The 57671-nt window shown below is 55.2% G+C and carries 45 protein-coding genes, 3 tRNA genes and 1 pseudogene (1 of these 49 cut by a window edge); 23 read left to right on the forward strand and 26 right to left on the reverse strand.

Going from position 1 to position 57671, the window contains the following annotated elements; translation table 11 throughout:
• Nucleotides 1–20: 20 nt before the first annotated feature.
• The 8 genes from SK50_RS08640 to nagB form a co-directional block, all read right to left on the reverse strand.
• Nucleotides 21–95 (reverse strand) — tRNA-Gln (locus SK50_RS08640).
• 23 nt (nucleotides 96–118) lie between these two features.
• Nucleotides 119–203: transfer RNA gene (locus SK50_RS08645), tRNA-Leu, on the reverse strand.
• A 9-nt stretch (nucleotides 204–212) separates the two neighbouring features.
• Nucleotides 213–289 (reverse strand) — tRNA-Met (locus tag SK50_RS08650).
• Nucleotides 290–514: 225 nt separating this feature from the next.
• Complete coding sequence (gene asnB / locus SK50_RS08660) at nucleotides 515–2179, reverse strand: asparagine synthase B (protein WP_015571128.1); 1665 nt, start codon at nucleotides 2177–2179, stop codon at nucleotides 515–517.
• 250 nt (nucleotides 2180–2429) lie between these two features.
• Nucleotides 2430–3182, reverse strand: coding sequence for a ribonucleotide monophosphatase NagD (gene nagD / locus SK50_RS08665; protein ID WP_003858667.1), 753 nt, complete (start codon nucleotides 3180–3182; stop codon nucleotides 2430–2432).
• Nucleotides 3183–3227: 45 nt separating this feature from the next.
• Complete coding sequence (locus SK50_RS08670; RefSeq protein ID WP_017694286.1) at nucleotides 3228–4448, reverse strand: DNA-binding transcriptional regulator NagC; 1221 nt, start codon at nucleotides 4446–4448, stop codon at nucleotides 3228–3230.
• Nucleotides 4449–4456: 8 nt separating this feature from the next.
• The gene (gene nagA / locus SK50_RS08675) at nucleotides 4457–5605 is read right to left on the reverse strand and encodes an N-acetylglucosamine-6-phosphate deacetylase (protein WP_032670349.1); all 1149 of its coding nucleotides are present in this window, start codon (nucleotides 5603–5605) and stop codon (nucleotides 4457–4459) included.
• A 56-nt stretch (nucleotides 5606–5661) separates the two neighbouring features.
• Nucleotides 5662–6462 carry a glucosamine-6-phosphate deaminase gene (nagB, locus tag SK50_RS08680; protein ID WP_003858663.1) on the reverse strand — a complete coding sequence of 267 codons (801 nt, stop codon included), beginning with the start codon at nucleotides 6460–6462 and terminating at the stop codon, nucleotides 5662–5664.
• A 325-nt stretch (nucleotides 6463–6787) separates the two neighbouring features.
• Between nagB and nagE the strand changes: the two genes are divergently transcribed.
• Together nagE and glnS are read left to right on the forward strand one after the other, a co-directional pair.
• Entirely contained in the window at nucleotides 6788–8737 is a 1950-nt protein-coding gene (nagE, locus tag SK50_RS08685) for a PTS N-acetyl glucosamine transporter subunit IIABC (RefSeq protein WP_017694284.1), read from the forward strand.
• A 169-nt stretch (nucleotides 8738–8906) separates the two neighbouring features.
• Nucleotides 8907–10574 carry a glutamine--tRNA ligase gene (glnS, locus tag SK50_RS08690; RefSeq protein ID WP_015571127.1) on the forward strand — a complete coding sequence of 556 codons (1668 nt, stop codon included), beginning with the start codon at nucleotides 8907–8909 and terminating at the stop codon, nucleotides 10572–10574.
• Between the two features lie 59 nt (nucleotides 10575–10633).
• On the opposite strand, the pseudogene SK50_RS08695 reads toward glnS, so the two are convergent.
• The 3 genes and pseudogenes from SK50_RS08695 to SK50_RS08710 all read right to left on the reverse strand — a co-directional run bounded on the left by SK50_RS08695 (nucleotide 10634) and on the right by SK50_RS08710 (nucleotide 15081).
• Nucleotides 10634–11926: pseudogene (locus SK50_RS08695) on the reverse strand (ABC transporter substrate-binding protein).
• Nucleotides 11923–14058, reverse strand: coding sequence for an ADP-ribosylglycohydrolase family protein (locus SK50_RS08705; RefSeq protein WP_048229314.1), 2136 nt, complete (start codon nucleotides 14056–14058; stop codon nucleotides 11923–11925). Before SK50_RS08705 ends, SK50_RS08695 begins: the two are co-directional and overlap by 4 nt.
• A gap of 33 nt (nucleotides 14059–14091) precedes the next feature.
• Nucleotides 14092–15081, reverse strand: coding sequence for a LacI family DNA-binding transcriptional regulator (locus tag SK50_RS08710; protein ID WP_223259290.1), 990 nt, complete (start codon nucleotides 15079–15081; stop codon nucleotides 14092–14094).
• 527 nt (nucleotides 15082–15608) lie between these two features.
• Here SK50_RS08710 and chiP point away from each other — a divergent pair.
• Nucleotides 15609–17006 (forward strand): chitoporin ChiP, encoded by a 1398-nt coding sequence (gene chiP, locus SK50_RS08715; protein ID WP_047737876.1) that lies wholly within the window; start codon nucleotides 15609–15611, stop codon nucleotides 17004–17006.
• A 47-nt stretch (nucleotides 17007–17053) separates the two neighbouring features.
• Entirely contained in the window at nucleotides 17054–17380 is a 327-nt protein-coding gene (gene chiQ, locus SK50_RS08720; protein ID WP_032102682.1) for a ChiQ/YbfN family lipoprotein, read from the forward strand.
• A 142-nt stretch (nucleotides 17381–17522) separates the two neighbouring features.
• Here the strand turns inward: chiQ and fur are convergent, their stop codons facing one another.
• From fur to ybfF, 4 genes are all read right to left on the reverse strand, one after another.
• The gene (gene fur / locus SK50_RS08725; RefSeq protein WP_010428651.1) at nucleotides 17523–17969 is read right to left on the reverse strand and encodes a ferric iron uptake transcriptional regulator; all 447 of its coding nucleotides are present in this window, start codon (nucleotides 17967–17969) and stop codon (nucleotides 17523–17525) included.
• A gap of 291 nt (nucleotides 17970–18260) precedes the next feature.
• Nucleotides 18261–18791, reverse strand: a complete 531-nt coding sequence (gene fldA, locus SK50_RS08730; RefSeq protein ID WP_003858653.1) for a flavodoxin FldA — start codon at nucleotides 18789–18791, stop codon at nucleotides 18261–18263.
• Nucleotides 18792–18946: 155 nt separating this feature from the next.
• Nucleotides 18947–19234, reverse strand: coding sequence for a LexA regulated protein (gene ybfE, locus SK50_RS08735; RefSeq protein WP_003858652.1), 288 nt, complete (start codon nucleotides 19232–19234; stop codon nucleotides 18947–18949).
• Between the two features lie 128 nt (nucleotides 19235–19362).
• Nucleotides 19363–20136, reverse strand: a complete 774-nt coding sequence (gene ybfF / locus SK50_RS08740; protein ID WP_017694148.1) for an esterase — start codon at nucleotides 20134–20136, stop codon at nucleotides 19363–19365.
• A 183-nt stretch (nucleotides 20137–20319) separates the two neighbouring features.
• Between ybfF and seqA the strand changes: the two genes are divergently transcribed.
• A complete protein-coding gene (gene seqA, locus SK50_RS08745; protein ID WP_003858650.1) occupies nucleotides 20320–20865 on the forward strand; it encodes a replication initiation negative regulator SeqA in 546 nt (181 codons plus the stop codon).
• A gap of 24 nt (nucleotides 20866–20889) precedes the next feature.
• Entirely contained in the window at nucleotides 20890–22530 is a 1641-nt protein-coding gene (gene pgm / locus SK50_RS08750; protein ID WP_048229316.1) for a phosphoglucomutase (alpha-D-glucose-1,6-bisphosphate-dependent), read from the forward strand.
• Nucleotides 22531–22675: 145 nt separating this feature from the next.
• Here the strand turns inward: pgm and potE are convergent, their stop codons facing one another.
• From potE to kdpF, 9 genes are all read right to left on the reverse strand, one after another.
• Nucleotides 22676–23989 carry a putrescine-ornithine antiporter gene (gene potE, locus SK50_RS08755; protein ID WP_017694147.1) on the reverse strand — a complete coding sequence of 438 codons (1314 nt, stop codon included), beginning with the start codon at nucleotides 23987–23989 and terminating at the stop codon, nucleotides 22676–22678.
• Nucleotides 23986–26184, reverse strand: coding sequence for an ornithine decarboxylase SpeF (speF, locus tag SK50_RS08760; protein ID WP_045337943.1), 2199 nt, complete (start codon nucleotides 26182–26184; stop codon nucleotides 23986–23988). Before speF ends, potE begins: the two co-directional genes overlap by 4 nt.
• Before the next feature lie 256 nt (nucleotides 26185–26440).
• Entirely contained in the window at nucleotides 26441–26545 is a 105-nt protein-coding gene (gene speFL / locus SK50_RS23125) for a leader peptide SpeFL (protein WP_003858645.1), read from the reverse strand.
• 278 nt (nucleotides 26546–26823) lie between these two features.
• Nucleotides 26824–27501, reverse strand: coding sequence for a two-component system response regulator KdpE (gene kdpE / locus SK50_RS08765; RefSeq protein WP_032670340.1), 678 nt, complete (start codon nucleotides 27499–27501; stop codon nucleotides 26824–26826).
• Entirely contained in the window at nucleotides 27498–30185 is a 2688-nt protein-coding gene (gene kdpD, locus SK50_RS08770; protein WP_015571120.1) for a two-component system sensor histidine kinase KdpD, read from the reverse strand. The genes kdpE and kdpD overlap by 4 nt, the downstream gene beginning before the upstream one ends.
• On the reverse strand, nucleotides 30186–30761 hold the full coding sequence (kdpC, locus tag SK50_RS08775; protein WP_015571119.1) for a potassium-transporting ATPase subunit KdpC: 576 nt from the start codon (nucleotides 30759–30761) through the stop codon (nucleotides 30186–30188). It lies immediately after the preceding gene.
• A gap of 12 nt (nucleotides 30762–30773) precedes the next feature.
• Nucleotides 30774–32822, reverse strand: coding sequence for a potassium-transporting ATPase subunit KdpB (kdpB, locus tag SK50_RS08780; protein ID WP_032652983.1), 2049 nt, complete (start codon nucleotides 32820–32822; stop codon nucleotides 30774–30776).
• Between the two features lie 18 nt (nucleotides 32823–32840).
• Entirely contained in the window at nucleotides 32841–34520 is a 1680-nt protein-coding gene (gene kdpA, locus SK50_RS08785) for a potassium-transporting ATPase subunit KdpA (protein WP_023296127.1), read from the reverse strand.
• Nucleotides 34520–34609 (reverse strand): K(+)-transporting ATPase subunit F, encoded by a 90-nt coding sequence (gene kdpF, locus SK50_RS23670; protein WP_003858638.1) that lies wholly within the window; start codon nucleotides 34607–34609, stop codon nucleotides 34520–34522. Before kdpF ends, kdpA begins: the two co-directional genes overlap by 1 nt.
• Before the next feature lie 309 nt (nucleotides 34610–34918).
• Between kdpF and SK50_RS08795 the strand changes: the two genes are divergently transcribed.
• The 7 genes from SK50_RS08795 (at nucleotide 34919) to nei (ending at nucleotide 41027) form a co-directional block, all read left to right on the forward strand.
• Complete coding sequence (locus tag SK50_RS08795; RefSeq protein ID WP_003858637.1) at nucleotides 34919–35125, forward strand: YbfA family protein; 207 nt, start codon at nucleotides 34919–34921, stop codon at nucleotides 35123–35125.
• A 601-nt stretch (nucleotides 35126–35726) separates the two neighbouring features.
• Nucleotides 35727–37139 (forward strand): deoxyribodipyrimidine photo-lyase, encoded by a 1413-nt coding sequence (gene phrB / locus SK50_RS08800; RefSeq protein WP_017694142.1) that lies wholly within the window; start codon nucleotides 35727–35729, stop codon nucleotides 37137–37139.
• Between the two features lie 10 nt (nucleotides 37140–37149).
• Nucleotides 37150–37893 carry a type 2 GTP cyclohydrolase I gene (locus SK50_RS08805; RefSeq protein ID WP_003858635.1) on the forward strand — a complete coding sequence of 248 codons (744 nt, stop codon included), beginning with the start codon at nucleotides 37150–37152 and terminating at the stop codon, nucleotides 37891–37893.
• Nucleotides 37894–37907: 14 nt separating this feature from the next.
• Nucleotides 37908–38564 carry a 5-oxoprolinase subunit PxpB gene (gene pxpB / locus SK50_RS08810; protein WP_003858633.1) on the forward strand — a complete coding sequence of 219 codons (657 nt, stop codon included), beginning with the start codon at nucleotides 37908–37910 and terminating at the stop codon, nucleotides 38562–38564.
• Nucleotides 38558–39490: a 5-oxoprolinase subunit PxpC gene (gene pxpC, locus SK50_RS08815; protein WP_015571116.1), complete on the forward strand. Its 933-nt coding sequence runs from the start codon at nucleotides 38558–38560 to the stop codon at nucleotides 39488–39490. Before pxpB ends, pxpC begins: the two co-directional genes overlap by 7 nt.
• The gene (pxpA, locus tag SK50_RS08820) at nucleotides 39477–40223 is read left to right on the forward strand and encodes a 5-oxoprolinase subunit PxpA (protein WP_045344523.1); all 747 of its coding nucleotides are present in this window, start codon (nucleotides 39477–39479) and stop codon (nucleotides 40221–40223) included. The genes pxpC and pxpA overlap by 14 nt, the downstream gene beginning before the upstream one ends.
• Before the next feature lie 12 nt (nucleotides 40224–40235).
• Nucleotides 40236–41027: an endonuclease VIII gene (gene nei, locus SK50_RS08825; RefSeq protein ID WP_045344522.1), complete on the forward strand. Its 792-nt coding sequence runs from the start codon at nucleotides 40236–40238 to the stop codon at nucleotides 41025–41027.
• A gap of 84 nt (nucleotides 41028–41111) precedes the next feature.
• Here the strand turns inward: nei and SK50_RS08830 are convergent, their stop codons facing one another.
• Nucleotides 41112–42395, reverse strand: coding sequence for a citrate synthase (locus SK50_RS08830; protein ID WP_006809584.1), 1284 nt, complete (start codon nucleotides 42393–42395; stop codon nucleotides 41112–41114).
• Nucleotides 42396–43034: 639 nt separating this feature from the next.
• Here SK50_RS08830 and sdhC point away from each other — a divergent pair.
• The 8 genes from sdhC (at nucleotide 43035) to sucD (ending at nucleotide 52686) form a co-directional block, all read left to right on the forward strand.
• Nucleotides 43035–43439: a succinate dehydrogenase cytochrome b556 subunit gene (sdhC, locus tag SK50_RS08835; RefSeq protein WP_026080740.1), complete on the forward strand. Its 405-nt coding sequence runs from the start codon at nucleotides 43035–43037 to the stop codon at nucleotides 43437–43439.
• The gene (sdhD, locus tag SK50_RS08840) at nucleotides 43433–43780 is read left to right on the forward strand and encodes a succinate dehydrogenase membrane anchor subunit (protein WP_003858621.1); all 348 of its coding nucleotides are present in this window, start codon (nucleotides 43433–43435) and stop codon (nucleotides 43778–43780) included. Before sdhC ends, sdhD begins: the two co-directional genes overlap by 7 nt.
• A complete protein-coding gene (gene sdhA / locus SK50_RS08845) occupies nucleotides 43780–45546 on the forward strand; it encodes a succinate dehydrogenase flavoprotein subunit (protein WP_003858619.1) in 1767 nt (588 codons plus the stop codon). Before sdhD ends, sdhA begins: the two co-directional genes overlap by 1 nt.
• 15 nt (nucleotides 45547–45561) lie before the next feature.
• A complete protein-coding gene (locus tag SK50_RS08850; protein WP_023303307.1) occupies nucleotides 45562–46278 on the forward strand; it encodes a succinate dehydrogenase iron-sulfur subunit in 717 nt (238 codons plus the stop codon).
• Nucleotides 46279–46516: 238 nt separating this feature from the next.
• Nucleotides 46517–49324 (forward strand): 2-oxoglutarate dehydrogenase E1 component, encoded by a 2808-nt coding sequence (gene sucA / locus SK50_RS08855; protein ID WP_006809581.1) that lies wholly within the window; start codon nucleotides 46517–46519, stop codon nucleotides 49322–49324.
• A 14-nt stretch (nucleotides 49325–49338) separates the two neighbouring features.
• Nucleotides 49339–50565: a 2-oxoglutarate dehydrogenase complex dihydrolipoyllysine-residue succinyltransferase gene (odhB, locus tag SK50_RS08860; protein ID WP_048229320.1), complete on the forward strand. Its 1227-nt coding sequence runs from the start codon at nucleotides 49339–49341 to the stop codon at nucleotides 50563–50565.
• An 85-nt stretch (nucleotides 50566–50650) separates the two neighbouring features.
• Nucleotides 50651–51817 carry an ADP-forming succinate--CoA ligase subunit beta gene (sucC, locus tag SK50_RS08865; protein ID WP_017384968.1) on the forward strand — a complete coding sequence of 389 codons (1167 nt, stop codon included), beginning with the start codon at nucleotides 50651–50653 and terminating at the stop codon, nucleotides 51815–51817.
• Nucleotides 51817–52686: a succinate--CoA ligase subunit alpha gene (sucD, locus tag SK50_RS08870; RefSeq protein ID WP_003858609.1), complete on the forward strand. Its 870-nt coding sequence runs from the start codon at nucleotides 51817–51819 to the stop codon at nucleotides 52684–52686. Before sucC ends, sucD begins: the two co-directional genes overlap by 1 nt.
• Nucleotides 52687–52772: 86 nt before the next feature.
• On the opposite strand, the gene SK50_RS08875 is transcribed toward sucD, so the two are convergent.
• On the reverse strand, nucleotides 52773–53489 hold the full coding sequence (locus tag SK50_RS08875; protein WP_048229322.1) for a GntR family transcriptional regulator: 717 nt from the start codon (nucleotides 53487–53489) through the stop codon (nucleotides 52773–52775).
• Between the two features lie 171 nt (nucleotides 53490–53660).
• Here SK50_RS08875 and SK50_RS08880 point away from each other — a divergent pair, with 171 nt between their 5' ends.
• Together SK50_RS08880 and mngB are read left to right on the forward strand one after the other, a co-directional pair.
• Nucleotides 53661–55475, forward strand: coding sequence for a PTS 2-O-a-mannosyl-D-glycerate transporter subunit IIABC (locus SK50_RS08880; RefSeq protein ID WP_048229324.1), 1815 nt, complete (start codon nucleotides 53661–53663; stop codon nucleotides 55473–55475).
• A gap of 23 nt (nucleotides 55476–55498) precedes the next feature.
• Nucleotides 55499–57671, forward strand: partial view of a mannosylglycerate hydrolase gene (mngB, locus tag SK50_RS08885; protein WP_048229325.1) — the 5' portion only. 464 nt of this gene lie beyond the right edge of the window; the window shows 2173 of its 2637 coding nt (coding positions 1–2173); the start codon lies at nucleotides 55499–55501; its stop codon lies off the right edge, out of view.

The raw sequence follows: 57671 nt of genomic DNA on the forward strand, positions 1-57671 counted from the left end.
ACCGCATAATCGAAGAAATATGGCTGGGGTACCTGGATTCGAACCAGGGAATGCCGGTATCAAAAACCGGTGCCTTACCGCTTGGCGATACCCCATCCGTGCAACGCTTACCTGGGAATGGTGCGGGAGGCGAGACTTGAACTCGCACACCTTGCGGCGCCAGAACCTAAATCTGGTGCGTCTACCAATTTCGCCACTCCCGCAAAAAAAGATGGTGGCTACGACGGGATTCGAACCTGTGACCCCATCATTATGAGTGATGTGCTCTAACCAACTGAGCTACGTAGCCATCTTTTTTTCGCGTTACCTTATCGGCGTTGCGGGGCGCATTATGCGTATAGACCCTTGCAGCGTCAACACCTTTTTCAATGAAAATAGCCGGAATGTGACTGTTTGGTTAGGTTGCGAACAGCGAGGCCGAATATTCGACAATTATTGGTTATTAATCGATTTTATGCGGAGAAAAGAGAGGCAAAAAAATCAGGCCCCGGAGGGCCTGATGATACTCTGAACATTATTTATAGGCAGACTGGTGAACGCCCACCGCGCGTCCTGACGGATCGTTCATCGCTTTGAATGATTCATCCCATTCAATGGCTTTAGCAGAAGAGCAGGCGACCGATGGGCCACCCGGTACGCACTCTGCTGCGCTTGGAACCGGGAACAGCTCCTCAAAGATCTCACGGTACAAATACGCTTCTTTCGAGGCTGGCGTGTTGTACGGGAAACGGAAGCTCGCAGTTTCCAGTTGTTGATCAGAAACCTGTTTCGCCGCCACCTCTTTCAGGGTGTCGATCCAGCTGTAACCCACGCCATCCGAGAACTGCTCTTTCTGACGCCACGCCACGCTCGCCGGCAGGTAGGATTCAAAACATTCTCGCAGGATATGTTTCTCCATTTTGCCGTTGCCGCACATTTTGTCCTGCGGGTTGATGCGCATCGCCACATCAAGGAATTTCTTATCGAGGAACGGCACGCGGGCTTCCACACCCCAGGCGGACATCGCTTTGTTGGCGCGCGCGCAGTCAAACATGTGCAGCGCCTGTAGCTTACGCACCGTTTCTTCATGCAGCTCTTTGGCGTTTGGCGCTTTGTGGAAATAGAGGTAACCGCCAAACACTTCGTCAGAACCCTCGCCGGAGAGCACCATCTTGATGCCCATCGCTTTGATCTTCCGCGACATCAAATACATCGGTGTGGAGGCGCGAATGGTGGTCACATCATAGGTTTCAATGTGATAGATCACATCGCGGATCGCATCCAGACCTTCCTGTACGGTGAAGTGAATTTCATGGTGCACCGTGCCGAGATGATTTGCCACTTCCTGGGCGGCTTTCAGGTCAGGTGCCCCTTCCAGACCCACGGCAAAGGAGTGCAGCTGCGGCCACCAGGCTTCAGAGCGCTCCTGATCTTCCACGCGACGTGCGGCGAATTTCTTGGTGATCGCGGAGATCACGGAGGAGTCCAGACCGCCGGAGAGCAGTACGCCGTAAGGTACGTCTGACATCAGGTGGCTTTTCACTGACTCTTCCAGGGCCTGACGCAGTTCGGCTTTGTCCGTCACGTTGTCTTTCACCGCCTCATAATCAAACCAGTCGCGCTGGTAGTACGGGCGGATCTCGCCGTCTTTACTCCACAGGTAGCTACCTGCCGGGAACTCTTTGATGGTGCGGCACACCGGCACCAGGGCTTTCATCTCTGAGGCAACGTAGAAGTTGCCGTGCTCATCGTGTCCCATGTACAGCGGGATAATACCGATATGGTCGCGGCCAATCAGGTAAGCGTCTTTTTCGCTGTCGTACAGCGCGAAGGCGAACATACCTTGCAGATCGTCGAGGAACTCCGGGCCTTTCTCCTGATACAGCGCCAGGATCACTTCGCAGTCTGAGCCGGTCTGAAACGCGTAGCGATCGCCGTACTCGGCGCGCAGCGCCTGATGGTTGTAAATTTCACCGTTAACAGCCAGCGCGTGCGTTTTTTTCTCGTTATACAGCGGCTGTGCGCCAGCGTTGACATCAACAATGGAGAGACGTTCGTGAGCCAGAATCGCTTTATCGCTGGCGTATACGCCTGACCAGTCCGGACCGCGATGGCGCATCAGGCGGGACAATTCGAGTGCTTTTTTACGCAGTTCGCCCGCGTCAGTTTTAATATCCAGTACGCCAAAAATAGAACACATAACCTTCTCCGTTAACCCTGTTGCGTTGTGATGTTGCTTGCTTATGAAAATGCCGCAAAAGGGGGAGGGGGCGCAAGCGTTTTACCGATGAAAACGTAAAAAGTGCAATGGCAATTGCCGAATCTTAAAAAAAGAGTATGTGTTAAGCGATATTATTGATGATTTCTCAATGAAGGGCTGATTTCGTTAGATGAAGTGATGTTTTCAGACAGCAGAAATGAAAAACCACGCCCTGAGGCGTGGTTCTGAATCAAATAACGTCGATTTCGTCGACAGAGGGGTAAATCCAGCTTGGCCGGAACGGCATCGTATCAATGTCATCAAGCTGTGAAACGCCAGAAAGCACCAGGATGGTTTCAAGCCCCGCCTGGAAGCCAGCCAGAATATCGGTACGCAGGTTGTCGCCCACGATGACGGTTTCTTCTGAGTGTGCCTGCATCGTATTCAGTGCGGCGCGGATGATCCACGGGCTCGGTTTACCGACAACAAACGGCTTACGACCCGAGATTTTTTCGATACCGGCGCACAGCGCACCGCAGGCGGGATAAAAACCACGACCGTGCGTGTCCGGGTTGGTGGCGATAAAACGCGCACCGTTGGCGACAAAGTAGGCTGCCTTATGCATCATCTCCCAGTTAAAGGAGCGCGTTTCGCCCACGATGACAAAGTCCGGGTTCACGTCGGTGATGGTGAAGCCCGCTTTATACAGCTCGTGGATCAGCGCACCTTCACCAACCACATAGGCTTTTTTGCCTTCCTGACGCTTCAGGAAATCCGCGGTCGCCATCGCAGAGGTATAGAACACGCTGTCCGGGACGTTGACGCCTGCGGTAGCAAAGCGGTTTGCCAGATCCTGACCAGTCTGTGAAGGGTAGTTCGTGAGAAGAACCAGTGGCATTCCTTTGTCGATGATGCGGTGAAGAAACTCCGCAGCACCCGGCACGGCAACGTTGTCGTGCATCAGCACGCCGTCGATATCACAAATTACATTCTTAATGGTCATGGACAATCCGACATCAAAAAAAGAAGGCGTTACTATAAGGTCCGATCAGGATTCCAGCAAATGTTGCAGCAGGATCCCGTTGAGCATGGCACGTTTTACCAGGGCGAATGCGCCAATTGCCGAGCGGTGATCGAGCGTAGATCGCACCACCGGCAAATTCTGGCGAAATGCCTTCAGCGCCTGGGTATTGATGCAGCCTTCAATGGCGGGCAGTAACACTTTTTCGGCTTCAACGATCTCGCCGGCAATCACCACTTTCTGCGGATTAAACAGGTTGATGGCAATGGCGATGGTCTTACCCAGGTGGCGTCCTACCTGTTCGATCACTTCGCAGGCCAGCGCATCGCCTTTGTTTGCCGCTTTACAGATGGCGCCGATCTTACAATCGTCCAGCGTGACGCGGCTCTGGTAACCCTGCTCCAGCAGATGGCGAACGCGATGTTCAATGGCGGCATTGGCGGCAACGGTTTCAAGACAGCCAAAGTTACCGCAGTGGCAGCGCTCGCCAAGCGGTTCCACCTGGATATGACCAATCTCGCCTACGTTACCGTTACGGCCAATAAAAATGCGGCCATTCGAGATGATGCCCGCACCTGTACCACGGTGAACGCGCACCAGAATAGAGTCTTCGCAGTCCTGGCTCGCACCAAAGTAGTGCTCCGCCAGCGCCAGCGAGCGAATATCGTGACCAACAAAGCAGGTCAGCTTGAAGCGCTTTTCCAGCGCCTCAACCAGCCCCCAGTTCTCTACCTTAATATGCGGCATGTAGCGAATAACGCCGCTTTCCGGGTCAACCAGGCCGGGCAAAATCACCGAGATGGCGATGAGTTCACGGATCTTGCGCTGACAGCTTTCGATAAACTGCGCAATGGTATTCAGCAACGCATGTTCAAGCGTCTCCTGCGTGCGCTCAGGAAGGGGGTAGTGTTCTTCGGCAATGGCCTTGCTGCTCAGATCGTAGAGCGTAAGCGTGGTGTCATGACGTCCTAAGCGAACGCCAATGGCCTGAAAATTGCGGGTTTCCGTGACGATGGAAATCGCGCGGCGGCCCCCGGTGGAGGCCTGCTGATCGACTTCTTTGATCAGGCCGCGCTCAATAAGCTGGCGTGTAATTTTTGTCACGCTGGCGGGAGCAAGCTGGCTTTGTTCGGCTATCTGAATGCGCGAGATTGGCCCGTGCTGGTCAATCAGGCGATAAACCGCCGCGCTGTTAAGTTGTTTAACGAGATCGACATTACCGATTTGAGCTTGTCCGCCTGGTGTCATACTTTTACTTACTCAGTGACGACCTCGTTACCATTAACGATGGTCTTAATAATTTTATAATCGTGTGTGAACGCCGTCAGGTTTGCAACCATACCTGGCGCAATACCGCCGAGCTGTTTATCGACGCCAATGGCGCGCGCCGGATAAAGCGTGGCCATGCGCAGCACTTCCTCAAGCGCGATGCCGCAATGTTCAACGAGGTTACGTACCCCTTCGATCATCGTCAGAGAAGAACCGCTCAGCGTGCCGTTCTCATCCACACACAGTCCATTCCGGTAGTATATTGTTTTACCAGCAAAAATGAACTGCTCAATATTCGCTCCTGCCGGAGCGGTAGCATCCGTTACCAGGCAGAGCTTGTCGCCTTTCAGGCGTTTGGCGTTGCGGATGTTGGTGTAATCGACATGCAAGCCGTCGGCGATAATGCCGCAGTAGACGTCTGGTTCATCCAGAATGGCGCCAACCAGTCCCGGTTCGCGGCCAGTAATATAGGGCATCGCGTTATAAAGGTGTGTGGCAAACGTAATGCCTGCGCGGAAACCGGCCTTCGCCTCTTTCAGCGTCGCGTTCGAATGGCCCGCAGACACCACAATCCCGGCGGCGGCCAGTTTGCTGATAACGTCCGTGCCGGTCATTTCCGGGGCCAGCGTTACTTTGGTGATCACATCGGCATTGGCGCACATGTAATCCACCAGCTCGGCATCCGGTTTGCGCACGTAGTTTGGGTTATGGGTGCCTTTCTTGACCATATTCAGCCATGGTCCTTCCAGGTGCAGGCCCAGCGCCTGATTCGGATGTTTTGCCAGGTATTCGCGCATGACGCGGATACCCTGTTTCATCAGGTCATCGCTGCTGGTGATCAGCGTTGGCAGATAGCTGGTGCAGCCCGATTTCTCGTTGGCTTTTTGCATGATTTCCAGCGTTTCAACCGATACCGCCTCTGCTGTATCGTTAAACTGGACACCGCCGCAGCCGTTGAGCTGTACGTCGATGAAACCGGGGGAGATTACTGCTCCATTGAGGGAACGCTGTTCGATCTCCGGCGGCAGTTCCGCCAGCGGGCAAACACGTTCAATCAGGCCATTGGCGATTACAATCGCATGGTCATCCAGAATTTCATGGCCGGTATAAATCCGACCGTGGGTTAAAGCGTACATATCGACCCCCGGTTAAAAAAAGCGACCGCCCCGGATATAAAGAGGCGGTTATTCAATTACAGACCTTTGATGTTCTCAGCTTCCAGCTCGTTGAAGTATTTCAGCGTTTTCACTTTCAGCTCCATGGTGGACGGTTCGTCACACACGACAACCGCTTTTGGATGCAGCTGTAAGCAGCTGATCGTCCACATATGGTTCACGTTACCTTCAACGGCAGCCTGAAGCGCTTGCGCTTTCACCGCGCCCAGCACCAGAATCATCACTTCTTCGGCATCCAGCAGCGTGCCCACGCCCACGGTCAGCGCGTATTTAGGCACCTGATTGACGTCGCCGTCAAAGAAGCGGGAGTTAGCCACGCGCGTATCATGGGTCAGCGTTTTAATACGGGTACGGGAAGCCAGTGAAGATGCCGGTTCGTTGAACGCGATATGACCATCGTTGCCTACGCCGCCCATAAACAGGTGGATTTTACCGTAGGAACGGATTTTTTCTTCATACTGACGGCATTCTGCGTCAATATCAGGCGCGTTTCCATTCAGCAGGTTAATGTTTTCAGCCGGAATATCAACGTGATCGAAGAAATTACGGTGCATAAAGCTGTGGTAACTTTCCGGATGTTCCTTCGGCAGGCCGACATATTCGTCCATGTTGAAGGTCACAACGTGTTTAAAGCTAACCTGGCCCGCTTTGTGCATTTCAACCAGAGCTTTATACGCGGTCAGGGGCGTGCCACCGGTTGGAAGACCGAGAACGAAAGGACGATCGGCTGTTGGTTTGAACGCGTTGATGCGGTTAACGATATGACGAGCAGCCCATTTTCCGACTTGTTCAGCTGTTGCCAGGGGAATCAGTCTCATTATTCACCTCTAAAGTTTAAGTAAAAGTGGGCGGATGATTAGTGCAACCTGAACTAAGCGTAACCTGGAACCTTTCAGGCCGGATCAATCCGTCTTGATTTTTTGAATGATAAAATAAGTTTTCGTCGTTAGCCAGTGAAAGGGAGGGTTTAATACGATATTTGGTGACAATAATCACAAAAAATAGGTGTTTAATTTGCGATACGAATTAATTTTTCACACACTCACACTGCCAGTGAATCATCAACTGTATCTATCGTTCGTGACACAATAAAAACATAGTTTATGCGCGAGTCTTAACAAAGGGTCTCGTAGGGGGAATAGGATGAATATTTTAGGTTTTTTCCAGCGCCTCGGTAGGGCTTTGCAGCTCCCTATCGCCGTGCTACCGGTTGCAGCGTTGCTGCTGCGATTCGGGCAACCCGATCTTCTTAACGTGCCGTTTATTGCCCAGGCAGGCGGTGCAATTTTTGACAACCTGGCGCTGATTTTCGCCATCGGTGTGGCGTCAAGCTGGTCAAAAGACAGCGCTGGTGCCGCGGCACTGGCAGGGGCTGTCGGTTACTTCATCCTCACGAAAGCGATGGTAACCATCAACCCTGAAATCAATATGGGTGTGCTGGCAGGTATCATTACCGGCCTGGTGGGTGGCGCCGTGTACAACCGTTGGGCAGGTATCAAACTTCCTGACTTCCTGAGCTTCTTCGGCGGTAAACGTTTTGTGCCGATTGCGACGGGCTTTTTCTGTCTGATCCTCGCCGCCATCTTTGGCTACGTTTGGCCACCGGTGCAGCATGCTATCCATGCGGGTGGCGAGTGGATCGTGTCTGCGGGCGCAATGGGCGCGGGCATCTTCGGTTTCATTAACCGTCTGCTGATCCCAACCGGTCTGCATCAGGTACTGAACACCATCGCCTGGTTCCAGATTGGTGAGTTCACCAACGCGGCCGGCGCGGTATTCCACGGTGATATCAACCGCTTCTACGCAGGCGACGGCACCGCGGGCATGTTCATGTCTGGCTTCTTCCCAATCATGATGTTTGGTCTGCCTGGCGCGGCGCTGGCAATGTACCTGGCTGCGCCGAAAGCGCGTCGCCCAATGGTTGGCGGGATGCTGCTGTCCGTTGCGATCACCGCCTTCCTGACCGGCGTGACCGAGCCACTGGAATTCCTGTTCATGTTCCTGGCTCCGCTGCTGTATCTGATGCACGCGATCCTGACCGGTATCAGCCTGTTCGTCGCCACCCTTCTGGGTATCCATGCTGGCTTCTCCTTCTCCGCAGGCGCCATCGACTATGTGTTGATGTACAACCTGCCGGCGGCAAGCAGCAACGTCTGGATGCTGATGGTGATGGGCCTGATCTTCTTCGTTATCTACTTCGTTCTGTTCAGCGCGGTTATTCGTATGTTTAACCTGAAGACGCCGGGCCGCGAAGATACGAAAGATGATGTTGTGACCAGTGAAGCCAACAGCAATACCGAAGAGGGTTTAACCCAGCTGGCAACCAGCTACATTGCCGCTGTGGGTGGCACCGACAACCTGAAAGCGATCGATGCCTGTATTACCCGTCTGCGTCTGACCGTAGGTGACTCCGCGCGCGTGAGCGATGCAATGTGCAAACGCCTGGGTGCGTCTGGTGTGGTGAAACTGAACAAACAAACCATCCAGGTTATCGTGGGTGCGAAAGCCGAATCTATCGGCGATGAAATGAAAAAAGTGGTTGCCCGTGGGCCGGTCGCTGCCGCCTCAACGGATAACGCGGCAGTGGCTGACGCGCCGGTTGCAAAACCGCAGGCTGTGCCAAACGCGGTGACCATCGCTGCGCTGGTTTCTCCGGTGACAGGTGACGTTGTTGCGCTTGAGCAGGTGCCTGACGAAGCGTTCGCCAGCAAAGCGGTCGGTGACGGCGTGGCGGTGAAACCAACGGACAAAACCGTGGTCTCTCCGGCTGCCGGTACTATTGTGAAAATCTTCAACACCAACCACGCGTTCTGCCTGGAAACGGAAAAAGGCGCGGAGATCGTTGTCCATATGGGTATCGATACCGTTGCGCTGAACGGTCAGGGCTTTACTCGTCTGGTGGAAGAGGGTGCTGAAGTGGCGGCAGGTCAGCCGATTCTGGAAATGGATCTGGACTTCCTGAATGCCAACGCGCGCTCCATGATAAGCCCGGTCGTGTGCAGCAACATCGACGACTTCAGCGGTCTGGTGATCCAGGCGCAGGGTCAGGTGGTTGCAGGCCAGACGCCACTGTATGAGATTAAAGGCAAGTAATCGCTCCTGAGTAGAGTTATGCCTTTAGCGGCGGGGGATATCCTCCGCCGCTTTTTTTTGCGGCAATTGCCCCCATTATTTTCTTCCGGGACGTTTTAAGGGTTGTCACTACGTCCGGCTTATAAGATCATATGCCGTTATACGTTGTTTACGCTTTGAGGAATCCACGATGAGTGAGGCAGAAGCCCGCCCGAGTAACTTTATTCGTCAGATCATCGATGAAGATCTGGCCAGTGGTAAGCACACCACAGTCCACACGCGTTTCCCGCCGGAGCCAAATGGCTACCTGCACATTGGTCACGCCAAATCGATCTGCCTGAACTTTGGTATTGCGCAAGATTACCAGGGGCAGTGCAACCTGCGTTTCGATGACACCAACCCAGTAAAAGAAGACATCGAATACGTTGAGTCGATTAAAAACGACGTGCAATGGCTGGGCTTCAACTGGTCTGGCGATATCTGCTACTCCTCAGACTATTTCGATCAGCTGTATGCCTATGCGGTTGAACTGATTAACAAAGGTCTGGCATACGTCGACGAATTGTCTGCTGACGAAATCCGTGAATACCGCGGTACGCTGACTCAGCCTGGTAAAAACAGCCCGTTCCGCGATCGTAGCGTGGAAGAGAACCTGGCGCTGTTTGAAAAAATGCGTGCCGGTGGCTTCGAAGAAGGTAAAGCGTGTCTGCGTGCCAAAATCGATATGGCGTCTCCGTTCATCGTGATGCGCGATCCGGTGCTGTACCGCATTAAGTTCGCTGAACACCACCAGACCGGTAACAAGTGGTGCATCTACCCGATGTACGACTTCACCCACTGCATCAGCGATGCGCTGGAAGGCATTACGCACTCTCTGTGCACGCTGGAATTCCAGGACAACCGTCGTCTGTACGACTGGGTGCTGGATAACATCACCATTCCTGTGCATCCGCGTCAGTACGAGTTCTCTCGTCTGAACCTGGAATACACCGTGATGTCCAAGCGTAAGCTGAACCTGCTGGTCACCGACAAGCACGTTGAAGGCTGGGATGACCCGCGTATGCCGACCATCTCTGGCCTGCGTCGTCGTGGCTATACCTCGGCGTCCATTCGTGAGTTCTGCAAACGTATTGGCGTTACCAAGCAGGACAACACCATCGAAATGGCGTCTCTGGAATCCTGCATTCGCGAAGACCTGAACGAAAACGCGCCGCGCGCGATGGCAGTGATCGATCCAGTGAAACTGGTCATCGAAAACTATCCGCAGGGCGGAAGCGAACTGGTCTCGATGCCTAACCATCCGAACAAACCGGAAATGGGCACCCGCGACGTGCCGTTCAGCGGTGAAATCTGGATCGATCGCGCCGACTTCCGCGAAGAAGCGAACAAGCAGTACAAGCGTCTGGTGCTGGGCAAAGAAGTGCGTCTTCGTAACGCCTATGTGATCAAAGCCGAGCGCGTAGAGAAAGATGCGGAAGGTAACATCACGACCATCTTCTGTACGTACGACGCAGAGACGCTGAGTAAAGATCCGGCGGATGGCCGTAAAGTGAAAGGTGTGATCCACTGGGTGAGTGCGCAGCATGCGCTGCCGGTTGAGATCCGTCTCTACGATCGTCTGTTCAGCGTACCTAACCCAGGCGCTGCGGAGGACTTCCTGGCGGTTATCAACCCTGAGTCGCTGATTATCAAGCAGGGTTATGCCGAGCCGTCTCTGAAAGCCGCTGAAGCCGGTAAAGCGTTCCAGTTTGAACGTGAGGGTTACTTCTGCCTGGACAGCCGTTACAGCACGGCAGAAAAACCGGTATTTAACCGTACCGTCGGTCTGCGTGATACCTGGACTAAGATCGGCGAATAATAACGCTGGCATGGTCAATGAGAAACAAACGCCGCGTAATGCGGCGTTTTTTTTGAGGGTTAATGGCGTTGCAAAAGTTCAGCTACTCGCTGCTGGCTGCGTTCCAGCGCGGGGGCAGTCTCCTGTTTTCCTACTGTCACCTGATTGACCATTTCACTGAGAATAGCGGAGCCGGTGACATCCCCCATCCCTGTGAAATTCTTCTCACCGACGGAACCAAAGACCTGCATATGCGGATACTGAGCAATCAGTTGAGTCGTCAGATCGCCAAAGGCTTTAATAGCCGGGTTATCTTTGTAAACGGTGTGTGCAGCAACGGCTTTTGTCACCGGCAGCATCGCCCCTGGCGACATTAATACCCATTCTGCGGTATTTTGCGCTTGCTCCATAAATGACACGAATTTTTCAGCGGCTTCCGTCTCTTCTTCCTTCTGCCCAGTAGTGATGGTTAATGAAGTGATTACGCCATACACCGCAGAGGTTTTTTCAGTCGGAACGACAAAGCCGATGTCGGCCAGCGAACCTTCCTGAGCGATAGCTGGCAGAATGTAGGTCGAATAGACCGCCATCGGTGCAGTCTCGTTCATAAAGGCGTCTTTGATCTCCATAACATTATTAGAGCCGGGCATCGTGTATCGGGAAAGATCGCGGTAATAATTCAGCGACGCGAGCATTTCCGGTGAGTTGACGGTGACCTTGCCGTCAGCATTAAATACGTTGGCATGATTTGAAAGCGCAAACTGGGAAAAAGTTTGCTCGGTCATCACACTCTCTGCCGTCGGCAGAGCGATACCGTATTTTTTGTCACCGATTTTGGTCAGCTTGCGCGCCGCATCCAGCAATTGGGCCCAGTTTTTGGGCTCACTAATCCCTGCCCTAGCCAGTACGGATTTTCGATACCAGATCCCCTGTAACCAGGCGCTAATGGGTACGCCAGTGTATGCATTTCCGTCTTCGGTGCGGACAATACGCAACACGCCGTCATAGAAAGACGCTTCCCCTTGTTTCTCTATCAGGGCTTTTACCGCCTTGTGATCGATTAGCGACTCTTTGTCCATTACCCGGGCGTAGTCATGGCTAACTTCGATCACTTCCGGCAACGCGCCTGAACGGGCAAGCGTAATCATTTTGGTATTAAAGGCGTCCTCTTACACCGGCACCTGCTTCACGGTAATAGTAGGGTTTTCTTTCTGAAAGCGGTCGATCAGGCCGCGTATAACGGCCTGGCGCTCTTGCTCTACGGAGGAGTGCATAAATTCAATTGTAACCTGCTGCGGTTTATCCTCTTTACATCCTGAGAGTAATGCCGCAACGACCAGGGCCAGGGCCCGTAGCCTGTTTGTTGTTTTCATTTTTTCATCCCTTGTTGTGATACCGTTTCATTGGCGCAGATATGGATAGCGTCGGTTGACAGCGCACCGGCGCATATCAATAACCCGATCCCACCATCGGCAAACGCTTCACGTTCGGTATCTTCCACGGAAAGGGTTTTTCCATCGACAGTGGCGGTAAGGGTGTTTCCCAGAACAGCGATATCGAAAACGAGGGGCCGCTCATAAACGTCAGTCAGGACGGTTTCTGCCAGAATACGGGTCACCGCGTCGCGGACGCGTATTATCTGTACCTTTCCGTCGCGCATTACGCGCGCTGCGTAGTAACGTCTCATCCCCTGTACCCGGAAGGCCAGACCACCGTAGTCACCCAAATGCAGCGTGATGTCACTTTGCACCCGATAGTTATTCCACTGGCGAGTGCCGTGAATGATTAAACCCTCATCGTATTCTTTTGAGATCCGAAAGCTGGTTGGATAATGGCGGGAAAAGAGATCCACTCCGTTGACCCATGAGCGCCACCAGAAGTCGTTCTCTCCGGCGGGTTTGCGCAGGGTCAGTTTCGGGACGCCATCCCAGCACATGCTGTCGATAAGGAGTCGACCACGGGCAGTACGGGCGTCGGTACTCAGCGTCACGCCAATTTCACCTATTGGTTGGCCTTTACAGTCAGGGATATCCAGCGAGAGCGTTATTTCTTCGCCTGGGGCAACGTGGTGCGTGTCACCGTAGCAAGGGATCAGACAATTGTTATCGTCATAGACCCGATAGCACAGCCGCACGTTAAGCGACGAGATATTGTCCGATGGGGCAATAAGCGTAGCGTGCAAGCGTTGTCCAGGGTAGATCAGTGGCGTGGCCATGAGATCATAACTGCGCATTTCCATGATTTCCGGCGGGGTAAAAGTTTGCGTGGTCACACTGGCCTGAAGACCCTGCGCGAGGTGATGATAATGAATGCTCAGCATCTGCTGCCCCTGCCAGGCTTCGTTTTTCACCTCAACCGGAGCGGTATTCTCTTCCTTCGGCCAGCGAAAACCCTGTACGCTTCCCGGCAGGGAGAAATGGTATTGAGCCCCCCCTTTCTTCGGTTCAGGGCGCGGAAGCCCGGCAATCTGATGGCCTAAATCCACCAGATAATCCGTAATGCGTACTGCGTTGTTGATGGAAAAACCGCCGTCCGCGGAAGAGATTAGCATTCTGTCCGCCAACGGGCCGCGCCAGTCCGGGCCGGCGTCAATACCCTGTAACCCGAGCATAATTCCAGACAGGCAGCCAACGTTGCCCGCATTGCAGTCGGTATCCCATCCGGAGGTATTAACGATGCACTGGGACTGCTGGAAATCGCCCGGCGCGTAGAGCATCGCCATAATCATCAACGCGTGGTTGGGGATCACATGGCAGTTGCTGGGATATTTATGGTAGCCGTAGTGGTCTTCAATTTTCTGGCGCGTCGTCTGCCAGTCGTTATCCTCCTGGCGCCAGCGGCAGATATCGGCGACCAGTATGGCAATTTGCGAATCTGGGGGGATAACGGATAAGCCTGTGGCAATCAGTTTTTCGATGTCCTGGCAGATAAAAGCTTGTGACTCCATTGCCGCCCAAAGCATGGCGGCATAAACGGATTCCCCATCGTGACTCACGCTGGCGGCTGTTTTTGCCAGAGACGCCGCCAGTTGCGGTTGGCCGGGAGCCACGAGCGCCCAGCTATCAATGAAAATTTGCGCGCCGATTTGCTCTGCGATGGTTTTGCCATTGGTGGCGATAGCGCCACTCAGCGGGGCAGGGATACCCTTTTTAAGATTCAGCCACGCCGTATGTTCTGTTGAATTACCATTACCCCCCCACCAGAGGATAGTGCGCTTATCAATGATGTAATTCAGCCAACAGTGCCCCATCTGTTCGGCTGTCAGGTCTGGCGGTAACGCGTAATCCTCAAGCGCGCGAATAAATGTGAATGTTCCGGCTACGTCGTCATCGGTAATCACCAGAGGGCGATTGAATTTTTCATTAACGTAATACCGTATTGGCCCGAGTTCCCGCATGATTTTTTGCCAGGTCCAGCCTTCAAAAGGGCGACCCAGATACACGCCGATCAATTTCCCTAATACCCCAGCGTAAACGCGCTGGTAATAATCTGAAGGTAATTCCATTTTTTCATCCTTTTCTCTGTAATTAATCGCCAGTCAGGCGGATTCCCTTTTTACCAGGCGGTAGGGCATTTCGGTTGTGCTTCCCGGTGAATCCTGTTCCCCGGACAGGTGATTCATCAGGATTTCACCGGCTTTTTGTCCGATTAGTTCCGGAAAGTGGGCGATAGTGGTCAGGGAAGGGGTGACCAGTCCGGCCGAGGGGATATCATCAAAACCGACCACGGCAAGCTGCCCGGGAATGGTTATTCCCGTCTCTCTTGCCGCCCGCATCACGCCGATAGCCATTACATCGTTGGCGGCAAAGATAGCGTCCGGGCGAGGAACATTGCGGAAAAGTGATAGTGCGGACTGATAGCTGGTAGGTTCTGAGAAATCTGCTTGCATAAGAATTTGTGGCGTAAGGCCAGCCTGCACCATCGCCTGCTGATAGCCTTTCACACGGGCACCAGCCGGGCCGCCAGCGCCTGCGATCATACAGATGTGTTTGTGCCCCTGAGCCAGCAGATATTCGACAGCGCGGCGGGCGGCAGCGGTGTTGTCGATAAAAATATTGTGTAACGGCAAATTCCCGGCGGTTTTATACTCCGCTTCAATCCGGACGATGGGAAAACCGGCCATGAGATAGGGTTCAAAATCATTAACGCCGGCATGAAAAAAAGTGCCAATTACGGCATCGACGCGCCCCTGAGCCGACCAGTTCAGAAAATGCAGTTCCCTTTCCCGCACAGCATCGGTACTGGCAACGATGACATCATAACGATGGGCATCCATCACCGATTGCACCCCGCGTATCAGCGAGGCATAAAACGGGTTGGCAATGTCCGGAATAATACAGGCCACGGACAGTGTTTTATTGGTTTTCAATGCCTGGGCGAAGCGGTTTGGTACATAGCCCAGTTGTTTCGCCGCGTTTTCCACTCTGGCAACTGTCTCCTGGGGATAGGCGTGTTTTCCCATGCCTAACACTACTGAGACCACCGCCTGAGAAACTCCCGCCAGTGCAGCGACATCGCGTTGCGTCATTCTTTTTGCCATATGTGCGCCAACTTATACGTATAACCTGACCACATAATTAATGAGGTCTTTTGGCAGCGTCAAGACGAGAAACAGTAAAAACAGACGGTTAATTTAGAAAAAGCGAGCAATCTCACATCCTTTAACGGGTACTGTCAGAGTAAGGGAGAACCCGCTTTGCGCAGCGAATTAATAACAATTCAAAATTTATTATTTTCATAAATGATTTCAATTAAAAAATAAACATCTCAAATGTTTAAACGATGAAACCGATTACATGTTTATGGAAATAAAAGGTTTTTTGTCAAACGCCCGCATTTTTGGAGTTATGAATGAAATGTAACAGAAAACGATGAAATATGTGCGGTTGCTCATATTCTTACATTCCCGTTACAGAAAGAGATTGATAATTCGCGTCGCGAAAAATAGTCTAACCATTGTAGTCAACGAGGTTTTTCTCAACGCTACTTTTTCATTTTATTTTTTCGCTGTTTGCCTTTGGTAACAGCAATTTATACGTCAAAGAGGATAAACATATGCGTACGTTCAGTGGCAAACGTAGTGCGCTGGCGCTGGCTATCGCCGGTGTGACAGCAATGTCGGGCCTGGTGGTTGCGCCAGAGGTAAAAGCAGCAGGTTTCATTGAAGACTCCACCCTCACGGGCGGTATTTATTACTGGCAGCGTGAGCGTGACCGTAAAGACGTCACTGAAGATAAATACAAAACCAACCTTTCTCACTCGACCTGGAACGCCAACCTGGATTTTCAGTCGGGATATGCCGCCGATATGTTCGGGATCGATATTGCAGCGTTCACCGCAATTGAAATGGCCGAAAATGGCGACAGCGGCCATCCGAACGAAATTGCGTTCTCCTCCAGCAATAAAGCCTACGACGAAGACTGGTCCGGCGATAAAAGCGGAATCAGCCTGTATAAAGCGGCTGCAAAATTCAAATATGGTCCGGTCTGGGCGCGTGGAGGTTATATCCAGCCAACCGGTCAGACGCTGTTAGCACCGCACTGGAGCTTTATGCCAGGCACTTATCAGGGTGCGGAAGCCGGTGCTAATTTTGACTACGGCGATGCGGGGGCGTTGAGCTTCTCCTATATGTGGACCAACGAGTACAAAGCGCCGTGGCACATTGAGATGGACAAGTTCTATCAGAACGATAAAAAAACCAAAGTTGATTATCTCCACTCGCTGGGGGCGAAGTACGACTTCAAAAACGATCTGGTGCTGGAAGCTGCTTTTGGTCAGGCTGAAGGCTATATCGATCAGTACTTTGCTAAAGCCAGCTACAAATTTGATATCGCGGGTAGCCCGCTGAGCACCAGCTATCAGTTCTACGGTACGCGCGACAAAGTCAGTGATGGCAGCGTAAATGATATCTATGACGGCACCGCGTGGTTACAGGCGCTGACCTTCGGCTACAAGGTAGGTCAGGTGGATTTACGTCTGGAGGGAACATGGGTCAAGGCTGAAGGGCAGCAGGGCTACTTCCTGCAACGTATGACGCCAACCTACGCCTCTTCCAATGGTCGTCTGGATATCTGGTGGGATAACCGCTCTGACTTCAACGCCGACGGCGAAAAGGCGGTCTTCTTCGGCGCAATGTATGACCTGAAGAACTGGAATCTGCCTGGCTGGGCAGTGGGTGCGTCCTACGCGTACGCCTGGGACGCGAAGCCAGCAGATATGGCTACGCCAGACGCCTACTACGATCCGAACTACCGTCTGAAAGAGTCTTCATACAGTCTGGATGCGATTTACACCCTTCAGGAGGGCCGTGCGAAAGGCACGATGTTCAAACTGCACTTCACCCAGTATGACAACCACTCCGATATCCCGAGCTACGCGGGCGGTTACGGCAACATCTTCCAGGATGAACGTGACGTGAAATTCATGGTCATTGCGCCATTCACAATCTTCTGATGAACACGCAGGCGGGCGAAATCCCGCCTGCATGGAGACTGCATATGATGAAAAAAATGGTAATCGTTGCGCTGCTGGCATCGGGGCTGGTGGCGTGTGCGCAGGATCAGGCGCAGAAAGAAGACTCCCGTCTGAAGGAGGCGTATAGCGCCTGCATCAATACAGCACAAGGATCGCCAGAGAAGATTGAAGCCTGCCAGAGCGTGCTGAATGTGCTGAAAAAAGAGAAAGCGCATGAGCAGTTTGCGACGCAGGAAAATGTTCGCGTGATGGATTACCAGGCCTGTATCCAGGCGCGGAAAAGCGGTAACGATCAGGAAGTGGCGAAGCGTTGCGATAAGATCTGGGACGAGATTCGCAATAACAATAAATAAGTTGCTTTACGCCCGGTGGCGCTGCGCTTACCGGGCCTACAACGGTGTCACAGCCCGTAGGCCCGGTAAGCGCAGCGCCACCGGGCTTTTTTCAGGCAAAAAAAAGCCAACCTTACGGCTGGCTCAGAGTATGAACACGATATTATTTCGCGTCGTGCGCGTGGTCGTCTTCGCGGCAATCGCCTTCAGCGCAGTGACCGTACAGGTACAGGCTGTGGTTGGTCAGGCGGATGCCATGACGGGCGGCGATTTCACGCTGGCGTGATTCAATGGAATCATCGCTAAATTCAATGACCTTGCCACAGTCGAGGCAGATCAGGTGATCGTGGTGATGCTGCTGAGTCAGCTCGAACACGGATTTACCGCCTTCGAAATTATGACGAGTAACAATGCCCGCGTCATCAAACTGGTTCAGCACACGATAGACGGTTGCCAGCCCAATCTCTTCACCCATATCGATAAGACGCTTATAAAGGTCTTCCGCACTGACATGGTGATTGTCTGGCCCCTGAAGCACTTCAAGGATTTTTAACCGAGGAAGCGTTACTTTCAGGCCAGCTTTCTTTAATGCGGTATTGTTGTCAGTCATGCGGAATCTGTCCTGTTGCTAAACGATTCACTTCAAAAGAAGAAGTGACAGAAAATGCACTTGGGATAATGCGTCTCATTATAGAACTGCCATGGCTAAATGAAAACTGCAAGTCTCAAGCAAAGTATGCTTATAAAAACGTGGTATCACCAACAAACTTGTTCGATGGCACCCACTTTTTACCAGGGGGATATTGTACAGGTCTGGGCGAAAAAGTTAAAAGTTTGTAGCAATTAATTTAATCGGTTTTACCTGGAAAACGGGCGCAACCGGAGTTGCGCCGCAGGGATATCAGGCGTTAAGGATATCGTCCAGGTTCAGCTCTTCACGAACCTGCTTAACCCATTTTTCTACACGCTCAGCGGTCAGCTCTGGCTGACGGTCTTCATCAATGGCCAGGCCAACGAAGTGATCGTCATCTGCCAGACCTTTGGACGCTTCGAAATGGTAACCCGCCGTTGGCCAGTGGCCGACGATCGCCGCACCGCGTGGCTCAATGATGTCGCGAATAGTGCCCAGCGCATCACAGAAATACTCAGCATAGTCTTCCTGATCGCCACAGCCAAACAGGGCAACCAGCTTGCCGTTGAAGTCTACTTCTTCCAGCGTCGGGAAGAAATCGTCCCAGTCACACTGTGCTTCACCGTAGTACCAGGTCGGGATGCCCAGCAGCAGGATGTCATAGCCCTCGAGATCTTCTTTGCTGCTCTTGGCGATGTCATGCACATCAGCAACGTCTTTACCGAGCTGTTTTTGAATGTTTTTTGCGATATTTTCAGTATTGCCGGTATCACTGCCAAAGAAAATGCCGATGATTGCCATGAGTAAAATAACCTCTTGAAACTTAATGGTATGGTGGCGCAAATTGTCCACGGATAAGGGCAATAATAGCAGAACAGGCAACCCTGCGGAAACAGCTATCACGCAGGACTGCACTCTGTGCTACATGAAAAAGGTAATATTGGGGATTTTCTGACTCACGCCTTGCCGCGTAACGTCTCAAGCTGGGCGATCAGCATCTCTTCGATCAGTTCGCTGCGGCTGATGTTGCGCGCGTCAGCTAACTCGTTAAGCGCATCGACGGCATCGGCATTCAGCTTCAGTTCGACACGCTTAAGCCCACGATTTTTATCGCGTTTAAGCTGGTTGCGTTTATTGATACGCAGCTGTTCATCGCGCGAAAGCGGATTCGTTTTCGGTCGTCCCGGTCGACGCTCATTCGCGAATAGATCTAGTGTCGTACGGTCCGTTTGTTCTTTGGCCATGATTCTGAGACTTCGGGGGAAACACGCCGCCCTGCTAATGCCCGGGCGATAAGCGCGCCATCATACATCACCCAAATCCACACGCCAACGACTGGAAGCCCGTCGTCTTCCGGTCGCTGGCTTTTTAATCAATTCGCTGTATCAGTAAGATAGCGGCGAATGGCGCGCAGGACGGCATCCGGTTTTTCCGCGTGTACCCAGTGCCCGGCACCGGCAATAACGTGAGCGCGAGCCTGCGGGAATTGCGCCAGCAGCGTGTCACGGTACGCATCAGTGACGTAAGGGGAGTTGCCGCCGCGAATAAAAAGGGTAGGGTGCGGCCAGGCGGGGACGGTTTCCCAGCCCACAATGTGCGAATACTGATCCCACAATACCGGGACGTTAAAGCGCCATTGTCCGTTAACAAACGATTTCAGCAGGAACTGAACTACTCCTTCCTCATCAAGATGCTCACGCATAACGGCAGCCGCCTGTTGGCGGGTTGCGACATCCGCTTCGGTGACCGCATTGATGGCGGCAAAAATCTCATCGTGACGGCGAACGTCGTAATTGACGGGCGCAACGTCGATGACCACCAGCCCGGAAATTCGCTCAGGGGCCAGCGCAGTGAGCGCCATCACCGCTTTGCCGCCCATTGAATGCCCGATAAGCGTCGCTTTCTGGATATTATTCGCATCGAGGGTGTCCCGCAGATCCTGCGCCATGGCTGCGTAGGTCATCTCCTCCGAGCGCCCAGAAAGACCGTGATTGCGCATATCAACCTGGAGGATCGCGTGATCGGTCACTAAATCGCGCGCCAGCACACCCAGATTATCCAGGCTACCAAACAGGCCGTGAACCAGTACGATGGCAGAATTATTGTTCGGCGATTGTGCAGTTTGCGCTCGGGTATTCAATTTCATGGCAAAGTTCTTTTTTTAGGTTTGTCAGGTTAGGGTATCATGTTGACCATTCTGCCGCCCGGGGGCAAGGATCCAGTTTAATCTGACTTTTGCCGCCAACCTGGTTTGACGCTATCCGCTGTTGGGATTTGACCTTATAATCTCAACGACTTGTATTCAGATAAGATATCGCACTGGATTAAGATGAAAACAATCGAAGTTGATGACGAACTCTATCAGTATATTGCCAGCCAGACGCGGCATATTGGGGAGAGCGCGTCCGACATTTTACGGCGCATGCTTAAAATTTCCGCCGCCTCACAGCCCACTCCTGTCACTAAAGATGTCGTGTCTCAGCCGAGCGTTGTTGCACAAGTAAAACCTGCCGTCATGCCGGCAAAAGACAAAGTGCGAGCGATGCGCGAGCTGCTGCTGTCCGATGAATATGCCGAGCAGAAAAAGGCGGTTAACCGCTTTATGCTGGTGCTGTCTACACTTTACTCACTGGATAACAACGCATTTGCAGAAGCGACAGAGTCGCTGCACGGTCGCACGCGCGTTTACTTCGCAGGCGACGAGCAGACCCTGCTGCAAAATGGCAACCAAACCAAACCCAAACACGTTCCCGGTACACCATACTGGGTGATCACCAACACCAATACGGGCCGTAAGTGCAGCATGATCGAACATATCATGCAGTCCATGCAGTTCCCGGCGGAATTGATCGAAAAGGTTTGCGGTACAATTTAACCCTTGCATCAGAAGGACCAGGCAATGGCAAATCACAGCCGTGCAGGACAACCTGCACAACAACGCGATTTGATTAACGTCGCTCAACTGACCGCGCAGTACTACGTGCTGAAGCCGGTGGTGGGCAACGCAGAACACGCAGTGAAGTTTGGTACATCTGGCCACCGCGGTAGTGCGGCGCGCCACAGCTTTAACGAACCGCACATTCTGGCCATTGCTCAGGCCATCGCGGAAGAGCGCGCCAAAAATGGCGTCACCGGTCCGTGCTATGTAGGGAAAGATACCCACGCCCTGTCTGAACCTGCTTTTATCTCCGTGCTGGAAGTGCTGGCGGCGAACGGCGTAGACGTGATTGTTCAGGAGAACAACGGTTTTACGCCAACGCCAGCGGTTTCTAACGCTATTCTGGTACACAACAAAAAAGGTGGCGCGCAGGCTGACGGCATTGTGATCACCCCGTCCCACAACCCACCGGAAGATGGCGGCATCAAGTACAACCCACCTAACGGTGGCCCGGCGGATACCAACGTCACGAAAGTGGTGGAAGATCGTGCCAACGCGTTACTGGCTAACGGTCTGAACGGTGTGAAACGCATCTCGCTGGATGAAGCCATGGCCTCCGGCCACGCGAAAGAGCAGGATCTGGTGCAGCCGTTCGTGGAAGGGCTGGCGGATATCGTCGATATGGCCGCTATCCAGAAAGCCGGTCTGAAGCTGGGCGTGGATCCACTGGGCGGCTCCGGTATTGAATACTGGAAACGCATTGCCGAGCACTACAAGCTGGATCTGACCATCGTGAACGATCACGTCGATCAGACCTTCCGCTTTATGCACCTGGACAAAGACGGCGCGATCCGTATGGACTGCTCCTCCGAATGCGCAATGGCTGGCCTGCTGGCGCTGCGCGACAAGTTCGATCTGGCGTTTGCCAACGACCCGGACTACGACCGCCACGGTATCGTCACCCCGGCAGGGCTGATGAACCCGAACCACTACCTGGCTGTTGCAATCAATTATCTCTTCCAGCACCGTCCGCAGTGGGGCAAAGAGGTCGCGGTGGGTAAAACGCTGGTCTCTTCCGCTATGATTGACCGTGTGGTCGACGCGCTGGGTCGCAAGCTGGTGGAAGTGCCGGTGGGCTTTAAGTGGTTTGTTGATGGTCTGCACGACGGCAGCTTCGGCTTTGGCGGTGAAGAGAGCGCGGGGGCATCCTTCCTGCGCTTCGACGGCACCCCATGGTCAACCGATAAAGACGGCATCATCATGTGCCTGCTGGCGGCGGAAATCACCGCGGTCACCGGTAAGAACCCGCAGGAACATTACAACGAGCTGGCGGAACGTTTTGGTGCGCCAAGCTATAACCGTATTCAGGCTAGCGCCACGTCTGCGCAAAAAGCAGCCCTGTCAAAACTCTCTCCGGAGATGGTCAGTGCCAGTACCCTGGCAGGTGACCCGATCACCGCGCGTCTGACGGCGGCGCCGGGTAACGGCGCATCGATCGGCGGCCTGAAAGTGATGACCGAAAACGGCTGGTTCGCCGCGCGTCCATCCGGTACGGAAGATGCGTACAAAATCTATTGTGAAAGCTTCCTCGGCGCTGAGCATCGTCAGCAGATTGAGAAAGAAGCGGTAGAGATTGTCAGCGAAGTGCTGAAAAACGCGTAAGTCGTGATCTGGTGCGGGCTGATGCCCTCACCCCGGCCCTCTGCCACTGGGAGAGGGAGAAAACATAAAAAACGGCAACCTCAGGGTTGCCGTTTTGCATTGACCTCGTAGGCCCGGTAAGCGCCAGTGCCACCGGGCTTCTTTTTTAACTATGTTTATTCTTCAGTTCAAACCGTGGTGAGACCAGACCGTACAGCGTCCAGCCCATGAATGTCACCATCGCCCCATACAGCATCGCCTCCTGACCGGACGAGTAGAGCGCATAGAAGCTGTAAATCGCCCCAATCAGCGCCACGATATTGGCCGCCCGGGCTTTGCGCGGATCCACCTTCGCCACCTTCTGAATAATCACCAGCGCCGCCATCGACAGAATGTACGGAATGATGTTCGTCACCACCGCCAGGTTGACCAGCACGTTAAACTGGCTGTTCAGTGACGGGCTGATGGTCATCAGCGACAAACCGCTCTGGAAAACCACAATCGCCAGCATACCCTGCACCGGTGCATCCGCTTTGGTGACGCGGGAGAAGATTTTCGGGAAATAACCTTCGTCAGCGGAAGATTTGAATACCTGGGCGATGGTGAACTGCCAGCCCAGCAGCGAGCCGCAGCAGGACATCACCATCAGTCCCATGATCACTTTCCCTACCTCCGGCGTAAACATCTGCGCAAACGCCAGTCCGAACGGCGCCGTGGAGTTAGCCAGATCCATGTTGGGCACAATTCCCGCAATCACGTTGGTTGAGACGATATAGATCACCGCCGCCCCCAGCGTCCCGCCGAGTACCGCGATCGGCACATTTTTCTCCGGGTTTTCCACCACTTCCGCATTCGCACAGGCCGACTCCAGCCCGAGGAAGGCCCACAGCGTCATGGCGATGGACGATCCCACGGCGGTGAAGAACGGTACGTGATGCGGATTCCAGGAATTGGCGTACAGCGTCGGGCTGAACCAGAACCAGCCGATGATGCACAGGCCGACAACCGGGATGATGACGCCCCAGACGGTGATGCTGCTGAGCTGTCCGGTGATGCGCGCGCCGCCAAAGTTAGCGACGGTGCAGATCCAGAGCACGCCGATGGTCGCCAGCCCAATTTGCACCGGGGTCAGCGTCGCGCCAAACAGCTCTGTGCCGTAACCGACAGCGGAAATGGCAATCGCCACATTGGCGATCAGCAGCGACACGCCATAGGTATAGTTCGCCATAAAGTTACCGGACTTACCAAACGCATATTCGGCATAGCCGCCCATGCCGCCGGACTTGCGGCTGAACATACCGCACTTGGCAAACGCCCACGCCAGCGCCATCGAACCCACGGCGGTAACAAGCCAGGAGATAATCGAAATCGTCCCCACTTCAGCGAGCTTGGTGGGGAGCATGATGATCCCCGAACCCATCATATTCACCATGGTGAGAATAGTGAGTTGCACCACGCCCATCTTGTTGGCCTTACTCATAATTTTTCTCCTTTCAGCAGCGATGGCTGAGCGGCAGGTTGTTTGATGACGTAGCAGCGCACCTGTTTGCGACCGTCACACTCCTCGACGTAAACCCCCTGTAACTCCGGCGCAAAACCCGGCAGCAGATTGATCCCGTCTTCCAGCGCGGCGAAATAGCGCAGCACGGAACCGCCCCAGACTTCTCCCGGCACCACGCACAACACCCCCGGTGGGTAAGGCAGCGCGCCTTCCGCGGCGATACGTCCTTCCGCGTCGCGCAGGGACACCAGCTCGACCTCACCGCGCAGATAGGCATAGTTCGCCTCCTGCGGGTTCATCATGACGCGTGGGAAGTGAGACTTGCGGAACATCTCTTTTTGCAGTTGCTTCACGTTATGGCGGGCGTAGAGGTCATGCATCTCCTGACAAATCTGACGCAGGGTATAATCCGCATAACGTTCCGGATGTTGCTTATAAAGAGAGGGCAGAACCTCTTTCAGCGGCACATCGCTCTGGAGCAGTTTTTCGAAGCGCACCAGCTGGGCGACGAGCTGCTGCAATTTGCCCATGTCCTCCGCCGGGGTGAGCAGGAACAGAATGGAATTGAGGTCGCATTTTTCCGGCACGATGCCGTTTTCACGCAGGAAGTTGGCGAGGATGGTCGCGGGCACGCCGAAATCATCGTACTCACCGGTGCGGGCGTTGATGCCCGGCGTAGTCAGCAGCAGTTTGCAGGGATCGATAAAATACTGATGCTCGGCGTATCCCTCAAAGGCGTGCCAGCGTTCGCCCGGAACGAAATGGAAGAAGCGCAGATCGGTCGCAATCTCTGCCGTATCCCAGCTTTCCCATGGACGGCCATCCACCGTCTCCGGCACGAACGGACGAATAAAATGACAGTTCTGAAGGATCAGTTTCCGCGCTTCGATACCCGTCACCACGCAGTCCATCCACATGTTGCGCCCACTTTGCCCCTCGTGCATGCGGGCGTTGATATCCAGGGCGGCAAACAGCGGATAAAACGGGCTGGTGGAGGCGTGCATCATAAAGGCGTTGTTGAGGCGTTTATGCGGGACATAGCGCGGCTGGCCTTTTATGTGGCTGTCCTTCTTATGGATTTGCGAGGTTTGCGAGAAGCCCGCCTGCTGCTTATGCACCGACTGGGTCACCAGAATGCCCGGATCGTTTTCGTTCAGCTCCAGCAGCAGCGGCGAGCAGTCGGCCATCATCGGGATAAACTGCTCGTAACCCACCCAGGCGGAGTCAAACAGAATGTAATCGCACAGGTGACCAATCTTATCCACCACCTGACGGGCGTTATAAATGGTACCGTCGTAGGTGCCCAGCTGGATCACCGCCAGACGGAACGGACGTTCATCCCGCGCACGGCCAGGCGCGACCTCTGACACCAGCTCCCGCAGGTAGCTCTCGTCGAAACAGTGTGCGTCGATACCGCCGATAAACCCGTACGGGTTGCGCGCCGTTTCCAGATACACCGGCGTCGCGCCCGCCTGTAACAGCGCCCCGTGGTGATTAGATTTATGGTTATTGCGATCGAACAGCACCAGATCGCCTGGCGTGAGCAGGGCATTGAGCACCACCTTGTTGGAAGAGGAGGTGCCGTTCAGCACGAAGTAGGTTTTATCCGCATTAAAGACTTTTGCCGCATGCTGCTGGGCGATGCATGGCGCGCCTTCGTGGATCAGCAGATCGCCCATTGCCACGTCGGCATTGCACAGATCGGCGCGGAAAAGCGTTTCGCCAAAGAAATCGACAAACTGGTTTCCGGCCGGATGGCGGCGGAAGAACTGGCCTCCCTGATGTCCGGGGCAGTCAAACGCGCTGTTCCCCTGCTGGACGTAATCGACCAGCGCGCGGAAGAACGGCGGGCGGAGCTGGGTTTCGTACTTCTGCGCAGCCGCTTCAAGCTGGCGTCCGTAGTACGCATTGCTGGTGTCGGAGTACTCAAAAACGCCGTGAATACGCGACAGAAATTCAGCCGGAACCCTTTCTTCTTTATGCGTGGCAATAAACACCGGGATGCCGAATCCCGTGGCTTCTATTTCTTCTATGGCGCCATTGAAAATATCGCTGACGGCCAGAACCACGGCTGCCACATCAATATAATCTGATGCGGTGATATCCACGATGTCGCGCGAAGTGGTAAAGCATTCAGGGCAGGCACGGCTGACGGCAATTTTTAACGTTTTCATCTTTATCTCTTTATTTCAGGCAATATGGGGCCCTCGACTTCTTGCGGTAAAGAAATCGATTATTTCCGGAAAAAAAAAGCAAAGCGTGTCCGCTGATACGAAATCAGTTAATTGCTTTTTTGCTGAGTAGAATTCAGTCCGCCCGGTTGCGGAGAATCTGAATCACAAGGAATGAGCGCAGGTGTTCACAGGCAACAGCCTGTAAAATAGCGTTTTTCAGGATAACCTGTAAGCAGATGCGCCAGAAGTCGAAGGACTACCGGGCGTTAAAGAGATGAAAGTCAAAACAGTTACGGTGGGCAAACATCATGATATGTGTTGTCCGCCTTATATGGGGCATTAAACGATTATTGTTTTCCATGTTCAGTTTCCTTTCAGTAATTGAAAGCATGGTCATTTTATCCAGGAAAAAGGGATTAACTGTGAAACAGATCACCAATAACCGATCATTTCAGAAATAATTAGTCGTTTTGAGTGAATAACGCAGATCAAAATGCTGTTTTGTTGGTTCGGTGTTAAATTGATGTTTTAATTGTGTTTAAAGAGGGCGGATATAGCTATGAAAATAAACTCATCGTTATTTTCATGGCTATATTAAGGCTGGTATGTTTTTTATTTAAAATTAAAGTGAATACTTATTCAGATCATAAACCGATATCCGATACCGGTTTCTGTTAATAAATGACGAGGACGCGCGGGATCGGCTTCAAGTTTCTGGCGAAGGTGTCCCATATAAATGCGTAAATAGTGACTATGCTCGACAGCATTCGGTCCCCAGACCTGGCTTAACAGCTGTCGCTGCGTTAACACTTTTCCGTGGTTATTGAGCAGCACGGCCAGCAGACGAAATTCGATAGGCGTAAGGTGGATCTCTTCTTCCCCTCGCACGATGCGGCGGGCGGCAAGATCGACGCGGATATCGCCAAAGGCGTACACCGGATCGGAAGAGGACGTGGCACTGTGTCGACGCAGCGCCACACGAAGCCGGGCCTGTAACTCGCCAATGCCAAACGGTTTGATCAGATAATCATCCGCTCCGGCATCCAGCGCGGCGATTTTATCCGTCTCTTCGGTGCGGGCAGAGAGCACCAGAATGGGCATCTGGCTCCACTGACGCACCTCACGAATAAAATCGATGCCGTCGCCATCCGGAAGTCCCAGATCCAGGATCACCAGATCTGGCTTGCGGGTGGCGGCTTCAATTAACCCCCGTTGAAGCGTACCGGCTTCATGCACGCGCAAGCCGTCGCCTTCCAGCGCGGTACGCAGAAATCGGCTGATAGCGAGCTCATCTTCAACAATCAGAACGTTAATCACAAATCCTCTGGTAATTCATCAAGTTCTGGTGGGGTTTCAAGAGGAAGTGTAACACAAAAGCGTGCCCCACCTTCCGGGCGGTTCTCTGCGGAAATGGTGCCACCATGCACGTCGACAATCGCCTGGCAGATCGCCAGACCCAGCCCAACGCCCGGAATGGCGGATTCCTTATTACCGCGCGCAAATTTTTCGAATATGGCGCGCTCCTGACCGGCCGGAATACCCGGCCCGTTATCCCAGACGTCGAGCCGCAGCACACGTTTATCCACCCTGGCAGCAATCCCCAGCCGGGCCTTTGTCCCGGCGTATTTAGCCGCGTTTTCCAGCAGATTAATCAGCACGCGCTCAAACAGCGGGCCATCCACATGGATTAACGTCAGGGGTTCCGGCATGTCCAGCTCAATATGGCGCCCGCCGAGACCCGGCTCCAGCATCTTCAGCGCACTGCCGACAACCTCCTCAAGGGTGAGCCACTCTTTTTTGAGGTTAAACCCGCCGGACTGAATGCGCGCCATGTCCAGCAGGTTGTTCACCAGGCGCGTGGTATTCAGCACGTGCTGGCGAATTTCGCTGGCCTGCATCGCGTGCTTTGATCCTTCCGCCGCCAGATCCAGCGTCAGAATTTCGGACTGGCCAAACAGCACGGTAAGCGGGGTGCGCAAATCGTGAGACAGCGCTGCCAGCAGCGAATTGCGAATACTTTCGCGCTCGCTTGCCAGCCGCGCCTGCTCTTCGCTGGCGGTGAGCGCCAGCCGTTCAAGGGCGCTGGCGACCAGCAGGGTGAAGGTTTCCAGCAGGCGCTGCTGCTCTGGGATCATCAGCTGACGCAGGTTAGACGGCTCGACGATGACCAGCCCGTGATTTTTATCCGCGCTGCGCAGCGGCAGGATCTGGTAAGGCACGCCGGGCAGCGTGTCGGTGCCGGCGCCGGCAGGTAACCCCTTATCGAAACTCCAGCGGGCAATCGCTTCATCCCAGGGCGTCATCCCCGAAGGGGAGGTCAGCGGGCGAAGGCGCCCTTGTTCGTCGGGGAGCAAAATCAGGTTACTGGCATGAAAGGTCGAACGAATAAACTGCTCGCTGGTCTGCACGATATCCCGCTGCGTGCGGCCAACCGCCAGCGATTTTGACATTTCATACAGATGGCGCGTGCGCTGCTCGCGATAGCGGGCAATGCGTGCCTGGTAGCGTACGCCTGCCGTCAGATTCCCGATCACCAGCCCGACGGTAAGCATCACGGCAAAGGTCAGAATGTACTGCACGTCCGAGACAGCAAGCGTCCCGCGCGGAGCGATAAAAAAAAGGTCGAAGCTGATGACGTTGATCACCGTTGCCAGCACCGACGGCCAGCGGCCATAAAAGAGCGCGACCACAACGACGCCGAGCAGATAAATCATGACCAGATTGGCGGCGTCGAAGGCGATGAGCCACTGGCTGGCAATCACCGTAATCAGGGCGCAAAGGACCACGGCCACCAGGCAACCCCGGATCTGAATGCGCCATTTATCGCCAAAGGTGCGAGCATCCGGCGTACGGTTGGGCAGAGGGGCGGGCTTGTCATCCAGCGCGACGATGACTAAATCAAGATCCGGCGCGCGGCGGGCCAGCCTGTCGGCAAAAGATTCGCGGCTAAACCAGCGGCGATGCTGTCGACGCCCAATGACAATCTTGCCCAGGTTGTGCTCGCGCGCGTAGCGCAGAATGGCTTTATCTTCCTGCGGTTCGGAAAGGGTGGCGGTTTCGGCACCCAGCTCCTGCGCCAGCCGCAGCGCGCTCAAAATGGCGCGACGCTGATTTTCTGGCAGACCATGCAGCTGCGGCGTTTCGACGTAGACCGCGTGCCAGACGCTGCCAAATTTCGCTGCCAGCCGGGCGGCGGTGCGAACCAGTTTTTCGTTGCCGCTGCCGTGACCAATGCATAACAGAATGGCGTCCCGCGTGTGCCAGACGCGCTCTTGTCCCTGTAGGTCTCGCCAGGCGCGCATCTGGTCATCAACGCGATCGGCGGTGCGGCGCAGGGCCAGCTCGCGCAGGGCAATCAGGTTTCCTTTGCGGAAAAAATGTTCGATGGCGCGTTCGGCCTGGCCGGCAATATACACTTTGCCTTCGTGCAGGCGCTGGCGTAGATCGTCCGGCGGCAGGTCAACCAGTACGACTTCATCGGCAGAATCAAAAAACGGATCGGGGACGGTTTCCCGCACCTGGATACCGGTTACGCCGCTCACTACGTCGTTCAGGCTTTCCAGATGCTGAACATTCACCGTGGTGAAGACGTCAATGCCTGCCTCAAGCAGCTCCTCAACATCCTGCCAGCGCTTCGGATGGCGGGAGCCTGGCGCATTGCTGTGCGCCAGTTCGTCCATCAGGATCAGGGCAGGGCGGCGGGCGAGGGCGGCATCAAGATCAAACTCCGTGACCAGCCGCCCGCGATGGCTGATACGCTGGGGCGGCTGCGTCGCCAGCCCCGTCAGCAGCGCAGCCGTCTCTTTGCGACCGTGGGTTTCCACCACGCCGATGAGAATATCAAGCCCCTGCGCCCGAAGCCGCTGGGCTTCCGTCAGCATGGCGAAGGTTTTCCCGACGCCCGCGCAGGCGCCGAAGAAAATTTTCAGCTTGCCGCGGTGGGCTTCAGCCGTCTGTTCAAGCAGCCTGTCCGGATCCGGGCGCATGGGCTCGTCGGTCATTTAGTTTTTCCTTAGCGCGTCCAGCGCCAGATTCAGCTCAACAATATTCACTACCGGCATGCCGATAAAGCTGACCAGCGGCTTTTGCGTATGTTCTGCAACCAGCTGGCTCACCTGCTCGACGGTCAGCTGACGGGCGGCTGCCACGCGTGGGATCTGCCACACCACCGCATCCGGCGTCAGGCTGTAATCCAGCCCGCTCGCGGAAGCGGTGATCAGCTCAACCGGCACCTCACGGCTGGCCTGCGGATTCGCGGCGCGCAGGGCGGCAACGCGTTCAGCAACGGCTTTGTCCAGGTCAGGATTACTGCCAGCCAGATTGCTGCCGCCGGAGGCCATTGGATTATACGGGCTTTCCGCAGTGGCGGAAGGGCGTCCCTGGAAGTAGCGCGGGTCCGTAAAGTTCTGCCCAATCAGACGCGAGCCGCGGTTTTCACCGTTCTGGATAATCAGCGAGCCGTTGGCCTGATCTTTAAACCACCACTGGCCCAGCGCGGTAGTCATCAGCGGGTAAAGCCCGCCGGTAATCAGAGACAGCAGAATAAACAACAGTATAGCGGGACGTAACATCGTCATTGGATCCACCTTTTAAACCAGCCCGAACAGCGTTAACAGCATGTCGATAACCTTGATCCCAATAAAGGGCACCACCAGCCCACCCAGACCGTAAATCCACAGGTTACGGCGCAGCATGGCGGCGGCCGTCAGCGGCTTATAGCTCACCCCTTTCAGCGCCAGCGGAATAAGAAAGACAATAATCAGCGCGTTGAAGATCACCGCGCTCAAAATGGCCGAGGCCGGAGAGTGCAGGTGCATCACGTTCAGGGCATTCAGCTGCGGGTAGGTTGCCGCAAAAGCCGCCGGAATGATGGCGAAATACTTCGCCACGTCGTTGGCGATACTGAACGTGGTCAGCGAGCCGCGCGTCATCAGCATCTGCTTCCCGATATGTACCACTTCGATCAGCTTGGTCGGGTTCGAGTCGAGATCCACCATGTTGCCCGCCTCTTTTGCCGCCTGGGTACCGGAGTTCATCGCCACCGCCACGTCGGCCTGCGCCAGCGCTGGGGCGTCGTTGGTGCCGTCGCCGGTCATCGCCACCAGACGGCCTTCCGCCTGATACTGGCGAATGAGTGCCAGCTTCGCTTCCGGCGTCGCTTCGGAAAGGAAATCATCCACGCCCGCTTCGGCGGCAATGGCCGCCGCAGTCAGACGGTTATCCCCGGTGATCATCACTGTTTTAATGCCCATCTTACGCATCTGGGCGAAACGCTCTTTAATACCGCCTTTAACGATATCCTTCAGGGCGATAACCCCCAGAACGCTTGCACCTTCCGCCACCACCAGCGGGGTTGCTCCCTGACGCGCCACGCTTTCCACCAGGTTGTCGACTTCCGGGGGGAAGTGTCCATTATTGGCTTCAATATGACGGCGAATGGCATCAACGGACCCTTTACGGATCATCCGGTCCTGAATGTTAATTCCGCTCATTCGGGTTTGCGCTGTGAAGGGCACGAACGTGGCGTGCAGGCTCTGAACGTCGCGCTGGCGCAGGTTAAAGCGCTGCTTGGCGAGGATCACGATACTGCGGCCTTCCGGCGTTTCATCGGCCAGCGAGGAAAGCTGCGCCGCGTCAGCCAGCGTTTTTTCATCCACGCCGGGAGCAGGTAGAAAGTCAGAGGCCTGACGATTGCCCAGGGTGATGGTCCCGGTTTTATCCAGCAGCAGCACGTCTACGTCACCCGCCGCTTCAACGGCGCGTCCGCTGGTGGCGATGACGTTCGCGCCCAGCATCCGGCTCATCCCCGCCACGCCAATCGCGGAAAGCAGGCCGCCGATAGTGGTGGGGATCAGACAGACGAGCAGGGCGATCAGTACGGTGATGCTAACCGCTGTACCGCCGTAGGCGGAGAAAGGCCACAGGGTCGCCGTTGCCAGCAGGAAAACAATGGTGAGCGCCACCAGCAGAATGGTCAGGGCGATCTCGTTCGGCGTTTTACGACGCTGTGCGCCTTCCACCATGGCGATCATCCGGTCGAGAAAGGTTTCGCCCGGGTTAACGCTGCACTGGATCACCAGCCAGTCGGAAAGAATGCGCGTTCCGCCGGTAACTGAGGCGAAATCTCCGCCCGACTCACGGATCACCGGTGCGGATTCCCCGGTAATGGCGCTTTCGTCTACCGACGCGCCGCCCTCAATAACCTCACCGTCGCAGGGGATGATGTCGCCAGCTTCCACCAGCACCACGTCACCTTTGCGCAGTTCATCCGCCGGAACGTGGTCCATCTGCGCGCCGTATTTAGGTTCGCGTAATTTACGCGCAAAGGCGGTCTTTTTTACCCCTTTCAGGCTGTTGGCCTGTGCCTTACTGCGGCCTTCCGCTAACGCTTCGGCGAAGTTGGCGAACAGCACGGTAAACCACAGCCACAGGCTGATGGCGGCGGTAAAGGTTGCATTCCCTGAAAGGTGTCCCGTTCCCATGGCAATCGCCAGTGCGGTGGTGAGTAAACTTCCAGTCCAGACAATAAACATCACCGGGTTGTGCCACTGCACGCGCGGGCTCAGTTTTTTTACCGCATCCATGAGGGCCTGACGAACTAACGTCGGTTCGAGCAGGGCCAGTTGTTTACGACTCATGACAAATTCTCCGCAAAATCAGCGTAAAGAGAGATATTCCGCAACCGGGCCTAACGCGAGGGCGGGGATAAAGGTCAGGGCACCCACCAGCAAAACGGTGCCAATCAGCAGGCCGACGAACAGCGCGCCGTGAGTCGGTAACGTACCGGTGGTGGTCGGCTGGATCTTCTTATTCACCAGTGTTCCAGCGATCGCCATGACGGGAATAATCACGCCGAAACGTCCGATGAACATGCAGAACGCCAGCAAACAGTTCCAGAACGGCGAGTTGGCGCTTAATCCTGCAAAGGCGCTGCCGTTGTTGTTGGCGGCAGACGAAACGGCGTAAAGCACTTCGCTAAAGCCGTGAATGCCCGGGTTAAAGATGCCGTTGCGCCCGGCGTCGGTCATCAGCGCCAGCGCGGTACCGAGCAGCACAAGGGTGGGGGTGACCAGAATTGCCAGCGCGGTTAATTTCATTTCGCGGACGTCGATTTTTTTGCCGAGATACTCCGGCGTGCGACCGATCATTAGCCCGGCGATAAACACGGCGAGCAGAACGAACAACAGCATGCCGTACAGCCCCGAACCGACCCCACCGAAAACTACCTCGCCAATCTGCATCAGCCACATCGGGATCATGCCGCCGAGCGCGGTAAAAGAGTCGTGCATGGCGTTCACTGCCCCGCAGGAGGCCGCCGTGGTGACCACCGCATAGAGGCTGCTGGCAAGAATGCCGAAGCGGCTCTCTTTGCCTTCCAGGTTGATATTGCTGTTAGCCCCCAGCTGCATGAAGTGGCTGTTGCCGTTCCATTCGGCCCACATCACCAGTGCTACGCATACCACGAAGATCAACGACATCGCCCACAGCAGCGTACGTCCCTGGCGGCGATCGTTAACCACATCGCCAAAGGCGAAGCAGAGCGCGGCGGGGATCAGGAAGATCGCCAGCATCTGTACAAAATTGGTTAATGCCGTTGGGTTTTCAAACGGATGCGATGAGTTGGCGTTGAAGAAGCCGCCGCCGTTGGTGCCCAGCATCTTGATCGCTTCCTGCGACGCCACCGGCCCCATAGGAAGGAGTTCCCTGGCCCCTTCAAGCGAGGTGTAAGGGGTATAAGGCAGCAGGTTTTGCAGAGTGCCTTGCTGAATAAAGAACAGGGCAATAATCAGCGCAACAGGCACCAGGATCCAAAGGGTGATGCGCGTGACATCAACCCAGGCGTTGCCGAGGGTGCTGACATTCTGACGGGCAAACGCGCGCGTCAGGGCGAAGATCACCGCGATACCGCTGGCCGCAGAAAGAAAGTTTTGCACGGTTAACCCGGCCATCTGGCTGAAGTAGCTGAGCGTGGTTTCACCAGCGTAAGACTGCCAGTTAGTGTTGGTGACAAAGCTGACCGCCGTGTTCAGCGCCAGATGCCAGGATAAACCCGGTAACTGCTGCGGGTTCAACGGCAGACTGCCCTGGAGCATCAGCAGCGTAAAGAGGGCAATAAGCCCCAGGATATTCAGAAGCAGTATCGCCATCAGGTACTGGCGCCAGTTCATTTCCCGATCGCTGATACCTGAAATGCGCCAGAGCACGTTTTCAATATTTCGCGTGCCCGGCAATGGCACGTTGTTTATCAGACGCGCCAGCGCTGTTCCCAGCGGCCTGGCGAGCACAAACAGCACCAGTAAAAAGCTGGCAATAAGCAAAAACGCCTGAGCAGCCATCAGAATGCCTCCGCATTAATCAGGGCATAAATCAGATAACCCAATAACAGGAACACCAGCACGATGCCGGCAATCAGACCTGCACTCACAATCCACCTCCGGGTGACTTTTGTTGTTGTACAAACGGTAGGATTTATGGCGCAAAGATTTCGCAAAAATCAGAAGGGCAGGTGTAAAAAAAGTATAAAAAGGGAAAGACCACAATTTAACTATTGGTAAGTAAATCGTTAACTTTTTTGTAACTTAATTACAGGCGGGAATGTAAATATTCACGAAATGAATGAAAATAAGTGGTCGGATGAGTAGTAAAATTACAAACAAAGCGGTATTATTTTAACCAGGTCACAGATTTCACATTTTCCGGAGACGGTTTCCGGCCAACTACAGGGGAGAAAATTATGGATCTTTATAAAGAGTTTCCGGCTCATATCATTTTCATGCGTCGCACTTTCGCCGTAGTGGCTGGCGTGTTGGCCCTGCCGGTGATGCTGTTCTGGAAAGATCGCGCACGTTTCTACAGTTACCTGCACCGCGTCTGGGCGAAAACCAGCGAGAAGCCGGTGTGGATGGATCAGGCCGAGAAAGCGACCTGCGATTTCTACTGATACGGTGTGACATCGTAGCCATAAAAAAACCGCCTACAGCAATGTGGCGGTTTTTTTGTCCCTCGGGATTCGCGGTCCGTTGGGTGGTTTTCAAGCTCTCACACAGAGGCTTACAAGCATACTTCTGCTGGTTTAATAAGCAAACGCTTCACTCCTAAATAAATTCTTAAAAACAGGTTCAATGGATTACGTTTTGCTCACGTGATGCCTACTATGCAGCGTCCCTTTCCGCCATCTCGCAAATGGGCACCGGTCCCGGGAAAGGTGTTACCACAACCGTGAGTCAGGCTCCACACAGAGCTTGTGTCCACCGATTTATCACCGGTGGTGATAGGTGGAGCGGTTAGCAGCAGGGACCGCATAGTGAAACGCTATTTATGCATCGCGTTCATTGTCGCCAGCGTACTTGTTGTAAAGAGTGATAAACCGGATGTGTTTATTGCCTTTACCCTGATAGCGCAGGACAAGTAGCGTTAAGGCCGCCTCGGGCGGCCTTTTTTATTTCATCCCGTCTACACTTCATGGCAAAGTAGTTCAATGCGTGCCTTTTTCCTTTTACGGCATGCCCTTACGGACATAATGGACAATTGCCAGGAGTTTTATGCCCACCCATCTGGTTTGGTTTCGCGCGGATTTACGCATTCACGACAACTTCGCTCTCGCGGCGGCCTGCCGCGCGAAAGACGCGAATGTGCTGGCCCTGTTTATCGCCACGCCTGAACAGTGGCGGCAGCATGACATGGCGCCCCGGCAAGCGGCACTACTCAGCGCGTATCTGAATGACCTGCAACATTCACTGGCCGAAAAAGGCATTCCGCTGATCTATAAAGAGGCCCATGATTTTGCCGCGCAGCGCCAGACGGTGCAGGCAATCTGCCAGCAGCACGCAGTAACACATCTTTATTACAACTATCAGTATGAATTCAACGAGCAACAGCGGGATCGTCAGCTGGAGAAAACCCTTGCGGGCGTGGTCTGTGAAGGCTTTGATGACAGCGTGATGCTCGCGCCGGGCAGCGTAATGACCGGCAGTCACGAGATGTATAAAGTTTTCACGCCGTTTAAAAATGCCTTTATCAAACGCCTGAAAGAGGGGCTGCCTGAGTGCGTTACCGCCCCGGCCGTGAGAGGGGAAACGATAACGGATCTGCCTGAGATCAGGCTGAATTATCCTCAGCAGTCGTTCGATGAAACAGTATTCCCCGCCAGCGAGAAAGCGGCTATCGCCCGGTTGCGTCAGTTCTGCACGCAGGGGGCGGCGGAGTACGAGGCGCGTCGGGATTTTCCAGCGACTGAAGGCACCAGCCGCTTGTCGGCCTGTTTAGCGCTGGGCGCGCTCTCTCCGCGCCAGTGTTTACATCGCCTGCTGGCGGAACAGCCTCAGGCCTTAGACGGGGGTGCGGGCGCAGTGTGGCTGAACGAACTGATCTGGCGTGAGTTTTATCGCCATCTGATGACGTATCATCCTGATTTGTGTAAACATCGGCCCTTTATTCGCTGGACCGAACAGGTACAGTGGCAGTCGAATGAGAAGCTGCTTAAAGCATGGCAGCGTGGGCTCACCGGCTTCCCGATTGTTGATGCGGCTATGCGGCAGCTCAATGAAACCGGGTGGATGCATAACCGTCTGCGTATGATTACCGCCAGCTTCCTGGTGAAGGATCTGCTTATCGACTGGCGAACCGGAGAGCGTTATTTTATCTCTCAGCTGATCGATGGCGATCTGGCGGCGAATAACGGCGGCTGGCAGTGGGCGGCCTCCACCGGAACGGATGCGGCTCCCTATTTTCGGATCTTCAATCCGACCACGCAGGGACAACGATTTGACGCCGACGGCGAGTTTATCCGTCGCTGGCTGCCGGAGCTTAAGGATGTCCCGGCCAAAGCCATTCATGAACCCTGGGTATGGGCGGATAAACAGCGTGTTACCCTGAACTATCCCCGTCCCATTGTCGACCATAAACAGGCGCGCGTCGCCACGCTGGCGGCGTACGAAGCCGCCCGAAAAGTTTGAGAGAATGATGATGAAAAACAGTGAACTGGAACGCCTGATTAACGAAAAACTCAACACGGCTTCGTTTAGCGACTACGGCCCGAATGGCTTGCAGGTGGAGGGGCGCGAGACGGTGCAAAAAATCATCACCGGCGTGACGGCAAGCCAGGCGCTGCTGGATGAGGCGGTGCGTCAGGAAGCCGATGCGGTGATTGTCCACCACGGTTATTTCTGGAAAAACGAATCACCAATTATTCGCGGCATGAAGCGCAACCGACTCAAAACGCTGCTGGCGAATGACATCAATCTGTACGGCTATCACCTGCCGCTCGATGCGCATCCTGAACTGGGAAATAACGTTCAGCTTGCGCAGCTGCTGGGGATTACCGTGATGGGTGAAATTGAACCTCTGGTGCCGTGGGGCGAACTGTCGATGCCGGTTCCGGGTCTGGAGCTGGCTTCGTGGATCGAAGCGCGCCTGGGGCGTCGTCCGCTGTGGTGCGGCGACACCGGGCCGGATACCGTGAAGCGCGTGGCATGGTGCACCGGCGGCGGCCAGGGCTTTATTGACAGCGCGGCGCGTTTTGGTGTCGACGCCTTCATTACCGGCGAAGTCTCCGAGCAGACCATTCACTCAGCCCGTGAACAAGGCCTGCATTTTTACGCGGCGGGCCATCACGCCACCGAGCGTGGCGGCATCCGCGCCCTCAGCGAGTGGCTGACGGAAAATACCGATCTGGATGTGACGTTTATTGATATCCCTAATCCGGCCTGATGAGAGGTAGTTAAGTGCAGCGAGCGCGTTGTTATCTTCTGGGTGAAACCGCGGTAGTTCTGGAGCTTGAGCCTCCGGTGACGCTTGCCACGCAAAAGCGTATCTGGCGTCTGGCTCAGCGACTGCCCGAGCTACCCGGCGTGGTTGAAGCTATTCCGGGTATGAATAATATCACCGTGGTGCTGCGTGATCCGCACACGGGGGCGCTGGATGCCATTGAGCGTCTGCAACGCTGGTGGGAGGAGAGCGAGGCGCTGGAGCCGGAATCGCGGACGATTGAGATCCCGGTTGTCTATGGCGGCAAGGGAGGTCCCGACCTTGGCGTGGTGGCCGAACACTGTGGATTAACGGAGAAGCAGGTTGTGGAGCTGCATAGCTCAGTCGACTATGTTGTCTGGTTTTTGGGATTTCAGCCGGGTTTCCCCTATCTGGGCGGGTTATCGCCCCAGCTGCATACGCCGCGCCGGGCTGAGCCGCGCCTGAGCGTACCGGCGGGCAGCGTGGCGATTGGTGGCGAGCAAACGGGAATTTATCCGCTCGCCTCACCGGGAGGCTGGCAGCTGATTGGGCACACGTCCACGCCGTTATTTGAACCAGGCCAGGACGCGCCCATACTTCTGCGTCCGGGGGATACCCTGCGCTTTATCCCGCAGAAGGAGGGGGTATGTTAACGCTTATTCGCGCAGGGCTTTACACCTCGGTACAGGATGCCGGGCGTTTTGGGCTGCGTCAGTCGGGCGTGAGCTACTGCGGTGCGCTCGATCGCCCTTCGCTGGAGATTGCCAACCTGCTGGTAGGTAACGCAGGCAGCACGGCGGCGTTAGAAATTACGCTGGGTCAGTGCGTGATTGAGTTTGGTCAGGAAACCTGGTTTGCCTTAACCGGCGCGGGCTGTGACGCGACGCTGGACGGCAAAGCGGTGTGGACCGGCTGGCGCCTGCGGGCGAAGGCCGGGCAGCGTCTGACGCTCAAGCGTCCTCTGCACGGCGTGCGCAGCTATCTTGCGGTGGCGGGGGGGATCGACGTGCCGGAGGTGTTGGGCTCATCCAGCACCGACCAGAAAGCGGGAATGGGCGGCCATGAAGGACGGCTGCTGCGTGACGGCGATCGTCTGCGGATAAAGACCTCAACGCGCCATTTCACCACCACGCAGGGCGTGAAACAGCTGCTGTGGGGGAACGTGATCCGCGCCTTACCAGGACCGGAATACCATGAGTTTGATGAAGCCGCGAAAGAGTCTTTCTGGCGCTCGCCGTGGAAGATCAGCCCGCAGAGTAACCGCATGGGTTACCGGCTTCAGGGGCAGCCGCTGACCCGCACGACTGACCGGGAGCTGCTTTCCCATGGTCTGTTGCCCGGGGTGATTCAGGTGCCGGGCAACGGGCAGCCCATCGTACTGATGAACGATGCGCAAACCACGGGGGGATATCCGCGTATTGCCTGCATTATCGAAGCGGATCGCTACCATCTGGCGCAAATTCCTCTCGGTCAGCCCATTCATTTTGTGCAGTGTTCGCTGGAGGAGGCGCTGAAAGCCCGGCAGGATCAGCAGCGTTATCTCGAACAGCTGGCGTGGAGGCTCGATGGTAAAGATTGATTTAAACGCCGATCTGGGGGAGGGCAGCAACGCCGATGCGGCGCTGATGACGCTGGTCTCCTCGGTGAATATCGCCTGCGGGTTTCATGCCGGCGATGCGCAGACCATGCTGGCGAGCGTGCGCAATGCCATGAAAAACGGCGTGGCAATTGGCGCTCACCCCAGCTTTCCGGACCGGGAAAACTTTGGTCGCACAGCGATGGATCTGCCGCCTGAGACGGTTTACGCGCAAATGCTCTACCAGATCGGCGCGCTGGAGGCGATAGTGCGCGCTGAGAATGGCGTGTTGCGCCACGTCAAGCCGCACGGCATGCTCTATAACCAGGCGGCGAAAGATCCGGTGTTGGCGGATGCCATTGCCCGCGCGGTGCGGGACTGTAATCCACAACTGATTCTGGTAGGCCTGGCGGGCAGCGAGCTTATTCGTGCCGGAGAGCGGCTGGGGCTGACTACGCGGCAGGAAGTGTTTGCCGATCGGGGATACCTGCCGGACGGTAGCCTGGTTCCGCGTACGCAGGCCGGTGCGCTGATCACCGACGAAGGTAAAGCACTGGCGCAGACGCTGGAGATGGTGCGCTTCGGGCGAGTAACCTCAACGGAGGGGACAACGGCAAACGTTCAGGCTGATACGGTGTGCTTACACGGTGACGGCGAGCATGCGCTCCAGTTTGCGCGACGCCTGCGGGCGGCGTTCTCGGAAGAGGGCATTGTTGTCAGCGCAGAATCATCATGAAAGGACAATAACATGCCAGAAGGTCCGGAGATCCGCCGCGCGGCGGATAGCCTGGAGGCGGCGATAAAGGGCAAACCTCTGACACACGTCTGGTTTGCCTTTCCTCAACTCAAGCCGTTTGAATCGCAGCTGGTGGGGCAGACGGTGACCCACATTGAAACGCGCGGCAAGGCGTTACTCACCCACTTTTCCCATAACCTGACGTTATACAGCCATAATCAGCTTTACGGTGTCTGGCGGGTGGTGGAGGCGGACGAGCAGCCGCAAACGACCCGCGTGCTGCGCGTGCGGCTACAAACGGCGGATAAGGCGATCCTGCTCTACAGCGCCTCTGATATCGAAATGTTAACGCCGGAGCAACTGCTGACGCATCCGTTCTTACAGCGGGTCGGGCCGGACGTGCTCGACATGCGTCTGACGGCAAGCGATGTGAAAGCCCGGTTGTTATCCCCCACATTCCGCAACCGGCAGTTTTCCGGGCTGTTGCTCGATCAGGCATTTCTGGCGGGGCTGGGAAACTACCTGCGGGTGGAGATCCTCTGGGAAGTGGGGCTGGCGCCGCAGCGCAAAGCGTCGCAGCTGAGCGATGAACAGCTGGAGGCGCTGTCGCACGCGTTACTGGATATTCCACGTCTGTCGTACAACACGCGCGGCGTGGTGGATGAGAACAAGCATCACGGGGCGCTGTTCCGCTTCAGGGTGTTTCATCGGGCGGGTAAAAAGTGCGAGCGGTGTGGCGGGGTGATTGAGAAGGCGACCATCTCTTCCAGACCGTTTTACTGGTGCCCTGGGTGCCAGATGTAAAAAAGCCGGGTGGTGGCTACGCCTTACCCGGCCTACATCTCGCACTTGTAGGCCCGGCAAGCGAAGCGCCGCCGGGCGTGTTTTTTAGCGCTTAATGTCAGACTTAAAATCACGCTGCTCGTAGCCGGTATACAGCTGACGAGGACGCGCGATTTTCATGCCTTCGCTGTGCATTTCGTTCCAGTGCGCAATCCAGCCCACGGTACGCGCCATGGCGAAGATTACGGTGAACATGGAAGACGGAATGCCCATCGCTTTCAGAATAATGCCAGAGTAGAAATCGACGTTCGGGTAGAGTTTCTTCTCGATGAAGTACGGGTCGTTCAGCGCGATGTGTTCCAGCTCCATCGCTACTTCCAGCAGATCATCTTTGGTGCCCAGCTCTTTCAGCACTTCGTGGCAGGTCTCACGCATGACGGTCGCGCGCGGGTCGTAGTTTTTGTAAACACGGTGACCGAAGCCCATCAGACGGAAGGAGTCATTCTTGTCTTTCGCGCGGCGCACGAACTCAGGAATGTGCTCAACGGAGCTGATCTCTTCCAGCATCTTCAGCGCCGCTTCGTTCGCGCCGCCGTGCGCCGGTCCCCACAGGGAGGCGATGCCCGCAGCGATACAGGCGAACGGGTTCGCGCCGGAAGAGCCCGCGGTACGGACGGTAGAGGTCGAGGCGTTTTGTTCGTGGTCAGCGTGCAGGATCAGAATACGGTCCATCGCGCGTTCCAGCACCGGGTTCACTTCGTACTCTTCGCACGGCGTGGAGAACATCATACGCAGGAAGTTACCCGCGTAGGAGAGGTCGTTGCGTGGGTACACAAACGGCTGACCGATAGAGTATTTGTAACACATCGCCGCCATGGTAGGCATTTTAGACAGCAGACGGAACGCCGCGATATCACGGTGACGTGGGTTATTCACGTCCAGAGAATCGTGGTAGAACGCCGCCAGCGCACCGGTAATACCGCACATGACCGCCATCGGATGAGAGTCACGACGGAACGCATGGAACAGACGGGTAATCTGCTCATGGATCATGGTGTGACGGGTCACGGTGGTTTTAAATTCATCGTACTGGGCCTGCGTCGGTTTTTCGCCGTTCAGCAGGATGTAGCACACTTCCAGATAGTTGGATTCGGTGGCTAACTGATCGATGGGGAAGCCGCGATGGAGCAGGATACCTTCGTCACCGTCAATGTAGGTGATTTTGGATTCGCAAGATGCGGTGGAGGTGAATCCAGGGTCAAAGGTGAATACCCCTTTGGAACCCAGCGTACGGATATCAATAACATCCTGACCGAGCGTGCCTTTTAGCACATCCAGTTCAATAGCATCATCACCATTTAGGGTGAGTTTTGCCTTTGTATCAGCCATTTACGGTCTCCTTAGCGCCTTATGCTTAAGACTGCGCTTTACCGGATTTGCTTTCAGCTGTTAATCATCGTTACCAGATTGTTATTTGGCTTACCGCTCAGCTCACGAGGAGAAACCAGGGTACAGAGCTATGGCGCCTTGCAGGTAAACGAATGAAATATCAGTGAAACAACAGCAAATCAGCGTTTTTGCAGTCCGAATTATTCAAACCTGTATATCACTAATAACTGTCCTGATAACTTCGGTCAATACCATCACACTGTTACATAACTATTTGTCAGGTGAAAGTGAGACCTCATAACTTTTGCGCATTATATGCCTTTTCTGCTGACGTTTGTAACAATATTGTTTAACATTTGTCAAATCAGATGATTAAAAATTAAAAAGATGTTGTTATCGTGACCCCGATCACTGTTCCAGAGAAAACCCAACAAACTGTATGTAGGTTAATTGTAATGATTTTGTGAACGGCCTATACTGCCGCCAGGTCTCCGGAACACCCTGCAATCCCGAGCCACCCAGCGTTGTAACGTGTCGTTTTAGCATTTGGAAGCAATGTTTTGCATGACGCGCAGTTATAGAAAAGGAACGCTGTCTGACCCGCATCGCAGTCCGGAGGAAGGAAACAATAAGAACAGCATGTGGGCGTTATTCATGATAAGAAATGTGAAAAAACAAAGACCTGTCAATCTGGATCTGAAAACGATCCGATTCCCTGTAACAGCAATAGCGTCCATTCTGCACCGTGTTTCTGGTGTGATTACGTTTGTGGCGGTCGGTATCTTGCTGTGGTTACTGGGAACCAGCCTCTCATCCCCTGAAGGATTCCTCCAGGCCTCAGCCATCATGAACAGCTTCTTCGTGAAATTTATCATGTGGGGCATTCTGACCGCGCTGGCCTATCACGTGGTTGGCGGCGTTCGCCATATGCTGATGGACTTTGGCTACCTGGAAGAGACGTTCGAGGCCGGTAAACGTACCGCTAACATTTCATTTGTGATCACTGTCGTGCTTTCACTTCTCGCAGGAGTTCTCGTATGGTAAGCAACGCCTCCGCATTAGGACGCAACGGCGTACATGACTTCATCCTGGTCCGTGCTACCGCCATCGTTCTCACCCTTTACATCATCTATATGATCGGTTTCTTCGCGACCAGCGGCACGCTGACGTGGGAAATCTGGAGTGGTTTCTTCGGATCGGCCTTCACCAAAGTGTTCACCCTGCTGGCCCTGTTCTCCATCCTTATTCATGCCTGGATTGGCATGTGGCAGGTGCTGACCGATTACGTTAAACCGCTGGCGATTCGCCTTCCGCTGCAACTGATTATTGTTGTTGCTCTGCTGGTTTACGTCATTTATGGATTTGTTGTGGTGTGGGGTGTGTAATGAAACTGCCAGTCAGAGAATTTGATGCTGTTGTGATTGGTGCGGGTGGCGCAGGTATGCGCGCCGCACTGCAAATTTCCCAGAGCGGCCAGACCTGTGCGCTGCTCTCTAAAGTATTCCCGACCCGTTCCCACACTGTGTCTGCGCAGGGCGGTATCACCGTTGCGCTGGGTAATTCCCATGAAGATAACTGGGAATGGCACATGTACGATACGGTAAAAGGTTCCGATTACATCGGTGACCAGGATGCCATCGAATATATGTGTAAAACTGGCCCGGAAGCGATTCTGGAGCTGGACCACATGGGTCTGCCGTTCTCCCGTCTGGAAAATGGCACCATCTATCAGCGTCCGTTTGGCGGCCAGTCGAAAAACTTCGGCGGCGAGCAGGCGGCACGTACCGCAGCGGCGGCTGACCGTACCGGCCACGCGCTGCTGCACACGCTGTATCAGCAGAACCTGAAAAACCACACCACAATTTTCTCCGAGTGGTATGCGCTGGATCTGGTGAAAAACGCCGATGGCGCCGTGGTGGGATGTACCGCCCTGTGCATCGAAACCGGTGAGGTGGTCTACTTCAAAGCCCGCGCAACCGTTCTGGCGACCGGCGGCGCAGGCCGTATCTATCAGTCCACTACCAACGCCCATATCAACACAGGTGACGGCGTTGGGATGGCGATCCGCGCTGGCGTGCCGGTGCAGGACATGGAGATGTGGCAGTTCCACCCAACCGGTATCGCCGGTGCGGGCGTACTGGTGACAGAAGGCTGCCGTGGTGAAGGCGGCTATCTGCTGAACAAACATGGCGAGCGCTTCATGGAGCGTTATGCGCCAAACGCGAAAGACCTGGCGGGCCGTGACGTGGTGGCGCGTTCCATCATGATCGAAATCCGTGAAGGCCGCGGCTGTGACGGCCCTTGGGGTCCACACGCGAAGCTGAAACTCGACCATCTGGGTAAAGAAGTGCTGGAATCCCGTCTGCCGGGCATTCTGGAGCTGTCCCGCACCTTCGCGCACGTCGACCCGGTGAAAGAGCCAATTCCGGTTATCCCAACCTGTCACTACATGATGGGCGGTATTCCGACCAAAGTGACCGGTCAGGCGCTGACCGTGAACGAGCAGGGCGAAGACGTGGTCATCCCTGGCCTGTTCGCGGTAGGCGAAATTGCCTGCGTATCCGTGCACGGCGCAAACCGTCTGGGCGGCAACTCCCTGCTGGACCTGGTGGTATTTGGTCGTGCGGTGGGGCTGCATCTCCAGGAATCTATTGCCGAGCAGGGCGCGCTGCGTGATGCGACCGATGACGAAATAGATGCCTCTCTTGAGCGCCTCAATCGCTGGAACGGTAATCGTAACGGCGAAGATCCGGTGGAGATCCGTAAGGCGTTGCAGGAGTGTATGCAGCACAACTTCTCGGTATTCCGTGAAGGTGACGCGATGGCCAAAGGGCTTGAGCAGCTGAAAGCGATCCGTGAGCGTCTGAAGAATGCCCGTCTGGACGATACCTCAAGCGAGTTCAACACCCAGCGCGTTGAGTGCCTGGAGCTGGATAACCTGATGGAAACCGCGTTCGCCACTGCGATGTCGGCAAACTTCCGTACCGAAAGCCGTGGCGCCCATAGCCGCTTCGACTTCCCGGATCGTGATGACGAAAACTGGCTGTGCCATTCCCTGTATCTGCCAGAGTCGGAAACCATGACGCGTCGTAGCGTTAACATGGAACCGAAACTGCGTCCGGCGTTCCCGCCGAAGATTCGTACCTACTAATGCGGAGACAGGATAATGAAACTCGAATTCTCAGTTTATCGTTATAACCCGGATGTAGACGATGCTCCGCGTATGCAGGATTACACCCTCGAAGCGGAAGAAGGTCGTGACATGATGCTGCTGGATGCCTTAATCCAGCTGAAAGAGAAAGATCCTACGCTGTCGTTCCGCCGCTCCTGCCGTGAAGGGGTGTGTGGCTCTGACGGTGTAAACATGAACGGCAAAAACGGTCTGGCCTGTATTACGCCAATTTCAGCGCTACAGCGTTCTGGCCAGAAAATTGTGATCCGTCCTTTGCCTGGCCTGCCGGTCGTGCGTGATTTGGTGGTGGACATGGGGCAATTCTATGCACAATATGAGAAGATTAAGCCTTACTTATTGAATAATGGGCAAAATCCACCCGCTCGCGAGCACTTACAGTCTCCTGAGCAGCGTGAAAAACTCGATGGGTTGTACGAGTGTATTCTCTGTGCATGCTGTTCAACGTCATGCCCGTCATTCTGGTGGAACCCGGATAAATTTATCGGCCCTGCGGGTCTGCTGGCTGCCTATCGCTTCCTGATCGACAGCCGCGATACCGAAACCGAGAATCGTCTGGAAGGGCTAAGTGACGCTTTCAGCGTATTCCGCTGCCATAGCATCATGAACTGCGTCAGTGTGTGTCCTAAGGGGCTGAACCCGACGCGCGCCATCGGCCATATTAAGTCGATGTTGTTGCAGCGCAGTGCGTAAGTAACAACGCCGGATGGCGCTGCGCTTATCCGGCCTACGTAACAGTAGGCCCGGTAAGCGTAGCGTCACCGGGCAAATTGCAGAAACCTTTAAAAACTGCCCTGAAGTTTAGACAGTTTCTAAAGGTTCCTTCGCGGGCCAAATGAAAAGAGCTCGCAGGTGAACCCCGGCACGTACACGTGGTGTGCGTGGTAGTTTCTACGGCGAAAGTAAGCATAAAAATGCTTAAGGGATCACGATGCAGAACGGCGCAATGAAAGCCTGGCTGGACTCTTCTTACCTCTCTGGTTCAAACCAGAGCTGGATAGAACAGCTCTATGAAGACTTCTTAACCGATCCTGACTCAGTGGACGCAAACTGGCGTTCCATGTTCCAGCAGTTGCCTGGTACAGGGGTCAAACCGGATCAATTCCATTCAAAAACACGTGATTATTTCCGTCGTCTGGCGAAGGATGCCTCACGTTACTCTTCTGCGATTTCCGACCCTGACACCAATGCGAAGCAGGTTAAAGTCCTGCAACTTATCAACGCTTATCGCTTCCGTGGTCACCAGCATGCGAATCTCGATCCGCTGGGACTGTGGCAGCAGGAACGTGTGGCGGATCTCGATCCGGCTTATCACGATCTGACCGAGGCCGATTTCCAGGAAAGCTTTAACGTAGGTTCCTTTGCCATCGGCAAAGACACGATGAAGCTGGGCGATCTGATTGACGCGCTCAAGCAAACCTACTGCGGCTCCATCGGCGCGGAATATATGCACATTACCTCCACCGAAGAGAAACGCTGGATCCAGCAGCGTATCGAATCCGTGGCAGGCCACGCGAATTTCTCAGCAGATGAGAAAAAACGTTTTCTCAGCGAACTGACCGCCGCGGAAGGCCTTGAGCGCTATCTGGGCGCGAAATTCCCTGGCGCAAAACGCTTCTCACTGGAGGGCGGCGATGCGTTAGTCCCGATGCTGAAAGAGCTGATTCGTCATGCCGGTAAGAGCGGCACGCGCGAAGTGGTGCTGGGCATGGCGCACCGTGGTCGCCTGAATGTGCTGGTTAACGTGCTGGGTAAAAAGCCGCAGGATCTGTTCGACGAATTTGCGGGTAAACATAAAGAGCACCTCGGCACCGGTGACGTGAAGTACCACATGGGCTTCTCGTCGGATATCGAAACCGAGGGCGGTCAGGTTCACCTGGCGCTGGCGTTTAACCCGTCGCACCTGGAAATCGTCAGCCCGGTGGTTATCGGTTCCGTGCGTGCGCGTCTGGATCGTCTGGACGAGCCGAGCAGCAATAAAGTACTGCCAATCACTATTCACGGTGATGCGGCGGTCACAGGGCAGGGCGTGGTTCAGGAAACCCTGAACATGTCGAAAGCGCGTGGTTATGAAGTGGGCGGTACCGTTCGCATCGTAATCAACAACCAGGTGGGCTTCACCACCTCTAACCCGCTGGATGCGCGTTCCACCCCGTACTGCACCGACATCGGTAAAATGGTTCAGGCGCCCATCTTCCACGTTAACGCGGATGACCCTGAAGCCGTTGCTTTCGTTACCCGTCTGGCGCTGGACTTCCGTAACACCTTCAAGCGCGACGTGTTCATTGACCTCTTCTGCTACCGCCGTCACGGCCACAACGAAGCGGATGAGCCAAGTGCAACCCAGCCGCTGATGTACCAGAAAATCAAAAAACACCCGACGCCGCGTAAAATCTACGCTGACAAGCTGGAAAGCGAAAAAGTGGCGACGCTGGAAGATGCGACCGAGATGGTCAATCTTTATCGCGACGCGCTGGATGCGGGTGAATGCGTAGTGAAAGAGCTGCGCCCAATGAACATGCACTCCTTTACCTGGTCGCCGTATCTCAACCACGAGTGGGACGAGAGCTACCCGAACAAGGTTGAGATGAAGCGTTTGCAGGAACTGGCTAAACGCATCAGCACCGTGCCGGAAGCGATCGAGATGCAGTCCCGCGTGGCCAAGATCTATGGCGATCGCCAGGCAATGGCGGCGGGTGAGAAGCTGTTCGACTGGGGCGGCGCGGAAACGCTGGCCTATGCGACGCTGGTTGACGAAGGTATTCCGGTTCGTCTGTCCGGTGAAGATGCGGGTCGTGGCACCTTCTTCCACCGTCATGCGGTTGTACACAACCAGTCTAACGGTTCAACGTACACTCCGCTTCAGCACGTGCATAACGGTCAGGGCCAGTTCAAGGTCTGGGACTCCGTGCTGTCAGAAGAAGCGGTTCTGGCCTTCGAATACGGCTACGCCACCGCAGAACCCCGCACCCTGACCATCTGGGAAGCGCAGTTCGGTGACTTCGCCAACGGTGCGCAGGTCGTCATCGACCAGTTCATCTCCTCCGGTGAGCAGAAGTGGGGCCGTATGTGCGGTCTGGTGATGCTGCTGCCGCACGGCTATGAAGGACAAGGTCCGGAGCACTCCTCCGCGCGTCTGGAGCGTTATCTGCAACTCTGCGCCGAGCAGAATATGCAGGTTTGCGTGCCGTCCACTCCGGCTCAGGTTTACCACATGCTACGTCGTCAGGCGCTGCGCGGTATGCGCCGTCCGCTGGTGGTCATGTCGCCAAAATCCCTGCTGCGCCATCCACTGGCGGTCTCCAGCCTGGAAGAGCTGGCAAACGGCACCTTCCTGCCGGCCATCGGTGAAATTGACGAGCTGGATCCGCAGGCCGTTAAGCGTGTCGTAATGTGTTCTGGTAAGGTTTATTACGACCTGCTGGAACAGCGCCGTAAGAACGATCAGAAAGATGTCGCCATCGTGCGTATCGAACAGCTTTATCCGTTCCCGCATCAGGCGATGCAGGAAGTGCTGAAACAGTACGCTCACGTTCATGATTTTGTCTGGTGCCAGGAAGAGCCGCTCAACCAGGGCGCATGGTATTGCAGCCAGCATCATTTCCGTGAAGTGATTCCATTTGGGTCTGCCCTGCGTTATGCAGGTCGCCCGGCCTCCGCCTCTCCGGCGGTAGGGTATATGTCCGTTCACCAGAAGCAGCAACAAGATCTGGTCAATGACGCGCTGAACGTCGATTAATTAAAGGATACATAATGAGTAGCGTAGATATTCTTGTTCCCGACCTGCCTGAGTCCGTAGCAGATGCAACCGTCGCCACCTGGCACAAAAAACCAGGCGACGCGGTAACCCGTGACGAAGTGCTGGTAGAAATCGAAACTGACAAAGTGGTACTGGAAGTACCGGCTTCAGCGGATGGCATTCTGGATGCAGTCCTGGAAGATGAAGGTACGACCGTCACTTCTCGCCAAATCCTGGGTCGCCTGCGTGAAGGCAACAGCGCGGGCAAAGAGTCCAGCGCCAAATCTGAAGAAAAAGCGTCTACCCCGGCCCAGCGCCAGCAGGCGTCTCTGTCCGATCAGACCAATGACGCGCTCAGCCCGGCGATCCGTCGCCTGCTGGCTGAGCACAGCCTCGATCCGGCAGCCATCAAAGGCACCGGCGTGGGTGGCCGTCTGACGCGCGAAGACATCGACAAGCATCTGGCAAAAGCGCCTTCTGAGGCGAAAGCGGAAGCGAAAGCCCCTGCGGCAGCACCAGCGGCACAGCCAGCTCTGGGCGCACGTAGCAAAAAACGCGTGCCGATGACCCGCCTGCGTAAGCGCGTGGCCGAGCGTCTGCTGGAAGCGAAAAACTCCACCGCGATGCTGACCACCTTTAACGAAGTCAACATGAAGCCAATCATGGATCTGCGCAAGCAGTACGGTGACGCGTTTGAAAAACGTCACGGTATCCGTCTGGGCTTCATGTCCTTCTACGTGAAAGCGGTAGTTGAAGCGCTGAAACGCTACCCGGAAGTGAACGCGTCTATTGATGGCGATGACGTGGTTTACCACAACTACTTCGACGTCAGCATGGCGGTTTCTACCCCGCGCGGCCTGGTTACCCCGGTTCTGCGTGACGTGGATACCCTGGGTATGGCTGACATCGAGAAGAAAATCAAAGAGCTGGCCGTGAAAGGCCGTGACGGCAAGCTGACCGTTGAGGACCTGACTGGCGGTAACTTCACCATTACCAACGGTGGTGTGTTCGGCTCGCTGATGTCTACCCCGATCATCAACCCGCCGCAGAGCGCGATCCTGGGTATGCATGCCATTAAAGATCGTCCAATGGCGGTAGACGGTAAAGTGGAGATCCTGCCGATGATGTACCTGGCGCTCTCTTACGATCACCGCCTGATCGACGGCCGCGAGTCCGTAGGCTTCCTGGTTGCCATTAAAGAGCTGCTGGAAGATCCAACGCGTCTGCTGCTGGACGTCTAGTTTTTGCAGTCTTGCCCGGCGGCGCGTTGCTTGCCGGGCCTACAAAAGCACTACCTAACGATTACCTGAAGGATGGATAGAACACATGAACTTACATGAATATCAGGCCAAACAGCTGTTTGCCCGGTATGGCTTACCGGCTCCGGTGGGTTATGCCTGTACTACCCCGCGTGAAGCAGAAGAAGCCGCGTCTAAAATCGGTTCCGGCCCGTGGGTAGTTAAATGTCAGGTTCACGCTGGTGGCCGTGGTAAAGCGGGCGGTGTGAAGGTTGTTAAGAGCAAAGAAGAGATCCGTGCGTTTGCTGAACATTGGCTCGGCAAGCGTCTGGTAACCTACCAGACAGATGCAAACGGCCAGCCGGTTAACCAGATCCTGGTTGAAGCGGCAACCGACATCGCGAAAGAACTGTACCTCGGCGCAGTCGTAGACCGTAGCTCCCGTCGCGTGGTGTTCATGGCGTCTACCGAAGGCGGCGTGGAAATCGAAAAAGTGGCGGAAGAAACCCCGCACCTGATCCACAAAGTGGCTATCGATCCGCTGGCGGGCCCAATGCCTTACCAGGGTCGTGAGCTGGCATTCAAACTGGGTCTGGAAGGCAAGCTGGTTCAGCAGTTCACCAAGATCTTCATGGGTCTGGCGACCATTTTCCTGGAGCGCGATTTGGCGCTGATCGAGATCAACCCGCTGGTGATCACCACCCAGGGCGACCTGATCTGCCTCGACGGCAAGCTGGGCGCTGACGGCAACGCGCTGTTCCGCCAGTCCGATCTGCGCGAAATGCGCGACCAGTCTCAGGAAGATCCGCGTGAAGCGCAGGCTGCACAGTGGGAACTGAACTACGTGGCGCTGGATGGCAACATCGGCTGCATGGTTAACGGTGCGGGCCTGGCAATGGGCACCATGGACATCGTTAAGCTGCACGGCGGTGAGCCAGCGAACTTCCTCGACGTGGGCGGTGGCGCAACCAAAGAGCGCGTAACCGAAGCGTTCAAAATCATTCTCTCTGACAGCAACGTGAAAGCGGTTCTGGTGAACATCTTCGGCGGTATCGTACGTTGCGACCTGATCGCCGACGGTATCATCGGCGCGGTAGAAGAAGTGGGCGTTAACGTTCCGGTTGTTGTACGTCTGGAAGGGAACAACGCTGAACTCGGCGCGAAAAAACTGGCTGACAGCGGCCTCAATATTATTGCAGCGAAAAGTCTGACGGATGCAGCTCAGCAGGTTGTTGCCGCAGTGGAGGGGAAATAATGTCCGTTTTAATTAATAAAGATACCAAGGTTATCTGCCAGGGCTTCACCGGTAGCCAGGGGACTTTCCACTCCGAACAGGCGATTGCCTACGGTACGCAGATGGTTGGCGGCGTAACGCCAGGTAAAGGCGGCACCACGCACCTGGGCCTGCCGGTGTTCAACACCGTGCGTGAAGCGGTAGAAGCGACGGGCGCAACCGCGACCGTGATCTACGTACCGGCGCCGTTCTGCAAAGACTCTATTCTGGAAGCGATCGACGCAGGCATTAAGCTGATCATCACCATCACTGAAGGCATCCCGACGCTGGATATGCTGACCGTGAAGGTGAAGCTGGACGAAGCAGGCGTGCGCATGATCGGCCCGAACTGCCCAGGCGTTATCACTCCAGGCGAATGCAAAATCGGCATCATGCCGGGCCACATTCATCGCCCAGGCAAAGTGGGTATCGTGTCCCGTTCCGGTACCCTGACCTATGAAGCGGTTAAGCAGACCACCGACTACGGTTTCGGCCAGTCCACCTGCGTGGGCATCGGCGGTGACCCGATCCCGGGCTCTAACTTCATCGACATCCTGAAGCTGTTCCAGGAAGATCCACAGACCGAAGCGATCGTGATGATCGGTGAGATCGGTGGTAGCGCGGAAGAAGAAGCGGCTGCTTACATCAAAGATCATGTGACCAAGCCGGTGGTGGGTTACATCGCGGGTGTGACCGCGCCGAAAGGCAAACGTATGGGTCACGCGGGCGCGATTATCGCAGGCGGTAAAGGTACGGCTGATGAGAAATTCGCAGCACTGGAAGCCGCAGGCGTGAAAACCGTTCGCAGCCTGGCGGATATCGGTGAAGCACTGAAATCCATCATTAAGTAAGTCCTCTCTGCTCCCCGATTGGGGCGCGTTGAAGTATAAAAAAATGTCCGTTTCGACATGGTTGGCCGCTGTAAAGCGGCCTTTTTTTATTGCCTGCGTTTAGCCACCAGGGTGAATTTATAGTCGTCGGTGTTAAACACGTTGCGACTGTATTCAAATACCCGGCCGTCTTTCAGAAAGCCACGAGAGACTTTTTCCAGAATCGGTTTTGCCGGATCGAGCGCCAGGGCGGCAATCGCCTCGTCCGATGGCATGACTGGCACCAGCTCCTGCTCGCTGCGATCGATAACCATCTTTTTGATCTGCTCAATGTAATGGTATTTCGACTGTTCCATCACTTCCCAGGTGAGGTCGGGGAACATCGCCAGCGGCATCCATGTCTCTTCCAGATTCACCGGCTTTTCCCTGATGAAGCGTACGCGCTTGACGTGCCAGACCTTATCGTCCGGATTGAGCGCAAGTTTTGCCGAGAGCCGCTCATCGGCTTTCACCACTTCGAAGACGCTGACGTCGCTGTGCGTATCGACGTTGCGATCCGCTAACTTTTCGTAAAAGCCGGTGAGCTGATAAATATCGTAATTCACCCGCTCCTCTTTTACATACGAGCCGCTGCCCTGAATACTTTCGATGATCTGCTCGTCGGCGAGCAGCTTCAAAGCCTGCCGCACGGTGACCCGGCTGACGCTAAACGCCTCCTGAAGGCTGGATTCCGTCGGCAGTGCGTCGCCAGGTTTTAACTCACCGGCATTAATTTTCTCGCGGAACGCATCGGCGATCTGCCGGTACATCGGTTTATTGCCCATTGTGTCGCGCCTTTTTAATACCTTTTCAGGGAATTATGCCTTCAGTGGTGAATTTGTAAATAATACAAATAAGATACAAATATTGATGTTAGTGAAAATGATCACATAAATGTATTATCTGGTCTGCCACAATCCTCCCCAGACAATAACTTTGGATAGGTGAGGATCTTTATGAACCTGACGACTCTGACCGACCCCCGTGCTGTCTGCGTGCAGGCGCAGTTTACCAGCCGTGATGAGGCAATCCGTCAGCTTGCGACGCGGCTGGTGGCGTTGGGCAAAATAGCCGACGCCGATACGTTTCTGGCAGACGTTTTCCATCGGGAATCGCTTGGCCCGACGGCGTTGGGCGAGGGGCTGGCCGTACCCCATGGTAAATCAGTGGCGGTAAAGGAAGCGGCTTTTGCCGTGGCCACACTGCGCGAGCCGCTGGCCTGGGAAGGCGTGGACGGGCCGGAGGAGGTCGAGCTGATTTTTCTGCTCGCCATTCCTCCCGCACAAGCGGGATCAACGCATATTCAGGTCCTGACGGAACTGACGTCTCGCCTGGCGGATGACGAGCTCAGGGCGCGCGTGATGACGGCGACCAGCGCGGAAGCGGTGCTTGCGGCGCTGGAAACGGCGCCTGACGCACAAGAAACCGCCGTTGCGGGGAATGCCCCGACGCTCGTCTGCGTTACCGCCTGTCCGGCCGGGATCGCCCATACCTACATGGCAGCGGAATATCTCGAAAAAGCGGGACGTAAGCTCGGCGTCAATGTGGTGGTCGAAAAGCAGGGGGCAAATGGTATTGAGGGGCGCATCACCGCGCAGCAGTTGCAGGAGGCAAAAGCGTGTATCTTCGCGGCGGAAGTGGCGATCAAAGAGCGTGAGCGTTTTCAGGGGATCCCCGCCATTTCCGTGCCCGTCGCGGAACCCTTACGCCATGCGGAAGCGCTCATTGAGCGTGCGCTGGCGCTACAGCCTGTATCCGATGCGCGTCCTGCGCACGTCGACATGGACGCGAAAAAGTGCGTTAAAACCGAACTCAAGCAGGCGCTGCTCAGCGGTATCTCTTTTGCGGTGCCGCTGATTGTCGCTGGCGGCACGGTGCTGGCCGTGTCGGTACTGCTGGCGCAAATCCTGGGCTTGCAGCATCTGTTCGATCAGGAAAACTCGTGGCTGTGGATGTACCGCAAACTGGGCGGCGGGATGCTTGGTATTCTGATGGTGCCTGTTCTGGCGGCCTATACCGCTTACTCGCTGGCGGATAAACCTGCGCTAACGCCGGGCTTTGCGGCGGGTCTTGCCGCCAATATGATCGGCTCTGGTTTTCTCGGGGCCATCGTCGGCGGGCTGATTGCGGGCTACCTGATGCTGTTTGTGATCGGCGAACCGGTGGCCTGGATCAATAACGCCCTGACCACCTGGCTTAACGGTCTGTCCGGCGCGAATGCGCTGCTGCTGGGGGCGATCCTGGGCTTTATGTGCTCGTTCGATCTGGGCGGTCCGGTCAACAAAGCCTCTTACGCGTTCTGTCTGGGAGCGATGGCCAATGGCGTATACGGGCCTTATGCGATTTTTGCCTCCGTCAAAATGGTATCGGCCTTTACCGTGACGGCATCAACGATGCTGGCTCCGAACCTGTTCAAACAGTTCGAAATTGAAACCGGCAAGTCCACCTGGCTGCTGGGGCTGGCGGGCATCACCGAAGGGGCAATTCCGATGGCTATCGAGGATCCGTTGCGGGTCATTGGCTCATTTGTTCTGGGGTCAATGGTGACCGGAGCGATTGTCGGGGCGATGGGGATTGGGCTATCCACCCCCGGCGCGGGCATTTTCTCGCTCTTCTTACTGCATGATGCCGGGCTGGGCGGCGTGATGGCCGCTGTCGGCTGGTTTGGCGCCGCGCTGATTGGCGCCGCAATCTCTACGCTCATTTTACTGCTCTGGCGACGCCAGGCCGTGAAGAGCGGCACCTACGTGACTGAAGACATACCCTCCTAAACACGCACTGACAGGAAACGAAGATGAAAGCTGTATCTCGCGTTCATATCACGCCACATATGCACTGGGACCGGGAGTGGTACTTCACCACCGAAGCGTCACGTATTCTTCTGGTCAATAATATGGAAGAGATCCTCACTCGACTTGAGCAGGACACAGAGTATAAATACTACGTACTCGACGGCCAGACGGCGGTGCTGGAAGATTATTTTGCCGTGAAACCGGAAAACAGGCCACGCGTGAAGGCACTGGTGGCGGCCGGGAAGCTGATTATCGGGCCGTGGTATACCCAGACGGATACCACCCTTGTTTCCGGCGAGTCGATTGTCCGAAATCTGATGTACGGTATACGCGACTGTCTGGCCTTTGGCGAGCCGATGAAAATTGGCTATCTGCCGGACTCCTTCGGCATGTCTTCCCAGCTGCCGCACATTTACAATGGTTTTGGCATCACGCGCACCATGTTCTGGCGCGGGTGTTCCGAGCGGCACGGTACCGATAAAACCGAATTTCTCTGGCAAAGTCAGGACGGCAGCGAAGTGACGGCACAGGTGCTGCCGCTGGGCTACGCGATTGGTAAGTACTTACCGGAGGATGAGGCCGGGCTGCGCAAACGGCTCGACACGTACTTCGAGGTGCTGGAAAAAGCCTCCGTGACGAAAGAAATTTTGCTGCCTAACGGCCATGATCAGATGCCGCTCCAGCAGAACATCTTTGCGGTGATGGATAAGCTGCGCGAAATCTATCCGCAGCGTCAGTTTGTGATGAGCCGCTTCGAGGAGGTGTTTGACCACATTGACGCGCACCGCGATGAACTGGCGACGCTGAAAGGGGAGTTTATTGACGGTAAATATATGCGGGTGCACCGGACGATAGGCTCCACGCGGATGGATATCAAAATCGCCCACGCCCGGATAGAGAATAAAATCGTCAACGTCCTTGAGCCGCTGGCCACGCTTGCCTGGACGCTGGGCTTTGAGTATCACCACGGCTTGCTGGAAAAAATGTGGAAAGAGATCCTCAAGAATCACGCCCATGACAGTATCGGCTGCTGCTGTAGTGACAAAGTGCATCGTGAGGTGATGTCCCGCTTCGAGCTGGCGGAAGACATGGCCGATAACCTGACGTGCTTCTATATGCGCAAGATTGTTGACAACATGCCACAGAGCGAGGAAGACAAACTGGTGATGTTTAACCTCACGCCCTGGCCGCGTGAGGAAGTGATTAACACCACGATACGTCTGCGCGCCAGCCAGTTCCGCCTGCTGGACGATAGGGGGAATGAAATCCCTTACTGCCTGCGCAGCGCGCGTGAAATCGACCCCGGCTTGATTGACCGGCAAATTGTGCATTACGGCAACTACGATCCCTTTATGGAGTTTGATATCCAGCTCAATCAGATCCTGCCATCAATGGGTTACCGCACGCTCTATATCGAGCCGCACGTGGCCGGCAAGCTGCTGGCGGCAGAAAAATCGTCGGAGGCGTTGCTGGAAAATGCTTTCTGGGAAATAACGTTAAACGACGACGGCACCCTGCGTCTGCTCGATAAAGCGTCCGGGCTTATCTATGACCGCGCGCTGGAAATAGAAGAGAGCTCGGATGATGGCGATGAGTACGACTACTCGCCTTCACGGGAAGAGTGGAGACTCACTTCCGCTCAGGGCGAGCATGAGGTTGAGGTGATCCACGAGGCCTGGCAGAGCAGGGCGGTGATCCGCCATCGCATGGCGGTGCCAGCGGATCTCGCTGAACGTTCTGCGCGTCAGCAGACGGGAACGCTTGAGGCAGAACTCACGGTCACGCTCAGCCATAACAGCCGACGTATCGACGTTGAGGCACGTCTCGGAAATCACGTGGATGACCACCGTGTGCGGGTGCTGATCCCGACGCCATTTACCACAGACACGGTGTTAGCCGATACCCAGTTCGGTTCGCTGACGCGTCCTGTACAGGATGAAGCGATGGCGAACTGGCAGGAGGAGGGCTGGAAGGAAGCGCCGCTGCCGGTGTGGAATCTGCTTAACTACGCGGTGCTCCAGGAACGGCGTAACGGAATGGCGCTGTTTACCGAAGGGTTGCGCGAATTTGAAGTGACTGGCGAGCGTCAAAAAACGTTTGCCCTGACGTTGCTTCGCGGCGTGGGGGTGCTTGGGAAGGAAGATTTACTGCTGCGCCCCGGCAGACCGTCCGGGA

The organism is Enterobacter sp. BWH64, assembly GCF_001037645.1.
Lineage (GTDB): Bacteria > Pseudomonadota > Gammaproteobacteria > Enterobacterales > Enterobacteriaceae > Enterobacter > Enterobacter hormaechei_C.

Coding starts and splice junctions, on each gene's coding strand:
- asnB (WP_015571128.1), bottom strand. CDS start 2,179: ATGTGTTCTATTTTTGGCGTACTGGATATTAAAACTGACGCGGGCGAA.
- nagD (WP_003858667.1), bottom strand. CDS start 3,182: ATGACCATTAAGAATGTAATTTGTGATATCGACGGCGTGCTGATGCAC.
- SK50_RS08670 (WP_017694286.1), bottom strand. CDS start 4,448: ATGACACCAGGCGGACAAGCTCAAATCGGTAATGTCGATCTCGTTAAA.
- nagA (WP_032670349.1), bottom strand. CDS start 5,605: ATGTACGCTTTAACCCACGGTCGGATTTATACCGGCCATGAAATTCTG.
- nagB (WP_003858663.1), bottom strand. CDS start 6,462: ATGAGACTGATTCCCCTGGCAACAGCTGAACAAGTCGGAAAATGGGCT.
- nagE (WP_017694284.1), top strand. CDS start 6,788: ATGAATATTTTAGGTTTTTTCCAGCGCCTCGGTAGGGCTTTGCAGCTC.
- glnS (WP_015571127.1), top strand. CDS start 8,907: ATGAGTGAGGCAGAAGCCCGCCCGAGTAACTTTATTCGTCAGATCATC.
- SK50_RS08705 (WP_048229314.1), bottom strand. CDS start 14,058: ATGGAATTACCTTCAGATTATTACCAGCGCGTTTACGCTGGGGTATTA.
- SK50_RS08710 (WP_223259290.1), bottom strand. CDS start 15,081: ATGACGCAACGCGATGTCGCTGCACTGGCGGGAGTTTCTCAGGCGGTG.
- chiP (WP_047737876.1), top strand. CDS start 15,609: ATGCGTACGTTCAGTGGCAAACGTAGTGCGCTGGCGCTGGCTATCGCC.
- chiQ (WP_032102682.1), top strand. CDS start 17,054: ATGAAAAAAATGGTAATCGTTGCGCTGCTGGCATCGGGGCTGGTGGCG.
- fur (WP_010428651.1), bottom strand. CDS start 17,969: ATGACTGACAACAATACCGCATTAAAGAAAGCTGGCCTGAAAGTAACG.
- fldA (WP_003858653.1), bottom strand. CDS start 18,791: ATGGCAATCATCGGCATTTTCTTTGGCAGTGATACCGGCAATACTGAA.
- ybfE (WP_003858652.1), bottom strand. CDS start 19,234: ATGGCCAAAGAACAAACGGACCGTACGACACTAGATCTATTCGCGAAT.
- ybfF (WP_017694148.1), bottom strand. CDS start 20,136: ATGAAATTGAATACCCGAGCGCAAACTGCACAATCGCCGAACAATAAT.
- seqA (WP_003858650.1), top strand. CDS start 20,320: ATGAAAACAATCGAAGTTGATGACGAACTCTATCAGTATATTGCCAGC.
- pgm (WP_048229316.1), top strand. CDS start 20,890: ATGGCAAATCACAGCCGTGCAGGACAACCTGCACAACAACGCGATTTG.
- potE (WP_017694147.1), bottom strand. CDS start 23,989: ATGAGTAAGGCCAACAAGATGGGCGTGGTGCAACTCACTATTCTCACC.
- speF (WP_045337943.1), bottom strand. CDS start 26,184: ATGAAAACGTTAAAAATTGCCGTCAGCCGTGCCTGCCCTGAATGCTTT.
- speFL (WP_003858645.1), bottom strand. CDS start 26,545: ATGGAAAACAATAATCGTTTAATGCCCCATATAAGGCGGACAACACAT.
- kdpD (WP_015571120.1), bottom strand. CDS start 30,185: ATGACCGACGAGCCCATGCGCCCGGATCCGGACAGGCTGCTTGAACAG.
- kdpC (WP_015571119.1), bottom strand. CDS start 30,761: ATGACGATGTTACGTCCCGCTATACTGTTGTTTATTCTGCTGTCTCTG.
- kdpB (WP_032652983.1), bottom strand. CDS start 32,822: ATGAGTCGTAAACAACTGGCCCTGCTCGAACCGACGTTAGTTCGTCAG.
- kdpA (WP_023296127.1), bottom strand. CDS start 34,520: ATGGCTGCTCAGGCGTTTTTGCTTATTGCCAGCTTTTTACTGGTGCTG.
- SK50_RS08795 (WP_003858637.1), top strand. CDS start 34,919: ATGGATCTTTATAAAGAGTTTCCGGCTCATATCATTTTCATGCGTCGC.
- phrB (WP_017694142.1), top strand. CDS start 35,727: ATGCCCACCCATCTGGTTTGGTTTCGCGCGGATTTACGCATTCACGAC.
- SK50_RS08805 (WP_003858635.1), top strand. CDS start 37,150: ATGAAAAACAGTGAACTGGAACGCCTGATTAACGAAAAACTCAACACG.
- pxpC (WP_015571116.1), top strand. CDS start 38,558: ATGTTAACGCTTATTCGCGCAGGGCTTTACACCTCGGTACAGGATGCC.
- pxpA (WP_045344523.1), top strand. CDS start 39,477: ATGGTAAAGATTGATTTAAACGCCGATCTGGGGGAGGGCAGCAACGCC.
- nei (WP_045344522.1), top strand. CDS start 40,236: ATGCCAGAAGGTCCGGAGATCCGCCGCGCGGCGGATAGCCTGGAGGCG.
- SK50_RS08830 (WP_006809584.1), bottom strand. CDS start 42,395: ATGGCTGATACAAAGGCAAAACTCACCCTAAATGGTGATGATGCTATT.
- sdhC (WP_026080740.1), top strand. CDS start 43,035: ATGTGGGCGTTATTCATGATAAGAAATGTGAAAAAACAAAGACCTGTC.
- sdhD (WP_003858621.1), top strand. CDS start 43,433: ATGGTAAGCAACGCCTCCGCATTAGGACGCAACGGCGTACATGACTTC.
- sdhA (WP_003858619.1), top strand. CDS start 43,780: ATGAAACTGCCAGTCAGAGAATTTGATGCTGTTGTGATTGGTGCGGGT.
- SK50_RS08850 (WP_023303307.1), top strand. CDS start 45,562: ATGAAACTCGAATTCTCAGTTTATCGTTATAACCCGGATGTAGACGAT.
- sucA (WP_006809581.1), top strand. CDS start 46,517: ATGCAGAACGGCGCAATGAAAGCCTGGCTGGACTCTTCTTACCTCTCT.
- odhB (WP_048229320.1), top strand. CDS start 49,339: ATGAGTAGCGTAGATATTCTTGTTCCCGACCTGCCTGAGTCCGTAGCA.
- sucC (WP_017384968.1), top strand. CDS start 50,651: ATGAACTTACATGAATATCAGGCCAAACAGCTGTTTGCCCGGTATGGC.
- sucD (WP_003858609.1), top strand. CDS start 51,817: ATGTCCGTTTTAATTAATAAAGATACCAAGGTTATCTGCCAGGGCTTC.
- SK50_RS08875 (WP_048229322.1), bottom strand. CDS start 53,489: ATGGGCAATAAACCGATGTACCGGCAGATCGCCGATGCGTTCCGCGAG.
- SK50_RS08880 (WP_048229324.1), top strand. CDS start 53,661: ATGAACCTGACGACTCTGACCGACCCCCGTGCTGTCTGCGTGCAGGCG.